General features: G+C 61.1%; 43 protein-coding genes. 17 read left to right on the top strand and 26 right to left on the bottom strand.

Features of this window, described 5'->3' with window-relative positions; translation table 11 throughout:
- The coding region (locus D8U60_RS15215; RefSeq protein WP_130900405.1) for a LysR family transcriptional regulator at positions 1-658 on the bottom strand (658 nt) is incomplete at its 3' end.
- Positions 659-822: 164 nt separating this feature from the next.
- Here D8U60_RS15215 and D8U60_RS15210 point away from each other — a divergent pair.
- The 8 genes from D8U60_RS15210 (at position 823) to D8U60_RS15170 (ending at position 10,826) form a co-directional block, all read left to right on the top strand.
- Entirely contained in the window at positions 823-2,313 is a 1,491-nt protein-coding gene (locus D8U60_RS15210) for an aldehyde dehydrogenase family protein (RefSeq protein ID WP_122699782.1), read from the top strand.
- Between the two features lie 90 nt (positions 2,314-2,403).
- Positions 2,404-3,687, top strand: coding sequence for an FAD-binding oxidoreductase (locus D8U60_RS15205; protein ID WP_110644910.1), 1,284 nt, complete (start codon positions 2,404-2,406; stop codon positions 3,685-3,687).
- Between the two features lie 368 nt (positions 3,688-4,055).
- A complete protein-coding gene (locus D8U60_RS15200; RefSeq protein WP_016771919.1) occupies positions 4,056-5,189 on the top strand; it encodes an ABC transporter substrate-binding protein in 1,134 nt (377 codons plus the stop codon).
- 241 nt (positions 5,190-5,430) lie between these two features.
- On the top strand, positions 5,431-6,345 hold the full coding sequence (locus D8U60_RS15190) for a branched-chain amino acid ABC transporter permease (protein ID WP_016771918.1): 915 nt from the start codon (positions 5,431-5,433) through the stop codon (positions 6,343-6,345).
- A 3-nt stretch (positions 6,346-6,348) separates the two neighbouring features.
- Positions 6,349-7,650 carry a high-affinity branched-chain amino acid ABC transporter permease LivM gene (gene livM / locus D8U60_RS15185; RefSeq protein WP_024011385.1) on the top strand — a complete coding sequence of 434 codons (1,302 nt, stop codon included), beginning with the start codon at positions 6,349-6,351 and terminating at the stop codon, positions 7,648-7,650.
- Complete coding sequence (locus tag D8U60_RS15180) at positions 7,647-8,519, top strand: ATP-binding cassette domain-containing protein (protein WP_016771916.1); 873 nt, start codon at positions 7,647-7,649, stop codon at positions 8,517-8,519. The genes livM and D8U60_RS15180 overlap by 4 nt, the downstream gene beginning before the upstream one ends.
- The gene (locus D8U60_RS15175) at positions 8,516-9,232 is read left to right on the top strand and encodes an ABC transporter ATP-binding protein (RefSeq protein WP_016771915.1); all 717 of its coding nucleotides are present in this window, start codon (positions 8,516-8,518) and stop codon (positions 9,230-9,232) included. Before D8U60_RS15180 ends, D8U60_RS15175 begins: the two co-directional genes overlap by 4 nt.
- Before the next feature lie 829 nt (positions 9,233-10,061).
- The gene (locus D8U60_RS15170) at positions 10,062-10,826 is read left to right on the top strand and encodes an SDR family oxidoreductase (protein ID WP_130900404.1); all 765 of its coding nucleotides are present in this window, start codon (positions 10,062-10,064) and stop codon (positions 10,824-10,826) included.
- A 95-nt stretch (positions 10,827-10,921) separates the two neighbouring features.
- Here D8U60_RS15170 and D8U60_RS15165 read toward each other — a convergent pair whose 3' ends face one another.
- The 7 genes from D8U60_RS15165 to D8U60_RS15135 all read right to left on the bottom strand — a co-directional run bounded on the left by D8U60_RS15165 (position 10,922) and on the right by D8U60_RS15135 (position 16,171).
- Positions 10,922-12,055 carry an AGE family epimerase/isomerase gene (locus D8U60_RS15165; RefSeq protein WP_130900403.1) on the bottom strand — a complete coding sequence of 378 codons (1,134 nt, stop codon included), beginning with the start codon at positions 12,053-12,055 and terminating at the stop codon, positions 10,922-10,924.
- 197 nt (positions 12,056-12,252) lie between these two features.
- Positions 12,253-12,825: a HupE/UreJ family protein gene (locus tag D8U60_RS15160; protein WP_130900402.1), complete on the bottom strand. Its 573-nt coding sequence runs from the start codon at positions 12,823-12,825 to the stop codon at positions 12,253-12,255.
- Between the two features lie 27 nt (positions 12,826-12,852).
- Complete coding sequence (ureG, locus tag D8U60_RS15155; protein ID WP_016771910.1) at positions 12,853-13,467, bottom strand: urease accessory protein UreG; 615 nt, start codon at positions 13,465-13,467, stop codon at positions 12,853-12,855.
- A 23-nt stretch (positions 13,468-13,490) separates the two neighbouring features.
- On the bottom strand, positions 13,491-14,165 hold the full coding sequence (locus tag D8U60_RS15150; protein WP_122881176.1) for an urease accessory protein UreF: 675 nt from the start codon (positions 14,163-14,165) through the stop codon (positions 13,491-13,493).
- The gene (ureE, locus tag D8U60_RS15145) at positions 14,162-14,662 is read right to left on the bottom strand and encodes an urease accessory protein UreE (RefSeq protein WP_122699778.1); all 501 of its coding nucleotides are present in this window, start codon (positions 14,660-14,662) and stop codon (positions 14,162-14,164) included. The genes D8U60_RS15150 and ureE overlap by 4 nt, the downstream gene beginning before the upstream one ends.
- A gap of 299 nt (positions 14,663-14,961) precedes the next feature.
- A complete protein-coding gene (locus D8U60_RS15140; RefSeq protein WP_016771906.1) occupies positions 14,962-15,594 on the bottom strand; it encodes a TetR family transcriptional regulator in 633 nt (210 codons plus the stop codon).
- A gap of 154 nt (positions 15,595-15,748) precedes the next feature.
- Positions 15,749-16,171: a hypothetical protein gene (locus D8U60_RS15135; RefSeq protein ID WP_016771905.1), complete on the bottom strand. Its 423-nt coding sequence runs from the start codon at positions 16,169-16,171 to the stop codon at positions 15,749-15,751.
- A 384-nt stretch (positions 16,172-16,555) separates the two neighbouring features.
- Here D8U60_RS15135 and D8U60_RS15130 point away from each other — a divergent pair, with 384 nt between their 5' ends.
- Positions 16,556-18,631, top strand: coding sequence for an AsmA family protein (locus tag D8U60_RS15130; RefSeq protein ID WP_024011392.1), 2,076 nt, complete (start codon positions 16,556-16,558; stop codon positions 18,629-18,631).
- Positions 18,632-18,732: 101 nt separating this feature from the next.
- Here the strand turns inward: D8U60_RS15130 and D8U60_RS15125 are convergent, their stop codons facing one another.
- Positions 18,733-19,263 carry a ferritin-like domain-containing protein gene (locus D8U60_RS15125; RefSeq protein WP_122699776.1) on the bottom strand — a complete coding sequence of 177 codons (531 nt, stop codon included), beginning with the start codon at positions 19,261-19,263 and terminating at the stop codon, positions 18,733-18,735.
- A 254-nt stretch (positions 19,264-19,517) separates the two neighbouring features.
- Here D8U60_RS15125 and D8U60_RS15120 point away from each other — a divergent pair, with 254 nt between their 5' ends.
- Entirely contained in the window at positions 19,518-20,396 is an 879-nt protein-coding gene (locus D8U60_RS15120; RefSeq protein ID WP_130900401.1) for a triacylglycerol lipase, read from the top strand.
- 96 nt (positions 20,397-20,492) lie between these two features.
- On the opposite strand, the gene D8U60_RS15115 is transcribed toward D8U60_RS15120, so the two are convergent.
- Positions 20,493-21,380, bottom strand: a complete 888-nt coding sequence (locus D8U60_RS15115; RefSeq protein WP_130900400.1) for a DMT family transporter — start codon at positions 21,378-21,380, stop codon at positions 20,493-20,495.
- 96 nt (positions 21,381-21,476) lie between these two features.
- Here D8U60_RS15115 and D8U60_RS15110 point away from each other — a divergent pair, with 96 nt between their 5' ends.
- The 3 genes from D8U60_RS15110 (at position 21,477) to D8U60_RS15095 (ending at position 23,985) form a co-directional block, all read left to right on the top strand.
- Positions 21,477-22,271, top strand: coding sequence for a helix-turn-helix transcriptional regulator (locus D8U60_RS15110; protein WP_016771901.1), 795 nt, complete (start codon positions 21,477-21,479; stop codon positions 22,269-22,271).
- 63 nt (positions 22,272-22,334) lie between these two features.
- Positions 22,335-22,640 carry a PsiF family protein gene (locus tag D8U60_RS15105; protein WP_016771900.1) on the top strand — a complete coding sequence of 102 codons (306 nt, stop codon included), beginning with the start codon at positions 22,335-22,337 and terminating at the stop codon, positions 22,638-22,640.
- Positions 22,641-22,971: 331 nt separating this feature from the next.
- Positions 22,972-23,985, top strand: a complete 1,014-nt coding sequence (locus D8U60_RS15095; RefSeq protein WP_016771899.1) for a membrane protein — start codon at positions 22,972-22,974, stop codon at positions 23,983-23,985.
- Positions 23,986-24,102: 117 nt separating this feature from the next.
- Here D8U60_RS15095 and D8U60_RS15090 read toward each other — a convergent pair whose 3' ends face one another.
- Positions 24,103-25,371 (bottom strand): Hsp70 family protein, encoded by a 1,269-nt coding sequence (locus D8U60_RS15090; protein WP_071174261.1) that lies wholly within the window; start codon positions 25,369-25,371, stop codon positions 24,103-24,105.
- 290 nt (positions 25,372-25,661) lie between these two features.
- Between D8U60_RS15090 and D8U60_RS15085 the strand changes: the two genes are divergently transcribed.
- The 3 genes from D8U60_RS15085 (at position 25,662) to D8U60_RS15075 (ending at position 28,539) form a co-directional block, all read left to right on the top strand.
- Complete coding sequence (locus tag D8U60_RS15085) at positions 25,662-26,606, top strand: DnaJ C-terminal domain-containing protein (RefSeq protein WP_110603615.1); 945 nt, start codon at positions 25,662-25,664, stop codon at positions 26,604-26,606.
- A 23-nt stretch (positions 26,607-26,629) separates the two neighbouring features.
- Positions 26,630-26,935 (top strand): chaperone modulator CbpM, encoded by a 306-nt coding sequence (locus tag D8U60_RS15080; protein WP_122601498.1) that lies wholly within the window; start codon positions 26,630-26,632, stop codon positions 26,933-26,935.
- Between the two features lie 203 nt (positions 26,936-27,138).
- Positions 27,139-28,539, top strand: coding sequence for a hypothetical protein (locus D8U60_RS15075; RefSeq protein ID WP_130900398.1), 1,401 nt, complete (start codon positions 27,139-27,141; stop codon positions 28,537-28,539).
- A gap of 60 nt (positions 28,540-28,599) precedes the next feature.
- On the opposite strand, the gene ureC is transcribed toward D8U60_RS15075, so the two are convergent.
- The 11 genes from ureC to urtA all read right to left on the bottom strand — a co-directional run bounded on the left by ureC (position 28,600) and on the right by urtA (position 38,974).
- Entirely contained in the window at positions 28,600-30,300 is a 1,701-nt protein-coding gene (gene ureC, locus D8U60_RS15070; protein WP_130900397.1) for an urease subunit alpha, read from the bottom strand.
- A gap of 158 nt (positions 30,301-30,458) precedes the next feature.
- Positions 30,459-30,767: an urease subunit beta gene (locus D8U60_RS15065; protein ID WP_122508610.1), complete on the bottom strand. Its 309-nt coding sequence runs from the start codon at positions 30,765-30,767 to the stop codon at positions 30,459-30,461.
- Positions 30,764-31,300: a GNAT family N-acetyltransferase gene (locus D8U60_RS15060; protein WP_024011401.1), complete on the bottom strand. Its 537-nt coding sequence runs from the start codon at positions 31,298-31,300 to the stop codon at positions 30,764-30,766. Before D8U60_RS15060 ends, D8U60_RS15065 begins: the two co-directional genes overlap by 4 nt.
- Before the next feature lie 5 nt (positions 31,301-31,305).
- Positions 31,306-31,839: a GNAT family N-acetyltransferase gene (locus D8U60_RS15055; RefSeq protein WP_130900396.1), complete on the bottom strand. Its 534-nt coding sequence runs from the start codon at positions 31,837-31,839 to the stop codon at positions 31,306-31,308.
- A 9-nt stretch (positions 31,840-31,848) separates the two neighbouring features.
- Positions 31,849-32,151: an urease subunit gamma gene (gene ureA / locus D8U60_RS15050; protein ID WP_003221215.1), complete on the bottom strand. Its 303-nt coding sequence runs from the start codon at positions 32,149-32,151 to the stop codon at positions 31,849-31,851.
- A gap of 154 nt (positions 32,152-32,305) precedes the next feature.
- A complete protein-coding gene (locus tag D8U60_RS15045) occupies positions 32,306-33,145 on the bottom strand; it encodes an urease accessory protein UreD (RefSeq protein ID WP_122881168.1) in 840 nt (279 codons plus the stop codon).
- Between the two features lie 44 nt (positions 33,146-33,189).
- The gene (gene urtE, locus D8U60_RS15040) at positions 33,190-33,888 is read right to left on the bottom strand and encodes an urea ABC transporter ATP-binding subunit UrtE (RefSeq protein WP_056787636.1); all 699 of its coding nucleotides are present in this window, start codon (positions 33,886-33,888) and stop codon (positions 33,190-33,192) included.
- A 135-nt stretch (positions 33,889-34,023) separates the two neighbouring features.
- A complete protein-coding gene (gene urtD, locus D8U60_RS15035) occupies positions 34,024-34,866 on the bottom strand; it encodes an urea ABC transporter ATP-binding protein UrtD (RefSeq protein ID WP_177435473.1) in 843 nt (280 codons plus the stop codon).
- Positions 34,867-34,889: 23 nt separating this feature from the next.
- Complete coding sequence (gene urtC, locus D8U60_RS15030) at positions 34,890-35,969, bottom strand: urea ABC transporter permease subunit UrtC (protein WP_122699766.1); 1,080 nt, start codon at positions 35,967-35,969, stop codon at positions 34,890-34,892.
- Positions 35,969-37,471 (bottom strand): urea ABC transporter permease subunit UrtB, encoded by a 1,503-nt coding sequence (urtB, locus tag D8U60_RS15025; protein WP_122881167.1) that lies wholly within the window; start codon positions 37,469-37,471, stop codon positions 35,969-35,971. The genes urtC and urtB overlap by 1 nt, the downstream gene beginning before the upstream one ends.
- A 237-nt stretch (positions 37,472-37,708) precedes the next feature.
- Positions 37,709-38,974, bottom strand: a complete 1,266-nt coding sequence (gene urtA / locus D8U60_RS15020; protein WP_016771886.1) for an urea ABC transporter substrate-binding protein — start codon at positions 38,972-38,974, stop codon at positions 37,709-37,711.
- A gap of 301 nt (positions 38,975-39,275) precedes the next feature.
- Between urtA and D8U60_RS15015 the strand changes: the two genes are divergently transcribed.
- Positions 39,276-44,084, top strand: coding sequence for a DUF4329 domain-containing protein (locus tag D8U60_RS15015; protein ID WP_130900394.1), 4,809 nt, complete (start codon positions 39,276-39,278; stop codon positions 44,082-44,084).
- 46 nt (positions 44,085-44,130) lie between these two features.
- On the opposite strand, the gene D8U60_RS15010 is transcribed toward D8U60_RS15015, so the two are convergent.
- From D8U60_RS15010 to D8U60_RS14995, 4 genes are all read right to left on the bottom strand, one after another.
- Positions 44,131-45,504, bottom strand: coding sequence for a PepSY domain-containing protein (locus tag D8U60_RS15010; protein ID WP_130900393.1), 1,374 nt, complete (start codon positions 45,502-45,504; stop codon positions 44,131-44,133).
- A gap of 150 nt (positions 45,505-45,654) precedes the next feature.
- Entirely contained in the window at positions 45,655-47,775 is a 2,121-nt protein-coding gene (locus D8U60_RS15005) for a TonB-dependent copper receptor (RefSeq protein WP_130900392.1), read from the bottom strand.
- 84 nt (positions 47,776-47,859) lie between these two features.
- Positions 47,860-48,306 carry a DUF2946 domain-containing protein gene (locus D8U60_RS15000; RefSeq protein WP_130900391.1) on the bottom strand — a complete coding sequence of 149 codons (447 nt, stop codon included), beginning with the start codon at positions 48,304-48,306 and terminating at the stop codon, positions 47,860-47,862.
- A 21-nt stretch (positions 48,307-48,327) separates the two neighbouring features.
- Complete coding sequence (locus tag D8U60_RS14995; RefSeq protein ID WP_046819713.1) at positions 48,328-48,807, bottom strand: copper chaperone PCu(A)C; 480 nt, start codon at positions 48,805-48,807, stop codon at positions 48,328-48,330.
- Between the last annotated feature and the right edge of the window lie 61 nt (positions 48,808-48,868).

Raw genomic sequence — 48,868 nt, 5'->3', positions numbered from 1 at the left:
CGTGGTAGCTGTGTTCGGTGTGGTAGCCCTGACTGTCGAACCAGTCGTGCCAGGCCTGCGGTCGCGAGGCATTTTGCAGCAGCACCAGGTCGGTGAGTTGCGTCGGGTCAGTGAATGGCGTGTCCGGCAGGCTGCCCGGGGCGCAGACCGGTACCAGTTGTTCGCCGAACAGTTTCAGGCATTCGGTGCCCGGTCGCGATGCCTGGCCGAAGTAGAAAGCCAGATCGCTGCGCCCCTGCAACAGATCATCGGCCTCCTGTTCGTTACACAGATCCAGATGAATCGACGGATGGCGCAGGCGCCAGCCTTTCAGGCGCGGCACCAGCCAACGGGCGCCGAAGGTCGACGGAGTGGAGACGCGCAGGACTTCGGTTTCGCCGCCGTAGGAACGCAGGTAATGCGTCGACATCTCCACTTGGCTGAGGATTTTTCTGACCTCGACCAGATACAAATCCCCGGCCGGTGTCATCTGCAAGCGCCGACGCACGCGGCGGAACAACAAATGCTGCAACAGTTCTTCAAGCTGTGCGACCTGTTTGCTCACCGCACTCTGGGTCAGGTTCAGCTCTTCGGCGGCGCGGGTAAAACTCAGGTGCCGGGTCACGGCCTCGAAGCATTGCAGCGCGGTGATCGAGGGCAAGTGGCGTTTGTTCAGCATGGCCAGTCCTTTTTCTTGTCTTTCGCTAGGCAGCATGAATAAACGGAATGATATCTGGCGTAAAGGTCGTTTGTTGCATCGCCGCAGTGAGGCTACAACTAAAGGCCTGCCCGGCCATGCAAAGGATGGCCGCACACATTCTGTTTTTGCTTGAGGAGAGACCGATGGTAGCCGCATTGCTTGATCGTCTGGGAGTCAACCCGGCCCTGTACCAGAACGGCAAGGTGCCGGTGCATTCGCCCATCGATGGCAGTGAAATTGCCTCGGTGAACTGGGAGGGCGCTGCGGAAGTCGAGCAGCACATCAGTCGCGCAGATCATGCATTCGAGCAATGGCGCAAGGTGCCGGCACCGCGTCGCGGTGAGCTGGTGCGTCAGTTCGGCGAAGTGTTGCGCGAGTACAAGGCCGATCTCGGCGAGCTGGTGTCGTGGGAGGCCGGCAAGATCACTCAGGAAGGTCTGGGTGAAGTGCAGGAGATGATCGACATCTGCGACTTCGCCGTTGGCCTGTCGCGCCAGCTGTACGGTCTGACCATCGCCTCCGAGCGCCCGGGCCACCATATGCGTGAAACCTGGCATCCGCTTGGCGTGGTCGGCGTCATCAGCGCGTTCAACTTCCCGGTCGCAGTGTGGGCATGGAACACCACCCTGGCGCTGGTCTGCGGCAACCCGGTGGTGTGGAAGCCGTCGGAGAAAACTCCGCTGACCGCGCTGGCCTGTCAGGCACTGTTTGATCGCGTAGTGAAAAATTTCAGCGATGCCCCGGCGAGCCTGTGCCAGGTGGTGATCGGCGGACGCGATGCCGGCGAAGCGCTGGTCGATGATCCGCGTGTCGCGCTGATCAGCGCCACCGGCAGCACGCGCATGGGCCGCGAAGTGGCGCCGAAAATCGCCGCGCGTTTCGCCCGCAGCATTCTTGAACTGGGTGGCAACAACGCGATGATCCTCGGCCCGAGCGCCGATCTGGACATGGCAGTGCGCGCGATTCTGTTCAGCGCCGTCGGCACCGCCGGGCAACGCTGCACGACTTTGCGCCGTCTGATCGCCCATGAATCGGTCAAGGAAGAAATCGTTACCCGCCTCAAGGCTGCCTATTCGAAAGTACGCATCGGCCATCCGCTGGAAGGCAATCTGGTCGGCCCGCTGATCGACAAGCACAGCTTCGAAAACATGCAGGATGCGCTGGAACAGGCACTGAGCGAAGGCGGCCGGGTGTTCGGTGGCAAGCGTCAACTGGAAGAGCAATTCCCCAACGCCTACTACGTGTCGCCGGCCATCGTGGAAATGCCCGAGCAGAGCGACGTGGTCTGCAGCGAAACCTTCGCGCCGATTCTCTACGTGGTCGGCTACAGCGATTTCGAGGAAGCGCTGCGCCTGAACAACGCCGTGCCGCAAGGCCTGTCATCGTGCATCTTCACCACCGACGTGCGTGAGGCCGAGCGGTTCATGTCGGCGGTCGGCAGTGACTGCGGCATCGCCAACGTCAACATCGGCCCGAGCGGTGCGGAAATCGGCGGTGCATTTGGTGGCGAGAAAGAGACCGGCGGCGGCCGTGAATCCGGCTCCGATGCCTGGCGCGCGTACATGCGCCGGCAGACCAACACCGTCAACTACTCGCTGGAATTGCCGTTGGCGCAGGGCATTACATTCGATTAAGCAGCTACAAGCTTCAAGCTACAAGCGTCAAGCAGACCGGCTTGCAGCTTGTAGCTTGTGGCTTGCGGCTGCTCCGACAGGAGCTTGGCAATGCCGTTACGCGAAGAATGTCTGTGGGAAACGCTCACGCCACAACGCCCGGATAACGCCGCGCTCAGTGGCGAGGTCAAGGTCGATGTCTGTGTGATCGGCGCCGGGTTCACCGGGTTGTCAGCGGCGCTGCATCTGTTGGAAAAAGGCAAAAGCGTCTGCGTGCTGGAAGCGCATCGCGCAGGGCACGGTGGCTCCGGGCGCAATGTCGGGCTGGTCAACGCCGGCATGTGGATTCCTCCGGACGAGATCGAAGCCGGGTTCGGCGAGGCGGTCGGCAGTCAGCTCAACCGCATGCTCGGTGCGGCGCCGGCGCTGGTGTTCAGCCTTGTGGATAAATACGCCATCGATTGCCAATTGCGCCGCGAAGGCACTCTGCACATGGCGCATAACGCCAAGGGCGAGGCGGATCTGCGCAGTCGCGAGCAGCAGTGGAAGCGCCGTGGCGCGCCGGTCGAACTGCTCACCGGCAAGGCCTGCGAGCAAGCCACCGGCACGCAGAAAATCGCCGCCGCGTTGCTTGATCGCCGCGCCGGCACGCTCAACCCGATGGCCTATGTCACCGGGCTGGCCAATGCCGTGCGCGGGCTCGGCGGGCAGATGTTCGATCATTCGCCGGTGACTCGCCTCGAGCGCATCGGGCAGAACTGGTCGGTGCAAACCGCCCAGGGTTCGGTACTCGCCGAACAAGTGGTCATCGCCTCCAATGCTTACACCGAAGGCGACTGGACCGAACTCAAGCGCAATTTCTTTCCCGGTTATTACTACCAGGTCGCCTCGGTGCCGCTCAGCGAAGACGCTGCGCAGGAAATTCTCCCGGGCGGGCAGGGCTCGTGGGACACCCGTCAGGTATTGAGCAGCATCCGTCGCGACAAGGACGGGCGCCTGTTGCTTGGCAGCCTCGGCAATGGCAATCAAAAACCGACGTGGTTTCTCAAGGCCTGGGCTGATCGGGTGCAGCAGCATTACTTCCCCAATCTGAAGCCGGTCGAGTGGGAATGCACCTGGACCGGGCGCATTGCGTTTACCCCTGATCACCTGATGCGGCTGTTCGAGCCCGCGCCCGGACTGGTAGCCGTCACCGGTTATAACGGTCGCGGCGTCACCACCGGTACGGTGGTCGGCAAAGCCTTCGCCGATTACCTGTGCAACGGCGATCCGCAGGCACTGCCGATTCCCTTCGCACCGATGCAGCCCCTGGCCGGTGTGGGCTTGCGCAGTTGCCTGTACGAAGCCGGGTTTTCCCTGTATCACGCGGGCCAGTGCCTGCGCATCGTCATTTGAGTGTTGAAATTTGTTGCCGCAAGCGGCGCTTTTGCATCCAGCGACTAGCCTGTAATGGTGCGGGTTGTAGCAGTCCCGCACCAGCAGTGTGCAGTTCGGTGACGCGTGCTGTTACAGGCTGGTTGCACGTCGTTTGCCGCTGCGGTTGCAATGATGGCGCGTGCGGGTTGCGCCTGAAAAAACAAATGGTTTCACCTTCCGCGGTTTAGACGGTTGCACGCCCAATGAAAATGGGACCGAAACAGTCGAAATAACAACAACGCAGCGACTTTTTGAAGAATAAAAAACCGATGGCACGGGCCTTGCTCTGAGCTTTGAGTGAAGTGAAGTCGCAGTGCCAACTAAAAAAAACCTTGGAGCACCACCTCATGTCCCAGACGTTTTACAAGAAAGGCTTTCTGGCCCTCGCAGTCGCTACTGCGCTGGGTGTTTCTGCGTTTGCTCAAGCTGATATCAAGATCGGTGTAGCGGGTCCGATGACCGGTGCCAACGCGGCATTCGGCGAGCAGTACATGAAGGGTGCACAGGCGGCGGCCGATGCGGTCAACGCGGCGGGTGGCGTCAATGGGGAAAAAATCGTCCTGGTCAAAGGCGACGACGCCTGCGAACCGAAGCAGGCAGTGACGGTCGCCAAGGACCTCACCAACCAGAAAGTCGCCGGTGTGGTCGGTCACTTCTGCTCCTCGTCGACCATTCCAGCGTCGGAAATCTACGACGAAGCCGGGATCATCGCGATCACCCCGGGCTCGACCAACCCGCAAGTTACCGAGCGTGGCCTCAGCGCCATGTTCCGTATGTGCGGACGTGACGACCAGCAAGGCATCGTTGCCGGCGACTACATCGTCGACATGCTCAAGGGCAAGAAAGTCGTCGTGCTGCACGACAAGGACACCTACGGCCAAGGCCTGGCGGACGCTACCAAGGCTCAGCTGGAAAAACGCGGCGTCAAGCCTGTGCTGTACGAAGGTCTGACCCGTGGCGAGAAAGACTTCAGCACCATCGTCACCAAGATCCGTGGCGCCGGCGCCGATGTCGTCTACTTCGGCGGCCTGCACCCGGAAGCCGGTCCGCTGGTTCGCCAGCTGCGTGAACAAGGCCTGAAAGACGTCAAGTTCATGTCCGACGACGGCATCGTGACCGACGAGCTGGTGACCACCGCTGGCGGCCCGCAATTCACCGACGGCGTGCTGATGACCTTCGGCGCCGACCCGCGCCTGTTGCCGGAAAGCAAGACCGTAGTGGACGCGTTCCGCAAGGCCGGCACCGAGCCTGAAGGCTACACCCTGTACGCCTACGCCTCGGTTCAGACCCTGGCGGCAGCGTTCAACGGTGCCAAGTCCAACAAGGGTGAAGAGGCTGCGGCCTGGCTGAAGAAAAATCCGGTGAAAACCGTGATGGGCGAAAAAACCTGGGACTCCAAGGGCGACCTGAAAGTCTCCGACTACGTGGTTTACCAGTGGGACAAGGACGGCAAATACCACCAGCTGGAAAAGCAGAAGTAAGGGCTGAAGCGATCACTCGGCTCACTTGAAACCCTGTGGGAGCGGGCTTGCCCGCGATGGCGTCAGGTCAATCGACACACAAGTTGGCTGATCCACCGCTATCGCTGGCAAGCCAGCTCCCACAGGATTCAGTGGCGATCGGGCTGATCACGCTCCGACATTGCTCCGACGTACATCTGTATTTTTCCTAGAAGAACCGCGCACCCTTGGTGCGCAGGTTCTCACTGCGTGAGATTGCGTTATGGATGGTATTTTCCTGCAGCAACTGGTCAATGGCCTGACCCTCGGGTCGGTCTATGGCCTGATCGCCATCGGCTACACAATGGTCTACGGCATCATCGGCATGATCAACTTCGCCCACGGTGAGGTTTACATGATTTCCGCTTACCTGGCGGCAATCAGTCTGGCTCTGCTGGCTTACTTCGGTATCGAATCCTTCCCGCTGCTGATGCTCGGCACGCTGATCTTCACCATCGTCGTCACGGCGGTGTATGGCTGGGTCATCGAGCGTGTTGCCTACAAACCCCTGCGTAACTCGACCCGCCTGGCGCCGCTGATCAGCGCTATCGGTATTTCGCTGATTCTGCAGAACTATGCGCAGATCGCTCAGGGCGCCAAACAACAGGGCGTACCTACGCTGCTGACCGGTGCCTGGCGTGTTGAAGTCGGCACCGGCTTCGTACAACTGACCTACACCAAAGTCTTCATCCTGATCGCCGCGTTTGTCGGCATGGGGCTGCTGACCTACGTCATCAAATACACCAAGCTCGGCCGCATGTGCCGTGCGACCCAGCAAGACCGCAAGATGGCCTCGATCCTGGGGATCAACACCGACCGGGTGATTTCCTACGTGTTCATCATCGGTGCAGCCATGGCCGCACTGGCCGGTGTGCTGATCACCATGAACTACGGCACCTTCGACTTCTATGCCGGCTTCATCATCGGCATCAAGGCGTTCACCGCAGCGGTTCTGGGCGGCATCGGTTCACTGCCCGGCGCGATGCTCGGCGGGATCATCCTTGGCATCTCCGAGTCGCTGTTCTCCGGTCTGGTCAACTCCGACTACAAAGACGTGTTCAGTTTCTCGCTGCTCGTCCTCGTACTGGTCTTCCGGCCGCAGGGTCTGTTGGGCCGTCCTCTTGTGTCGAAGGTGTAAGCGATGTCTGCAACCACTGAAAAATCCATCGATATCAAAAAAAGTCTGGTCGAGGCGATTCTTGCCGGCCTGATTGCGCTGATCGTGTTCGGGCCGATTGTCGGCGTGGTCCTCGACGGCTACAGCTTCAACCTCGAAGCAACCCGCGTGGCGTGGATCATTGCCATCGTCATGGCCGGGCGCTTTGCCCTCAGCCTGTTCCTGCAAACCCCCAAGGGCCTGAAGATCCTCGACGGGTTCGAGAGCACCGGCTCCGGTGTGCACGTGCTGCCGGCGGACTACAAATCGCGGCTGCGCTGGATCATCCCGCTGATTATCGTGCTGGCGATCATCGTGCCGTTTGTTTCCAACTCCTACCTGCTCGGCGTGGTCATCCTCGGGTTGATCTACGTGCTGCTGGGGCTGGGGCTGAACATTGTGGTCGGTCTGGCCGGGCTGCTCGACCTTGGTTACGTGGCGTTCTACGCCATCGGTGCCTACGGTCTGGCATTGGGTTATCAATATCTGGGTCTGGGTTTCTGGACCGTGCTGCCGCTGGCGGCAATCACCGCAGGCCTGGCTGGCTGCATTCTCGGTTTCCCGGTGTTGCGTCTGCACGGTGACTATCTGGCGATCGTGACCCTGGGCTTCGGCGAAATCATTCGTCTGGTGCTGAACAACTGGCTGTCCCTGACCGGCGGCCCGAACGGCATGCCGGCGCCACTGCCGACGTTCTTCGGCCTGGAGTTCGGCAAGCGGGCGAAGGATGGCGGGGTGCCGTTTCATGAGTTCTTCGGCCTGACCTACAACCCGGACGTGAAGTATTACTTCATCTACGCGGTGCTGTTCCTGGTGGTGCTGGCGGTGCTGTACGTCAAGCATCGGCTGGTGAAAATGCCGGTGGGTCGCGCCTGGGAAGCCCTGCGTGAAGATGAAATCGCCTGCCGCTCGATGGGTCTCAACCATGTGCTGGTCAAACTCTCGGCGTTCACCATCGGTGCGTCGACGGCGGGTCTGGCCGGGGTGTTCTTCGCCACCTATCAAGGCTTCGTCAACCCGACCTCGTTCACCTTCTTTGAATCGGCGCTGATCCTCGCCATCGTCGTGCTCGGCGGCATGGGCTCGACCATTGGCGTAGTCATCGCCGCATTCGTGCTCACCGTCGCTCCGGAACTGCTGCGCGGCTTCGCTGAATACCGCGTGCTGCTGTTCGGCATCCTGATGGTGTTGATGATGATCTGGCGACCACGCGGGCTGATCCGCATCAGCCGCACCGGGGTCAAACCACGCAAAGGTGCCATTCACTACGAGAGGACTGCGCCATGAGTGAAGTCGTACTCTCTGTTGAAAAACTGATGATGCATTTCGGTGGCATCAAGGCGTTGAGCGATGTCAGCCTGAAGGTCAAACGCAATTCGATCTTCGCCCTGATCGGCCCCAACGGCGCCGGCAAGACCACGGTGTTCAACTGCCTGACCGGTTTCTACAAGGCCACGGGCGGCAAGATCGAACTCAACGTGCGCGGCCAGCAGACCAACGTCATCCAGTTGCTGGGCGAGTCGTTCAAACCGACCGATTTCGTCTCGCCGAAATCCTTCCTCAGCCGCATGTACTACAAGATGTTCGGCGGTACTCACCTGGTGAACCGTGCAGGTCTCGCCCGTACGTTCCAGAACATTCGCCTGTTCAAGGAAATGTCGGTGCTGGAAAACCTGCTGGTCGCGCAGCACATGTGGGTCAACCGCAACATGCTCGCCGGCATCCTCAACACCAAGGGCTATCGCAAGGCCGAGAGCGATGCGCTGGATGTCGCGTTCTACTGGCTCGAAGTGGTCGATCTGGTGGACTGCGCCAACCGTCTCGCCGGTGAACTCTCGTACGGCCAGCAACGGCGTCTGGAGATCGCCCGGGCCATGTGCACGCGGCCGCAGATCATCTGCCTCGACGAACCGGCCGCCGGCCTCAATCCTCAGGAAACCGAAGCGCTCAGCGCGATGATCCGGCTGCTGCGCGACGAGCACGATCTGACCGTGGTGCTGATCGAACACGACATGGGCATGGTCATGAGCATTTCCGATCACATCGTGGTTCTTGACCACGGCATCGTCATCGCCGAAGGCGGACCGGAAGCGATCCGCAATGATCCAAAAGTGATTGCGGCTTACCTGGGCGCCGACGAAGAGGAGCTGGTATGAGTCAACCGATCCTCGAACTACGCAATCTGGACGTGTTCTACGGCCCGATTCAGGCGCTCAAAGGCGTTTCTTTGCAGATCAACGAAGGCGAGACCGTCAGCCTGATCGGCTCCAACGGCGCCGGCAAGTCGACCTTGCTGATGTCGATCTTCGGCCAGCCCAGAGCGGCGGGCGGGCAGATTCTTTATCAGGGCGTCGACATCACGCAGAAGTCTTCGCACTACATCGCCTCCAACGGCATCGCGCAGTCGCCGGAAGGGCGGCGGGTGTTCCCCGACATGACCGTCGAGGAAAACCTGCTGATGGGCACCATCCCGATTGGCGACAAGTACGCCAAAGAGGACATGCAGCGCATGTTCGAGCTGTTTCCGCGGCTTGAAGAACGACGCAATCAGCGGGCGATGACCATGTCTGGCGGTGAACAGCAGATGCTCGCCATCGCCCGTGCGCTGATGAGCCGGCCGAAGCTGTTGCTGCTCGATGAGCCGAGCCTGGGTCTGGCACCGATCGTGGTGAAGCAGATTTTCGCCACGCTGCGCGAGCTGGCGAAAACCGGGATGACGATTTTCCTCGTCGAGCAGAACGCCAACCATGCGCTGAAGCTGTCGGACCGGGCATATGTGATGGTCAACGGCGAGATTCGCCTGACCGGCACCGGTAAAGAACTGTTGGTGAATGAGGAGGTGCGTAACGCCTATCTGGGCGGGCACTGATTCTTCTCGCGGTTGTACACAGCCCCGGCGACGAGAGTCCCGGGGCTTTTTTATCCTTCAAACTCACTGTGTAGGAGCTGCCGAAGGCTGCGATCTTTTGATCTTAAAAAAATCAGAAGATCGCAGCCTTCGGCAGCTCCTACATGGAATCAAGGCATGACATCAAGCGGAATTCAGAATTGTGGAAAACAAATTCCCCAAGCTGCCAAAGCGCGACATATAGACGCTGCAAATGGCTGTTTTTCCACAGTTTTGACTTGTCCCCGGTTACTGTGGAACTGGCTGTGAATAACGTGGGTGTATATGGTTGCAGGCCTTGTAATCCGTGGTCTCCAGGCTTGTGATTGTTTTTTGATCAGTCAGTTTCAGGCAGGCGTGAGGCGCCATTGTCAACCTTTTTATAGCGCATCCAGGTCGGGTACTGTTGTGTGTAAAAGCCTGTGGATAAGTCTGTGACTAAACTCTGGAAAGACCTCGCGGAGCGCCGTAATTGCTGGCCTCGCGCAATCACCCGGTTGCACCGTCCGTCGTGCAAAATGCCCTGTCCCGCACATCCCCCGCCTCACGGTCAAGCAAAAAACTTTCCATTTCGCCCGCAAAGCCTTGTGTGGCGCGGCTTTGCGCGTTTGCACTTGCCCCCGGAAACTGTGGAGCAGATTGTGGATAACATGCGTGCACATGGCTGCAGGCCACGCAGGCTAAGGTCTTGGCGCACTTGGTTGATTTTTGTACAGCTGGCAAGTGTTGCCCGTATTCGCGAGGGCGGGCATGCTGCCTGCTGATTTTCTATTCCAAGGGCTGCCGTGGCGGCCGAAGCAAGGAGAACACGATGTCCGACACCCTGTTTATCACCGGCGCGACGTCCGGTTTTGGTGAAGCCTGTGCCCGGCGTTTTGCCGAGGCTGGCTGGAAGCTGGTCCTGACCGGCCGTCGTGAAGAACGCCTCAATGCCCTATGCGCCGAACTGTCGAAGCAGACCGAAGTGCATGGTCTGGTCCTCGATGTGCGCGATCGCAAGGCGATGGAGGAGGCAATCGCCAACCTGCCGCCGTCGTTCGCCAAACTCCGAGGCCTGATCAACAACGCCGGCCTGGCGCTCGGTGTCGACCCCGCGCCGAAGTGCGATCTGGATGACTGGGACACCATGGTCGACACCAACGTCAAAGGCCTGATGTACGCCACCCGCCTGCTGCTGCCTCGGCTGATCGCCCACGGCCGTGGCGCCAGTATCGTCAACCTCGGTTCCATCGCCGGTAACTACCCGTACCCGGGCAGCCACGTGTACGGCGCGAGCAAAGCCTTCGTCAAACAGTTCTCGCTGAACCTGCGTTGCGACCTGCAAGGTACTGGCGTGCGGGTCAGCAACATCGAACCCGGCCTGTGCGAAAGCGAGTTCTCGCTGGTGCGTTTCGCCGGTGACCAGGAACGCTACAACGCCACTTACGCTGGCGCCGAGCCGATCCAGCCGCAGGACATCGCCGAGACGATTTTCTGGGTGATGAACACCCCCGCGCATATCAACATCAACAGCCTGGAGCTGATGCCGGTGAGCCAGACCTGGGCCGGGTTTGCCATCGAGCGTAACAAGGCTTGATACCGCGCTGAGGCCATTCGCGAGCAGGCTCGCTCCCACAGGGGAATGCATTCCAAAATGTGGGAGCGAGCCTGCTCGCGATAGCAATTGTTCGGTCAGCGAAGATACGCAGCCAAACCGTGGTAGCAAGTCGCCAAATGATAAGGCGTAGTCGAAGGCATGTCCTTGCGGCTGACCTCTCCATTCTCATCCCGGCACTCATGCCAGCCGCCGGCATGCAGAAACCGCTGCTGCAACGCCTGCAACTGGCGCAGCACCACCGCTTCGCTGTCCGCCCGCAAGGTCAGCGCGCGCAGGTATTCGGCCTGAGCCCAGATGCGCTGGGTCGAATCCCTCGGCCGTCCATTGCCATCCAGATCGAGCATCGCCCGTACCGCGCCGCAGGACTCCAGCACGCCGTATTGCTCGGTAAAGGCAAATGCCCGATCCAGCGCCCGGTGCAGTTTCGAATCGCGCAACAGCGCCGACGATTGGAGCAGGAAATACCATTCGAACTGGTGCCCCGGTTCGTACCAGTTATCCACAGCCCCCAGTGGCTTCTCCATCAATACGCCATATTGCGGATCGACGAATTGCTTGTGCATGGCTGTGCATAACTCAAGCAGGGCGTTGTGCGTCTGCGAGTCTTCACGCACGGCGAGGGTCGCCAGAAAAGCTTCGGCCAGATGCATCAGCGGATTTTGCAGTGGCCCGGTTTGCAGGGTGAGCCAGTCACGCTCCAGGCAGGCTTCGTATAAACCGTCGCCGGTGGCGAATCGGCGGCCGATGATTTCCAGCGCGGCGTTCAATGTCGACTCGGCCAGCGAATCCCGGGACTTGTCCCAGTAATGCGCGCAGGCAAAGAGGATGAAGGCGTGGGTGTAGAGATCCTTGCGCTGGTCCAGCGGCTTGCCCTGTGCGTCGATGCTGTAAAACCAGCCGCCATGCTCGGCATCATGGAAGTGCCGTTGCAGGGAACGGAACAGCGCGGCGGCGCGGACTTCGGCGTTATCCACAACCCCGATCAGGCTGGAGAACAGATACAGCTGCCGTGCGCAGGCCATCGCCCGATAGCGTTGCGCTGGCAACGGCTGGTGTGTAGCGTCCAGCGCCTCATAGGGCAACGCCATGTCGGCGTTCCAGCCCGGGCCTTGCCACAGCGGCACGATCACGTCGAGGAAGTGCTGCTGCACTTGGCCAAACAGGGCGGTCAATTCGGGCAGGGCGGTGGAGCGGGAAGCGTGGGGCATGGGCGGGCGTCACGGGCTTGGGCGATTGCGCGACATGGTAGCAGAGAGGCAGCCTTTAAAGGTTTGGTGTCTGATCGGCCGTCATCGCTGGCAAGCCAGCTCCCACAAGGAAATTGAGTGTTCACACAATTGTGGACTTACCCAATAACCTGTGGGAGCTGGCTTGCCAGCGATGAGGCCGGCTCAGGCGATAGAGATTAGCCTGCGAGCAACCACACGCCGGTCGCCGCCGAAGCCGCACCCGCCAACCGCACCAGCGGCGCCGCTGCCTGCGGAAGAACTCGCACCACGCCATAACCGAGGGCATGCAAAACCGCTGTCGCCGCGACGAACCCGGCCGCATACGCCCACGGACTGCTCATGTCCGGCAGCTCCAGCCCATGCGCCACGCCATGGAACAGCGCAAACAGCGCCGTCGCGGCCACCGCCATCACCAGTGGCGGACGTACCGCCAGTGCCACGGCCAGGCCCAGCGCCAATACCGAAGCAGCAATCCCGCTTTCCAGCGCCGGCAACTCCAGCCCTTCAAAACCGAGCAAACCTCCGAGCAACATGGTGCCGACAAAAGTGCACGGCAGCGCCCAGCGCGCCGCGCCTTGTTGCTGCGCCGCCCACAAACCGACGGCGAGCATTGCCAGCAAGTGGTCGAGCCCGCCGATCGGGTGGCTGATGCCCGCGACTAGGCCGCTGTCGCCATGCCCAGGGTGCGCGAAGGCCAGTGCCGGTGTCAGCAGCAGCGCCACGGCGCCAAGAATGCGTTTGAGTGTCATGGATAAGCTTCCTTGTTGATAAGTGAATCAGGCGGCGGTCAGCAGGCCCTGGCGTTCGATGAAGGCGATGATTTCTTCAAGGCCCTGACCGGTTTTCTGATTGCTGAAAACGAACGGCTTGCCGTTGCGCATGCGTTTGGTGTCGCTGTCCATCATTTCCAGCGAGGCGCCCACCAGTGGCGCGAGGTCGATCTTGTTGATCACCAGCAGGTCGGACTTGCAGATCCCCGGGCCGCCCTTGCGCGGCAGCTTGTCGCCGGCGGAGACGTCGATCACGTAGATGGTCAGATCCGACAGCTCCGGGCTGAAGGTCGCCGAGAGGTTGTCGCCGCCGGACTCCACCAGAATCAGATCCAGCCCGGGAAAGCGCCGGTTCAGTTGATCGACCGCTTCGAGGTTGATCGAGGCGTCTTCACGGATCGCCGTGTGCGGGCAGCCGCCGGTTTCCACGCCGATGATCCGCTCCGGCGCGAGGGCTTCGTTGCGCACCAGGAAATCGGCGTCTTCGCGGGTGTAGATGTCGTTGGTGACCACGGCGAGGTTGTAACGCTCGCGCAGGGCCAGGCATAGGGCGAGTGTCAGCGCAGTTTTGCCGGAACCGACCGGGCCGCCGATGCCGACGCGCAGAGGTTGTGTATCCATTTCATTCTCCAAAATAAACAGCCCTAAGAGCGGAAGAGACGGCTGTACTGGCGCTCGTGGGCCATGCACGCCAGGGACAGGCCAAACGCGGCGCTGCCGATGTGTTCGGGGTTGATGTGGGTCGCATCGTGCTGGGCCTGTTGCAGCAGTGGCAGCAGTTCGCTGGTCAGGCGCTGGGCGGCTTGCTGGCCCAACGGCAGGGTCTTCATCAACACGGCGAGCTGGTTTTCCAGCCAGCTCCACAGCCACGCGGCAAGAGCATCCTGCGGATTGATGCCCCAGGCGCGTGCCGCCAGCGCCCAGCACAGGGCCAGGTGCGGTTCTGTGGTCTGGTCAAGAAAGTCGCGAGCGGGCGCATCGAGTTCCGGCAAACCGTTCAACAACTGCTGCAAGGAGTAACCCATCTGCCGGCTCTCCAGATGCAACTCGCGGGTTTCGCGACTGGCGCGGTGGCTCTCGCAGAGTTGTCGTAGTTCGGCCCAGTTTTCATCTGCTGCGGCCTGGCAATGCGCCAACAGCAGCGGCGCTTCGAAGCGGGCGAGATTGAGCAGCAGTTGATCGCTGATCCAGCGGCGGGCGGCGTCAGGGTTGTGGACCCGGCCGTTATCCACCGCCATTTCCAGACCCTGGGAATAGCTGTAGCCGCCAATCGGCAACTGCGGACTGGCCAGACGCAGCAGCGCCCAGGCCGGATTCACAGGCGCACGCCGAACTGGTGAAGTTTTGGCGCGTAGTTGAAGTCTTCGTCACCGTGGCGGGAGTGATGATGGCCGCCGCCGTAAGCGCCGTGTTCCGGCTGGAACGGCGCTTCGATAGCCTCGACCCGGGCGCCGAGCTGTTCGAGCATCGCTTTGAGCACGTAATCGTCGAGCAGGCGCAGCCAGCCGTCGCCGACTTGCAGGGCGACGTGGCGGTTGCCGAGGTGATAGGCCGCGCGCGTCAGTTCGAACGCATTGGCGCAAGTGACGTGGAGCAGTTGTTCGGGACGGGCGCAGACGCGCACGACACGGCCGTCTTCGGCCTGCAGACATTCGCCGTCATACAGCGGTGGCTGGCCGCGCTCCAAAAACAACCCGACGTCTTCGCCTTCGGCACTGAAACAGCGCAAACGGCTTTTGCTGCGCGCTTCGAAGGTCAGGTGCAGCTCGGCGGCCCAGGCGGGTTGAGGGTCGATTCTGCGATGAATCACCAGCATCGGAAAGCTTCCAGCAATGAACGTTGATTGGGCTAGAGCAAGCGCCGCGCCAATCGGGCGATCTGTAGGAAATAGCTGTCGGCGCGTGCCTGATCTTTCAACAGGCGCGGCGATTCTGGAAGGTTTTGGTGCATGAAGGATTTGTCATGCACCAAAGCGAGGCCATGGCGGATGTTCAATGTGGGAGCGAGCCTGCTCGCGAATGCGCCGTGTCAGACAGATGTATTCAGCTGACCCAGCGCTTTCGCGAGCAGGCTCGCTCCCACAGGGGCTTTGCGCTGTGTCAGATAAAGAAGGGATTACTCGGTACTGCCCAGCCCTTGCCAGTGCTTGAGGCCGATGAAGATGAAGCGCAGTTGCTGGGTGATCTTCGCCTGTGGGGTCAGATGCTCCGGCAAGGCTTCGGCGGGCGGGTCGATGATGTCGGGGAGGGTGGCGAACACCGATTTGACGATCAGGTCAGCCATCACGCTGAGGCCGGCCAGATCCAGATGTTGCAGCTTGGGCATCAGCGCCAGGTCCGCCGCGAGGTCGGCGCTGATGTTCTCCCGCAGGCGTCCGATTGCCTGACGTACCGGCAGCGAGCCGCCGTATTGTTCGCGGGCGAGAAACAGGAATTGCGAGCGGTTGGCGTTGACCACATCAAGGAAGATGCGCACCGAAGCGTCGATGATGCCGCCCATGACGAATTCATTGTGCCGCACCAGGCGGATGGTCTCGCGGAAGGTCTGGCCGACTTCACTGACCAGCACCAGCCCCAACTCGTCCATATCGGCGAAGTGCCGGTAGAAACCGGTAGGCACGATGCCGGCGGTCTTGCTCACTTCGCGCAGGCTCAGGCTGCCGAATCCTCGGCCGCTTTCCATCAGGTGGCGGGCAGCGTCCATCAGGGCGTTGCGGGTCTGTTGTTTCTGTTCGGCGCGGGGCAGCATCGCAGGGTGTGTTCTTCGGCAGGACAAGCGCCGCACTCTAGCAAATCGGCTTTGTCGGCGTCGAACGGGGAGTCATGCAGCGAGGGATTCACAGAAGCTGAAAAGTCAAAAGCCCAATCCGCTGATTGGGCTTTTTCGCTGGGCCGTCATAGGCTCAGCTCACGGCGCTGTTGCGTTCGATCACACGGTCACCACCACCTTCGGCGAGGGCTTGACCTTGTGGAGTCTTGTCGTAGCCGTCTTCCACCAGGCCTTTTTCTTCGAGACGATTGCGGCCGTTTTCGGCTACAGCCTGGCCTTGTGGCGTCTTGTCATAGCCATCTTCAACCAGACCTTTTTCTTGGAGGCGGTTGCGACCGTTTTCAGCCAGAGTCTGACCTTGTGGGGTTTTGTCATAGCCGTCTTCAGCCAGAGTCTGGCCTTGTGGGGTTTTGTCGTAGCCGTCTTCAGCGAGAGTCTGGCTGAACACCGAGTGGCTGTCTTTGACTTGCGGAGTGGCCTGATCGGCAGCGGGCAGGGCGAAAGCAGTGCTGGCTAGCATCGACAGGGTAAGGCTGAGCAGTAATTGGCGTTTCATGATAGTGGCTCCTTGGGAGGGCGATAAAGTGGGTACGAGGGCAATGCTACTCTCGATAAGTCGATATAAAAGTTCATAAACGCAATGGTAATAATCAACAGAATTGATTGTTCGGCGCGAAGGCTCTAGATCGGGCCTTTGCGGGCGACGGTTTTGCACCGTCGTGGGTATTTTCGACCCACTCGTGCCTCGCAAAAGTGCGGGTCGCGGTAACACTGCTCGACCGATCGGTCAGTTTTGCCGGGCTTTTTATGGCTTAAACTGCCTTTCAATTAAACCTGCGGGCCTTTCGCCAGTCACAGACTGCATAGGGGCCGCTTCGGTCTGCCGTTTCAGCTGTGCGTCGGGATGTTCGGCGTGCGGTCGTGATCAGGAGCTTTGTGCATGACGCGCACTGGAAAAATCTTCAGCTGGACCTTCGCCATCCTCGCGCTGCTGCTGGCAGCCTTGATTCTGATCATCGCGTTTTTCGACTGGAACCGGATCAAACCCACGATCAACGCCAAAGTTTCGGAAGAACTGCACCGGGCGTTTGCCATCAATGGCAACCTCGCAGTGATCTGGCAGCGCGAGCCGGAAGAAGGCGGCTGGCGCTCTTGGGTGCCGTGGCCGCACGTGGTCGCCGAGGATCTGAGCCTGGGCAACCCGGACTGGTCGAAGCAGCCGCAGATGGTCACGCTCAAGCGCGTCGAACTGCGCATTTCGCCGCTGGCCCTGCTGGCCCAGCGCGTGGTGATTCCGCGCATCGACCTGACCGAGCCGAATGCCGAACTGCAACGTCTGGCCGATGGCCGCGCCAACTGGACGTTCAAATTCGATCCCAAGGATCCGAACGCCGAGCCTTCGAGCTGGGTGGTCGATATCGGCGCGATCGGTTTCGACAAGGGCCACGTGACCCTCGACGATCAGACCCTGAAAACCAACCTCGATGTGCTGATCGACCCGCTCGGCAAGCCGATTCCCTTCAGCGAGATTGTCGGCGACAAAGCGGCGAAAACCGCTCAGGACAAGGGCGGCGCACCGCAGGACTATGCCTTTGCACTCAAGGTCAAAGGCCAGTACCACGCGCAGAACCTCACCGGGCAGGGCAAGATCGGCGGGCTGCTGGCCTTGCAGGACGCGAGCAAGCCGTTCCCGTTGCAGGCCCAGGCGAAGATCGGCGATACCCGTATCGAACTGGCCGGTACCCTGACTGACCCGCTGAATCTCGGCGCCCTCGACCTGCGCTTGAAACTCGCTGGCGACAGTCTCGGCAATCTCTACCCGCTGACCGGCGTGACCCTGCCGGACACCCCACCGTATTCCACCGACGGCCACCTGATCGCCAAGCTGCATGACGAAGCCGGAGCGAAATTCACTTATGAAAAATTCAACGGCAAGATCGGCGACAGCGATATCCACGGCGACTTGACCTACGTGGCCAGCCAGCCACGGCCGAAACTCACGGGTGCGTTGCTCTCCAATCAGCTGCTGTTCGCCGACCTTGCACCGTTGATCGGTGCCGATTCCAACACCGAGCAAAAGGCCCGTGGCGGCGCGAGCAAGCAGCCGGCAGACAAAGTCCTGCCGGTCGAAGAGTTTAAGACTGATCGCTGGCGCGCCATGGATGCCGATGTCGAGTTCACCGGCAAACGCATCGTCCATAGCGAGAAGCTGCCGTTCAACGACCTCTATACCCATCTGAAACTCAATGACGGCGAACTCAGCCTGGAACCGCTGCGCTTTGGCGTTGCCGGCGGCACCCTGGATGCGCTGATCCGCCTCAATGGCCGCACCGAGCCGCTGGAAGGCCGGGCGCGTTTGACCGCACGCAAATTCAAACTCAAAGAGCTGTTCCCGACCTTCGAGCCGATGAAGACAAGTTTCGGTGAGCTCAATGGCGACGCCGACATCAGTGGCCGGGGCAACTCCGTGGCCAAGCTGCTCGGCGGCGCTAACGGCAATCTGAAGATGCTGATCAACGACGGTGCGATCAGCCGTGAGCTGATGGAACTGGCCGGGCTCAACGTCGGCAACTACGTGGTCGGCAAGATCTTTGGTGACAAGGAAGTGAAGATCAATTGCGCGGCGGCGGACTTCGACATCAAGACCGGCCTGGCCACGACACGGCTGTTTGTCTTCGATACCGAGAACGCGATCATCTACATCGATGGCACGGCGAACATGGCCACCGAGCAACTCGATCTGACCGTGACCCCTGAGTCGAAAGGCTGGCGTCTGATTTCCCTGCGCTCGCCGCTGTATGTGCGCGGCAAGTTCATCAAACCGGATGCCGGCGTCAAAGCCGTACCGTTGATGCTGCGTGGGGCGGGGATGGTTGCATTGGGCGTGATTGCCGCACCGGCGGCGGGGTTGCTGGCGCTGGTGGCGCCGAGCGGTGGCGAACCGAATCAATGTGCGCCGTTGCTGGAACAGATGAAGCAGGGCAAGGCGCCGGTGACCGTTAAACCCAGCAAGTAAGCAGGGCAGATCAAAAGATCGCAGCCTTCGGCAGCTCCTACATTTGGAATGCGTTCCCCCTGTAGGAGCTGCCGAAGGCTGCGATCTTTTGCTGTTAAGGGTTACAGATCGTTAAGGATATCCGCCATGTCGTCGGCGTGTTCTTCTTCCTGGGCGAGGATGTCTTCGAAGATGCGGCGGGTGGTCGGGTCCTTGTCACCGATGTACTGAATGATTTCGCGGTAGCTGTCGATGGCGATACGCTCGGCCACCAGATCTTCGTAAACCATTTCCTTGAGTGTGTTGCCCGCCACGTATTGCGCGTGGGACATCTTGCTCAGCAGGTCAGGGTTGAACTCAGGCTCGCCGCCCAGTTGCACGATGCGTTCGGCGAGGCGATCGGCGTGCTCGGCTTCCTGGTTGGCGTGCTCGAGAAATTCGTCGGCGGCGACGTTGGCTTTCAGGCCGTTGGCCATGAAGTAGTGGCGCTTGTAGCGCAAGGTGCACACCAGCTCGGTGGCCAGCGACTCATTGAGCAAACGCAGTATTTCCTCACGGTTGGCGTTGTAGCCCTCGGTGACCGCGCCGTTTTCCACGTGTTGCCGCGCGCGTTGACGCAGGGTTTGAACATCAGACAAATGCACGTCACTCATTTCATTCTCCTGGAGGCTAATCCGATAGGCGCCACGTTCTGAAGACGCGGTCGCTACTCAGGGTGTGAGTCTTGAGCGAAGCGAAAAGTTTTATGCGATTTACGCCGGACTCGGTTCAGGAACTGCTGAGGACTGCGATGTCGGCAGGGTCAGAGCTGGAATAGGCTTATCGTTGAGTTGTCATCGTCGAGGAGGATGCTTGGCGAGCGTCTTGCACGTCTGGCCTCCACCCACCGCGCACAAGGATGTAACCCATGTCGACACGTTATCCACTGGTGCTGGTGCCGGGCATGCTCGGCTTTGTCCGGCTGGTGCTTTATCCGTATTGGTTCGGCATCATCAAGGCCTTGCGCCGTGGTGGTGCGACGGTGGTCGCGGTGCAGGTTTCGCCACTCAATTCCACGGAAGTGCGCGGCGAGCAATTGCTGGCGCGGATCGAGGAAATTCTGCGCGAGAGCGGGGCGCCGAAGGTCAATCTGTTCGGTCACAGCCAAGGCGCGTTGACCGCACGGTATGCGGCGGCGAAGCGCCCGGATCTGGTCGCCTCGGTGACTTCGGTCGCCGGGCCTAATCACGGCTCCGAACTGGCGGATTATCTGGAAAAGCACTATCCCGCCAACAGCGCCAAGGGGCGCTTGCTCGAAGCGTTGCTGCGCCTGATCGGCTGGATCATGGCACTGCTCGACACGGGTTATCACGGGCCGAAACTGCCGGTGGATATCCACGCTTCTCACCAATCGCTGACGACGGCGGGCGTTGCATTATTCAATCAGCGTTATCCACAGGGGCTGCCGGAAACGTGGGGCGGGCCGGGGCCGGAAGAGGCCAATGGTGTGCGCTATTACTCCTGGTCAGGGACGCTGCAACCGGGCAAGACCGATCGTGGCGGCAATCTTTTTGACGGCACCAACCGCAGTTGTCGCTTGTTCGCCAGGACCTTCGTTCGCGAGCCGGGGCAGTGCGACGGCATGGTCGGCCGTTACAGCTCGCATCTGGGCACGGTGATCGGTGATGACTATCCGCTGGATCATTTCGACATCGTCAATCAGTCGCTGGGACTGGTGGGCAAGGGCGCGGATCCGGTAAGGCTGTTTGTCGAGCATGCGGCGCGGCTGGAGGCGGCTGGGTTATGAAAGCAGGATCAAGATCAAAAGATCGCAGCCTTCGGCAGCTCCTACCCTTGAAATGCGGTGTCCTGTAGGAGCTGCCGAAGGCTGCGATCTTTTCAATCAGGCAACGCCGACCCGCCGGCCCAACACCGTGGTCCAGCGCTCCGACAAAACCACCCCAGCCAAGGTCAGCAACCCGCCCACCAGGTGATACATCGCCAACTGTTCCTTCAACACCACTGCTGCGATCAGCGCGGTAATCAATGGCAGCAGATTGAAAAACAGCGTCGTCCGGCTCGGCCCCAGTCGCTGCACCGCCTGCATCCACGCCAGCGGCGCGACCATCGAGGCCAGCAGGCATGCATACAGCACCAGCGGCACGTTCTGCAGGTTCAGCCCGGTCTTCGGCGACATCGCGAACAGCGGAAACAACACCACAATCGCCACCAGCACCTGCAAGTACAGCAGCACCAGCGGCGGCAGGCGCAGTTGCCACTTTTTCAGCAGCGTGCTGTAAACCGCATAGGCCAGCGTCGCGACCAGCATCATCGCATCGCCCAGATTGACCCCGTGTTGCAGCAGCGCTCCGAGGCTGCCGGATGACACCACCACCAGCACGCCAGCGAACGACAGCACCGCGCCGACCAAGGCACCAGCGGTCAGGCGCTGGCCGAGGCTGATGATCGCCATGGCCAGCGACATCAATGGCATCAGCGACAGGATGATGCCCATGTTGGTCGCGGTAGTCAGTGTTGCAGCGAAATAGGCAAGGCTTTGATACACCGCCATGCCGAGCACGCCGAGAATGAAAATCCGCCCCAGGTTCGGCCGAATCTGCGGCCAGTGGGCGATGACTTTCTTCAGCATGAATGGCGTGAACAGCACGCCGGCCAGCAGCCAGCGATAGAAACCGATCTCGGCGGGGAAGATCGCCCCGACCGCCAGTTTGTTGATCACGGTGTTGCCGGCCCAGATGAAAATCGCCAGCAGGGGAAACGCGTATTGCATGGGACAAAACCAGAACGTTGATGAAGGGCGATTATGGCCTGTCTGGATGCAGGCCTATACTGCGAACCGGACAACCTGCCTCTCCATCCGGACAGCATGAACAGCAAACACATCGATCTGCTCGATTTCAGCGAATTGCCGTCAGCGGTGTATTTCCGCTACGCCGATTTCAATGCCCACGAATATGCCGCGCCGCATCGCCATCCTTGGGGCACGCTGGAATACGCGGCCCATGGCGTGTTGCACATGGATGTCGACGGCAGCCGCTTCATGTCGCCGCCGCAGTACGCCGTGTGGGTGCCGCCCGAGGTCGAGCACAGTTTCTACAGCCATCAGCCGGTCAACTACCGCGCGGTGTGTCTTGATCCAAGCGTTTGCACACGATTGCCGGCGCGGGCCTGCACCTTGGCGATCAGTGACATTCTCAAGGCGATTCTCAAGGACTTCGCCGCCCGCGATGTGAAGATCCCGGAGCATGAGGCCGACCAGCGTCTGGCCCAGGTACTGGTCGATCAACTGCAACAGGCACCGGTGCAGGAATGTTATCTGCCGTACGCGAGCAGTCCTGGCTTGCTGACGATTCTCGACGCCTTGCAGGCCGCGCCGGGCGACAACCAACCGTTGGCGCATTGGGCCGCGCAAGTGCATGTCAGCGAGCGCACTCTGGCCCGGCAGTTTGTCCGCGAGCTGGGCATGAGCTTTGGCGAGTGGCGTCAGCGCTTGCGTTATCTGGCGGCGATCGAGGCGCTGGAAACCTCGCGTTCGGTGCAGGAAATCGCTTTCGACCTCGGCTACAGCAGCGGCTCGGCCTTCATCGCCATGTTCGCCCGCCAGGCCGGTTGCACGCCGGAGCAGTATCGGCGCAGCCACCTCGAGGGCAGGAAGGTGTAACAAGCTTTGACTACACTGCGACAGAGGCCGCATCCATCGGTGCGGCAACAAGGAGAAAACTCCATGAAGATGTTGCGTGTGCCGTTGTTGATGATCGGGCTGCTTGTGTGTTCCCAGGGTTTCGCCGCCACGGCGCAACAGAACAAGATGACCACCTGCAATGCCGATGCGACCGCCAAGAGCTTGAAGGGCGACGAGCGCAAGGCGTTCATGAGCACCTGCCTGAAAGCGGCACCCGCAGCCAACGATGGCAAGGAGCTGACCCCGCAGCAGCAGAAGATGACCACCTGCAATGCCGATGCGAAAACCAAGGCGCTGACCGGTGATGCGCGCAAGGCGTTCATGAGTGAGTGTCTGAAGAAAAAATAAGGGGGCGCCATGGGTGTCCGATTGACTCGGTCGGCTTGAGATTTTCCCTCACCCTAACCCTCTCCCGGAGGGAGAGGGGACCGACCGCATTGATGCCGACAGGAACTGGGGTCTGAAATACCGGGTCGATTGCGGATTCGGCACTGCACGTTCAGGTCGGAAAATTTTTCGAGCAACCCCCAATCGGTCCCCTCTCCCTCTGGGAGAGGGCTAGGGTGAGGGGGAAATTCGCAAGCCTTGCACGAAAATCCGAAACCCCGCATATCCCTAGTGCTAACCCCGGATCGCTGGCAGACTGCCCATCCTTTCACGCCGTTCGTTTTGAGGCTGTATGCCAACGTTTTCTCAGCGTCATGTTGTGTTCTGGGTCAGTTGCATCATCATTTTTGGCGGTTTGCTGTTGGTGCTGCCGCTGCGCCTGTTGCCGAGCCTGCTGGCCGGGTTGCTGGTGTTCGAGCTGGTCAACATGCTCACCCCGCAACTGCAACGGCTGATCGAAGGGCGGCGTGCGCGCTGGTTGGCGGTGGCGCTGCTCGGCACGCTGGTGGTGAGTGCGCTGGCGCTGATCTTCGCCGGGGCCATCAGTTTCCTCCTGCATGAAGCGGAAAACCCCGGCGCCTCGCTGGATAAGTTCATGGGTGTGGTCGATCGCGCGCGCGGGCAGTTGCCGCCGTTCATCGACGCTTACCTGCCGGCCAGCGCGGCGGAATTTCGCGTGGCGATCGGCGAGTGGGCGAGCAAGCATCTGGCCGACCTGCAACTGGTCGGCAAGGACGCTGCGCACATGTTCGTCACCCTGCTGATTGGCATGGTGCTTGGCGCGATCATCGCCCTGCAGCGCATTCCCGACGTGACCAAGCGCAAGCCGCTGGCCGCCGCTTTGTTCGACCGTTTGCATCTGCTGGTGCAGGCGTTTCGCAATATTGTCTTCGCGCAGATCAAGATTTCCCTGCTCAACACCGTGTTCACCGGGATCTTCCTCGCGGTGATCCTGCCGATGTTCGGCATCAAGCTGCCGCTGACCAAAACCCTGATCGTGCTGACCTTCCTGCTCGGCCTGCTGCCGGTGATCGGCAACCTGATGTCGAACACGCTGATCACCATCGTCGGTCTGTCGCTGTCGATCTGGGTAGCGATCGCCGCCCTGGGCTACCTGATCGTTATCCACAAGCTCGAATACTTCCTCAACGCGCGCATTGTCGGCGGGCAGATCAGTGCCAAGTCGTGGGAGTTGCTTCTGGCGATGCTGGTGTTCGAAGCCGCGTTCGGCCTGCCGGGGGTGGTGGCGGGGCCGATTTATTACGCGTATCTGAAGAGTGAGTTGAAGCTCGGAGGAATGGTCTAGAAAAGCAGCTTCGAGCTTCGAGCTTCCAGCTTCAAGCTGCAAGTGAAAAGCAGAAGCAAGAGCCGCAGTGGCTTTTGCTCTAGCTTGCAGCTTGCAGCTTAAAACTTGCGGCTGCCCCTAAACGCCATAGCGTTTGCGGGCTTCAATCGCCAAACCGCTACCAATGCTGCCAAAGATGTTGCCTTCGACATGCCGGGCGTTCGGCAGCATTGCCGAGACGCTGTTGCGCAGGGCCGGGATGCCGCTGGAACCACCAGTGAAGAACACCGTGTCGACCTGATCGACCGCCACGCCAGCGTCATTCAACAACTGCGTAACGCTGCCACGCACACGCTCCAGCAAGGCCTCGATCGCCGATTCGAACAACGCGCGGCTCAGCTCGACGCTCAGCCCGGCTTCGATGCGGTCCAGCGGCACGTGGCGGCTGTCGACGTGGGTCAGCTGGATCTTGGTTTCTTCCACTTCCATCGCCAGCCAGTGCCCGGCGCGCTGTTCGATCAGCTTGAACAGGCGATCGATACCGCCGGTGTCTTCGATGTCGTAACGCATGCTGCCCAGCGCCAGCGTGGATTTCTGCGAGTACACCGAGTTGATCGTGTGCCAGGTCGCCAGGTTCATGTGGTGGCTGGTCGGCATGTAGGCGCCGCTCTTCATGCGGCTGCCGTAGCCGAACAGCGGCATCAGGCCTTGCAGACTCAGCTGTTTGTCGAAGTCGGTTCCGCCGATGTGCACGCCGCCAGTGGCGAGGATGTCGTCATGACGGTTGTCGAGACCGCGACGCTCGGGCGACAGGCGCACCAGCGAAAAGTCGGAGGTACCACCGCCGATGTCGACGATCAGTACCAGCTCTTCTTTCTCGATGGTCGACTCGTAGTCGAATGCCGCCGCGATCGGTTCGTACTGGAACGACACATCTTTGAAACCGATTTTGCGCGCCACTTCGACCAGCGTGTCTTCGGCTTCCTGGTCAGCCAGCGGATCGTCGTCGACGAAGAACACCGGACGGCCCAGCACCACTTGCTCGAACTCCCGACCGGCGGCGGTTTCGGCGCGGCTCTTGAGCTGGCCGATGAACAGCCCGAGCAGATCCTTGAACGGCATCGCCGTGCCGAGGACGCTGGTGTCGTGCTTGATCAGCTTGGAGCCGAGCAGGCTTTTCAACGAGCGCATCAGCCGGCCTTCGTAGCCTTCCAGATACTCATGCAGGGCCAGGCGACCGTAGACCGGGCGACGTTCCTCGATGTTGAAGAAGACCACCGACGGCAGGGTGATCTTGTCGTCTTCCAGCGCGATCATGGTGTCCATGCCGGGGCGCAGCCAGCCGACGGTGGAGTTGGACGTGCCGAAGTCGATGCCGCAGGCACGGGCTGGAGAGGCGTCTTTCATGTCTTTCGGATTCCGGTGAAAAAACGGCCGCGCAGTGTATGTCAGTGCGCGGCAGATTCGAAGGCCGGTCATCCGCTATTTCGCCGGCAGACAGCTTGAAAAGCGCCGCTTCGCCCCAAACTTGCTGGCATGGGCCGGCAGACACACCGGCGGTCGCAAGAACCGTCGTCCACTGCCGATAAACTTCTGCGGCGCCACCCGGTCACAAACTTGAGATCGGTCAACCCGGCACGTGCCAATCGGCGCATGCTGGTCTCGGCGCGAAATCGATAACGGATGGTGATCCTTCCATGGACTTCAAAGACTATTACAAGATACTCGGCGTGGAGCCGACAGCCGACGACAAGGCCATCAAGGCGGCCTATCGCAAGCTGGCGCGCAAATACCACCCCGATGTCAGCAAGGAAAAAGACGCCGAGGCCAAGTTCAAGGACGCCTCGGAAGCCTATGAAGCGCTGAAAAGCGCCGACAAGCGCGCCGAATACGACGAACTGCGCCGTTATGGCCAGCACGGTCAGCCGTTCCAAGGCCCGCCGGGCTGGCAGAGCCGTGGCGGCTTCGGCGGTGGCGGTGGCGACACGGGCGACTTCTCGGACTTCTTCAGTTCGATCTTCGGCAATCGCGGCCCCGGTTTCGGTGGCGCCGAGAGCCGCCAATCACGCGGACGCCGAGGGCAAGACGTGGAAATGGAACTGCCGGTCTTCCTCGAAGAAACCCTGTCGAACGAATCGAAGAAAGTCACCTTTCAGGTGCCGCAATACAACGCGCACGGCCAACACGTCAGCAACACCAGCAAGAGCCTGAACGTGAAGATTCCGGCCGGCGTGACCGACGGCGAGCGGATTCGCCTGAAGGGCCAGGGCGCACCGGGTATCGGTGGCGGGGCGAATGGCGACCTGTACCTGACCATCCGGTTTGCGCCGCACCCGAAATTCGATGTCGAAGGCGAAAACCTGATCATCACCTTGCCCCTGGCTCCGTGGGAATTGGCATTGGGCACTGAAGTGGCCGTGCCGACCCTGACCGGCAAGATCAACCTCAAGGTCCCGGCCGGCAGCCAGAACGGCCAGCGCATGCGCGCCAAGGGCCATGGCCTGCTGAACAAGGCCGGCGAGCGCGGTTACCTGTTCGTGCAGCTCAAGGCCGTGATGCCGAAAGCCTCCGACGAGGAGGTCAAGGCGCTGTGGCAGGAGCTGGCGAAGAAAGCCGCGTTCAACCCGCGAGAGAACTTCTGAACCCGACGACGGAGTAGCCCATCATGAGCAGCCCCCTGATCGTTCAACTGGACCTGGCAGAATTCTGTGAGGCGGCCGATTTGTCGGACGTCTACGTGATCGAAATCGTCGAGCACGGCATCCTCGAACCTGAGGGCGCGCAGCCGCGGGAATGGCGCTTCACCGATTACGAATTGGCCTTGGCCAAGCGCGCGGCGAAGCTGCGCCGTGATCTGGAACTGGAGTGGGAAGGCGTGGCGCTGGCGCTGGATCTGCTGGATGAGGTTAAGCAGTTGCGCGCCGAGAATCGCATGTTGCGCCAGCGGTTGGGGCGGTTGGTGGTCGAATAAATTGTTTGAGGCGATGAGGTCTGATCCGGCCCCATCGCGAGTCGGCCCGCTTGTGCCGGGTTAGTGTTTGCGAGTGTTTCACCCGGTATGAACCGGCAGGATGGTCTGATAGTTTTCCGGGCACATGTTGGCAATGGATGCCGACGGTCGCAGCGCCAGCCAGACTGGCCAGCGCTGCGCAATCTTTGCAAGGAAGCCTGTCAATGCCAGTCAGACCCAAGCCGCCCAAACCGGGCGCAGGCGATATCACCATCCCTGGGCGCACATCCCGGGATTCCGCCACGCACGGTATCGAGTCGCCGCACCTGACCCCCGGTCCGTTCATTCGCAAGACCCCGCCCGATACCAGCGAACCCGGCAGCAGCACGCAGCAAATGGAAATTGCAGCCACGCCGCACAGCGTGCAAGTCCATCCGACGCCGTCTACCTCGGGTTCCGTCCCAACGGTTGCAGCCTCCGCGCTGGAGCGTTACCTGATCGCCTCGACAGCCCCTCTACCGCAAGCGGACGTTGACGGGTTTCGCGTATTCAAGGGGCGCCAATACGCGGACTTGCAGGGCGGTGGTACGGTGCTGATCGGCGTCGATGCCGAGACCGGTCTGCATCGGGCCCGGTTGTCCAGCGAGCTGCAGCCGTCCGGTCCAGTGCTTGCCTACGATCCGTTGAACAAGCACTGGTACTCGCTGGAGGATTTCAGCGCATCGCCGGACGCCGCCGTTGTACCGGGTAAAAGCCGCAGGGCGGCACGGCAGAGTGATGAAGACTATGAGTCAGCCCTTGAAGAGCTGCCCGACGATGTCGATGCGGCAGATGAACATTTCTATCTGGCGTCCGAGTCGATGCCCTTCAAACCTTTCACTGCTGACGAGTTGAGTGCAATGCGCAGCGAAACGCGTTTTTCGTTTCTCACCAATCGGCCCGGGGTCTACGACCGGGCCAATAACGGCAAATATCCATTCCGGGACATCGCCGGCACGCCTATCCGCATAAAGAAGCTCCAGACCCTCGTGCGTTTCGAAGACGGCGGCCGATACACCTCCGAGCAGATCAAACCGTACATCAAATTTGGCGCCTACGAGCATGTCGCGCGGCTGTATGAAGAAAAGCTGCAATGGCGATTGTTCACCGAGGCCGACATGCGTGCGCCCGGTGAGCGGGCCCTGGTCGGCCAGTCCATGGTGGTTGCCAACCGGCGCATCAGCCGAGGCGAGGTGGTCGGTGTCTATGCTGGCGCCATCATGCCAGGACGTCTTGTGCCGCTCCCCCAGCAGTCATACACCATGAAGGTCGGCGTGCGTTACCAGCCGGGACCTGGATATCTGATCCCCGTCCAGCTGGCGATGGTCGGTGACACGATCATCTCCAGGATCAATACGCATTTCTGGTACAACGCAACGGGCAAGCCGGTTCGCCAGGCCACGGATGGTTATAACGTCGAATTCGTGCCATTCGATGTTGAAGCGCAACAGTTGATAGGCAAGGAACTGGTCACCCGCGACTTCATTCTCAACGCCATCTTCGCTACCGAAGATATTCCGGCAGGAACCGAGTTACGCATCAATTATAACTACAGCGACGCGGACATCGCGAAGTTGTTTCCGTGATCGCCTGAGCGATAGCTGCTGAATACGAACCAGCGAGTCCGTATTCAGCGCGCCCCCTGATCAAAACAGAAAATAGCGCTGCGCCATCGGCAGCGTTTCCGCCGGTTCGCACCACAGCAACACGCCATCGGCCTTGACCTGATAGGTCTGCGGATCGACATCGATGTTCGGCAGATAGTCGTTGTGGATGAGGTCGGTTTTCTGCACGTCGCGGCAGCCCTTCACCACAGCGATCTGCTTCTTCAATCCCAAGGCCTCTGGCAATCCGGCCTCCTGCGCCGCCTGGCTGATAAAGGTCAGGCTGGTGGCGTGCAACGAGCCACCGTAGCTGGCGAACATCGGGCGGTAATGCACCGGTTGCGGTGTTGGAATCGAGGCGTTGGCATCGCCCATCAGGCTGGCGGCAATCGCACCGCCCTTGAGGATCAGCGTCGGTTTCACGCCGAAAAACGCCGGGCGCCAGAGCACCAGATCGGCCCACTTGCCGACTTCGATCGAGCCGACTTCATGGCTGATGCCGTGGGTAATCGCCGGGTTGATGGTGTACTTGGCGATGTAACGCTTGGCGCGGAAGTTGTCGTTGCCCTCGCCGTCCTGGGGCAGTGGGCCGCGCTGTTTTTTCATCTTGTCGGCGGTCTGCCAGGTGCGCGTGATGACTTCACCGACGCGGCCCATGGCCTGACTGTCGGAGCTGATCATCGAGAACGCGCCGAGGTCGTGGAGGATGTCTTCAGCGGCAATGGTTTCGCGGCGGATACGGCTTTCGGCGAAGGCGACGTCTTCGGCAATGCTCGGGTCGAGGTGGTGGCAGACCATCAGCATGTCGAGGTGTTCGTCGATGGTGTTGCGGGTGAACGGCCGGGTCGGGTTGGTCGAACTCGGCAGCACGTTGGGGAAACCGCAGGCCTTGATGATGTCCGGCGCGTGGCCGCCACCGGCACCTTCGGTGTGATAGGTGTGGATGGTGCGGCCCTTGAATGCGCCAAGGGTGGTTTCGACGAAGCCGGATTCGTTGAGGGTGTCGGTGTGGATCGCTACCTGCACGTCGTACTGGTCGGCGACGTTGAGGCAGTTGTCGATGCTCGCCGGGGTGGTGCCCCAGTCTTCGTGCAGCTTGAGGCCGATGGCGCCGGCCTTGACCTGTTCGATCAACGGCTCCGGCAGGCTGGCGTTGCCTTTGCCGGTGAGGCCGATGTTCATCGGGAAGGCATCGACGGCCTGGAGCATGCGCGCCAGATGCCACGGGCCGGAGGTGCAGGTGGTGGCGTTGGTGCCGGTAGCGGGACCGGTGCCGCCGCCGATCATGGTGGTGACGCCGCTCATCAACGCTTCTTCGATCTGCTGCGGGCAGATGAAGTGGATATGCGTGTCGATGCCGCCAGCGGTGAGGATCATGCCTTCGCCGGCAATCACTTCGGTGCCGGCGCCGATGGCGATGGTCACGTTGGGCTGCACATCGGGGTTGCCGGCCTTGCCGATCGCGGCGATGCGCCCGTCCTTGAGGCCGACGTCGGCCTTGACGATGCCCCAGTGGTCGATGATCAGCGCGTTGGTGATCAGCGTGTCGACCACTTCGGCGGCGAGCAACTGGCTCTGGCCCTGGCCGTCGCGGATGACTTTGCCGCCACCGAACTTCACTTCCTCGCCGTAGGTGGTGAAGTCCTTCTCGACTTCGATCCACAGCTCGGTATCGGCCAGGCGCACCTTGTCGCCGACGGTGGGGCCGAACATGTCGGCGTAGGCGCTTCTAGAAATCTTCATGTGCTTGCCTTGGGATTCAATTGTTTTTGAGATCGCTCGCATAGCTCGCTATCGCAGCCTCGCTGCGCTCGACAGCTCCTACAGTCAGTGATCGGCTTGAGATCGAGTGACATTTGTAGGAGCTGCCGAAGGCTGCGATCTTTTCGGGGCGCCCCGGATCAGTCGAGTTCGCCCATGATGCGTCCGGCAAAGCCGAACACCCGGCGATGTCCGGCGTAATCGACCAGCTCGACTTCACGGCTTTGCCCCGGCTCGAAGCGCACCGCCGTGCCCGCCGGAATATTCAAGCGCATGCCGCGACTGGCGGCGCGATCGAAGGTCAGCGCGTCGTTGGTTTCAAAAAAGTGGAAATGCGAGCCGACCTGAATCGGCCGGTCGCCGCTGTTGGCGACTTTCAGGCTCACGGTGCGGCGGCCGACATTGAGTTCGATGTCGCCGGGCTGAATCTGGTATTGGCCAGGAATCATCGCTGGGCTCCTTGCAGGACTTTGTAATAGAGAGCGGTCGGGCGATAGGTGCCGTTGGGATCGCAGGCGTAATCGGGAATTTCGCCGGCGCGCACGTAGCCCAGCGCCTTGTAGAAATCTTCTGCCGGCGAGCCGGCCTCGGTGTCGAGATAGAGCATGCCGCGCTTGTGCTTGGGCGCTTCGAGTTCCAGCGCCTGCATCAGTTGCTGGCCGAGGCCACGGCGCCGCGCGTGTTCGCGCACCAGCAGTTTCTGCACTTCGGCGCGGTTCAGACCATTGGCCTTCTGGCACAGGCCCAGTTGCACGCTGGCCAGCACCTGCTCGTCCTTCACCACCACCCAGAGCAGCGTGCTGCCCTTGTTGATGTTGTCCTGCACCTCATCGAAATACGCGCGCGCCTGCGCGGCATCGAGGTCGGCCATGAAGCCGACGCTGGCGCCGTAACCGACGGCGTCGAGCAGCAGATCGACCAGGCCCTGGCGATAGTGGGCAAAGCTCTCAGCGTTGACGCGGCGCAACTGGGCGGCGTTCATCGACATCACTCCTTGTGGGCACCCGGCGGCTGTGCGCCGGGATTGAGGGTCAACTGCATGAAGGTCAGATCGAGCCAGCGGCCGAACTTGGTGCCCACTTGCGGCATCTGCCCGGTGATGCTGAAACCGGCACGCTCGTGCAAGCGGATCGAGGCAGCGTTGCCGCTTTCGATGGCGGCGACCATGACGTGTTTGCCGCAAGTGCGGGCGCGTTCGATCAGCGCGGTCATCAGTTGTGGGCCGAGGCCGTTGCCGCGTTGATCGCTGCGCACGTACACCGAGTGCTCGACGGTGTGACGGAAACCGTCGAACGGCCGCCAGTCGCCGAACGAGGCGTAACCCAGCACTGCGTTTTCATGGTCGACGATCACCAGAATCGGGTACGCCTGCAACTGACGCGCGTCGAACCATGCCTGGCGATTGCCGAGGCCGACCGCTTGTTCGTTCCAGATCGCCGTGGTGTTGAGCACGGCGTCGTTGTAGATGTCGCGGATCGCCGGCAGGTCGGCCCGGCTCGCATCGCGAATGCTGTAAGTCATGGCGCGGCCTCAGACGATCGGCTGGTGAACGGTGACCAGTTTGGTGCCGTCGGGGAACGTCGCCTCGACCTGGATTTCCGGGATCATTTCCGGGATGCCTTCCATCACTTGTTCACGGCTGAGCAGGGTGGTGCCGTAATGCATCAGCTCGGCCACGGTCTGGCCGTCGCGGGCGCCTTCGAGCAGCGCGGCGGAGATGTAGGCCATGGCTTCCGGGTAATTGAGTTTCACGCCACGGGCCAGCCGCCGCTCGGCGACGAGGCCGGCGGTGAAGATCAGCAGCTTGTCTTTTTCGCGTGGGGTCAGGTCCATTGTTGGAATCCAATATCGGCAGTTAAGAATGATCAGGTCGATCGCGATCTGTAGGAGCTGCCGAAGGCTGCGATCTTTTGATATTGCTGTTAAAGATCAAGATCAAAAGATCGCAGCCTCGTTTCACTCGTCAGCTCCTACAGGGCAATGCATTTCAGGTGTTCCAGATTCGGGGGGGCATGGCCTCGCGCCCCAGCAGCACAGGCCTTAGCAGTCGCCATAAATCAATCAGCCAGGCGCGGGCGAGTAACGCTTCACCGGCCAGACACCGCGCCACCAGCAACCCTGGCAACTGGGTCAAATCTCCACGCACTTCGTGCCCCAGCGAGCGGCAGCGCTCCAGCAACTCGGCGTCTATCTCACCGGTGACCAGCATCGTTGCGAACACCGGATTGCCATCCAGGCCGATCGGCGAGTCGAGTAAACCGTCCGCACCGACAATGCGCTGCCGTTCGTGCCAGAGCAACTGACCATCGCGGCGGATGTCCAGGTGCGCCTGAAAATGCCCGAGGTCAAAACGCTCGCCACTGGCCGGCCGACCCAGCGCCACCACGTCCCAGTAGAACAGCCGCGCATCGCCTTCAAGCTCGATCGTTGTGCTCAACTCGGCCTGCGCGGCGCTGTAGACGATGGTTTCCTGCGGCAGCCATTCCAGGGTCGCACCGGCAGCGACTTGCAAGTCGAGCTGCTGATACGCCGGCCCGCCCGCGCGATACCATTTGGCGGCGCCGGGGCTGGTGATCTGTGCCCAGGCGTTGTGTTCGACGCGCGCGCTGATATCGAGCCGATCACCACCGGCAATGCCGCCCGGTGGGTGGACGATGATGTGCTGGCAGACCTCGGGGCCTTCGGCGTACAGATGCTTTTGCACGCGCAGCGGGCCGAGGTGACGGCGCATGACCGGGCGCGTGCAGTCGCCGAAACGCGCGTAGGCCAGTTCCAGCTCGGCGTGCCAGCTCGGGGTAAACAGGGCAGGTGCAACAATCGAATTCATGGTTTTGTGATTATCGTTAGGAAGCTACAGATTAGACCGGCGCGTTAGATCGTGACCAGCCCGCGTACACCCTCGGCCTCCATATTTTCACCGCGACCCTGCTGGACGATCTCGCCCCGCGACATCACCAGGTATTGATCGGCCAGTTCTGCAGCAAAGTCGTAGAACTGCTCGACCAGCAGAATCGCCATGTCACCGCGCGCCGCGAGCTGCTTGATCACCGCGCCGATTTCCTTGATCACCGACGGTTGAATGCCTTCGGTCGGCTCATCAAGGATCAGCAGGCGCGGGCGGCTGGCCAATGCGCGGCCGATCGCCAGTTGCTGTTGCTGACCACCGGACAGATCGCCGCCACGGCGCTGCTTCATTTGTAGCAGCACCGGGAACAGTTCGTAGATGAAACCTGGAACTTCTTTGGCTTCTGAGCCTGGAAAGCGCGACAGGCCCATCAGCAGATTTTCTTCTACCGTCAGGCGCCCGAAGATCTCACGGCCCTGCGGCACGTAGGCGATACCGGCATGCACACGCTGATGCGGTTTGAACGTGGTGATCGGTTTGCCTTCCCAGTTCACCGCACCTTCCTTGGCCGGCAGCAGGCCCATCAGGCATTTGAGCAGGGTGGTCTTGCCCACGCCGTTACGGCCGAGCAGGCAGGTCACTTCGCCGACCTTCACGTCAAAGCTCAGGCCGCGCAGGATGTGGCTACCGCCGTAGTATTGATGAAGTTGTTGGACCTGTAGCATCGGAACTCCGTTAGTTGGGCTTCAAGCTTCAAGCTTCAAGCTTCAAGCCGAAAGCAAGGGCAGGGCGGTATGACAGGGCTTTTACTTGCAGCTGGCAGCTTGCAGCTTGCAGCTTGCAGCTTGCAGCTGGCCGATTCATCGTCCCAAATAAACCTCAATTACTCGCTCATCGGCCTGCACTTGCTCAAGCGAGCCCTCGGCCAGCACGCTGCCCTGATGCAGCACCGTGACGTGGTCGGCAATCGAGCCGACAAAGCCCATGTCGTGCTCGACCACCATCAGCGAATGCTTGCCGGCCAGCGATTTGAACAGCTCGGCGGTGAACTCGGTTTCGGCGTCGGTCATGCCCGCCACCGGTTCGTCGAGCAGGAGCAATTGCGGGTCCTGCATCAGCAACATGCCGATCTCGAGAAACTGCTTCTGGCCGTGGGACAACAACCCGGCCTGGCGATTGACCGAGGTGGTCAGGCGAATCGTCTCGAGCACTTCGCAGATGCGATCCTTCTGCTCGCCACTCAAGCGCGCACGCAAACTGGCCCACACCGACTTGTCGGTCTTCTGCGCCAGCTCCAGGTTTTCAAACACGCTCAAGGCTTCGAATACCGTCGGTTTCTGAAACTTGCGGCCGATGCCGGACTGGGCAATCTGCACTTCGCTCATCTGCGTCAGGTCGAGGGTTTCACCGAACCAGGCCTTGCCGTGGCTGGGCCGGGTCTTGCCGGTGATCACGTCCATCAGCGTGGTCTTGCCCGCGCCGTTGGGGCCGATGATGCAGCGCAGTTCGCCGACGCCGATGTACAGGTTGAGATTGTTCAAGGCACGGAAGCCATCGAAGCTGACGCTGATGTCTTCCAGGGTCAGGATGGTGCCGTGGCGCGTATCGAGGCCCGGGCCGACGCGCTGGCCGAGGCCGATCGAGTCGCGGCTGGTGCCTTCGTCCTTGTTCGGTTCCACGGGGAAAAACGCCGGCTCCAGCATGAATTCAGCACTCGCTGTGACTCTCATTGTTCACCTCGTTTCTTCAGCAGACCGATCACGCCCTTGGGCAGGTACAACGTCACGACGATGAACAGCGCGCCGAGGAAGAACAGCCAGTATTCCGGGAAGGCCACGGTGAACCAGCTCTTCATGCCGTTGACCACGCCGGCGCCGAGCAGCGGCCCGATCAGCGTGCCGCGCCCGCCGAGGGCGACCCACACCGCCGCTTCGATCGAGTTGGTCGGCGACATTTCGCTGGGGTTGATGATGCCGACTTGCGGCACGTACAGCGCTCCGGCGAGACCGCACAGCACCGCACTCAGCACCCAGACGAACAGCTTGAAACCGCGCGGGTCGTAGCCGCAGAACATCAAACGGTTTTCCGCATCGCGCAACGCCGTCAGCACCCGGCCGAACTTGCTTTGTGCCAGGCGCCAGCCGATGAACAGGCTCGCCACCAGCAGCATCACCGTGGCCAGAAACAGCACCGCGCGGGTGCCCGGTTCGGTGATGCCGAAGCCGAGGATCGTGCGGAAGTTTGTAAAGCCGTTGTTGCCGCCAAACCCGGTCTCGTTGCGGAAAAACAGGAGCATGCCGGCGAAGGTCAGGGCCTGGGTCATGATCGAGAAATACACGCCCTTGATCCGCGAACGGAAGGCGAAAAAGCCGAACACCAGCGCCAGCAGACCCGGCGCCAGCACCACCAGACACATGGCCCAGATAAAGCTGCTGGTGCCGGTCCAGTACCAGGGCAATTCGCTCCACGACAGGAAAGTCATGAACGCTGGCAAGCCATCGCCGGCCGCCTGCCGCATCAGGTACATGCCCATCGCGTACCCGCCGAGGGCGAAGAACAGACCGTGGCCCAGCGACAGCAGGCCGGCATAGCCCCAGACCAGATCCAGCGCCAGGGCGACGATGGCGTAGCAGAGGATTTTGCCGACCAGGGTCAGCGTGTAGGCCGAGACGTGCAGGGCATTGTCTGGCGACAACAACGAGAGCAGCGGCAGAACGATCAGCAGCGCGAGGATCACCCCGCCGACCGCGAGCGTGACTTTCGGCCCGGCCTTTTGTGTGGCCGTGACTAACAGAGGCTGGTTCATCAGTCGATCACCCGTCCTTTCAGTGCGAAGAGGCCTTGCGGACGTTTCTGAATGAACAGAATGATCAGCGCGAGGATCAGGATCTTGCCGAGCACCGCACCGATCTGCGGTTCGAGAATCTTGTTGGCGATGCCCAGGCCAAATGCCGCCAGCACGCTTCCGGCCAGTTGGCCGACGCCGCCGAGCACCACCACCAGGAACGAGTCGATGATGTAGCTCTGGCCAAGGTCGGGACCGACGTTGCCGATCTGGCTCAGCGCCACGCCGCCCAGCCCGGCGATGCCCGAGCCGAGGCCGAAGGCGAGCATGTCCACGCGCCCGGTCGGCACGCCGCAGCAGGCGGCCATGTTGCGGTTCTGGGTGACGGCGCGCACGTTGAGGCCGAGGCGGGTCTTGTTCAGCAGCAGCCAGGTCAGCACCACCACGAACAATGCGAAAGCGATGATGACGATGCGGTTGTACGGCAGCACCAGGTTCGGCAGCACTTGAATGCCGCCGGACAGCCACGCCGGGTTGGCCACTTCAACGTTCTGCGCACCGAACAACAAACGCACAAGCTGAATCAGCATCAGGCTGATGCCCCAGGTCGCGAGCAGGGTTTCCAGTGGTCGACCGTAAAGGTGGCGGATGACCGTGCGCTCCAGCGCCATGCCAATGGCGGCGGTGACGAAAAACGCCACCGGCAGCGCGATCAGCGGATAGAACTCGATGGCCTGCGGCGCGTAACGCTGAAACATCAGCTGCACGACATAGGTCGAGTAGGCGCCGAGCATGAGCATCTCGCCGTGGGCCATGTTGATCACCCCGAGCAGGCCGAAGGTGATCGCCAGACCGAGGGCGGCGAGCAGCAGAATCGAGCCCAGCGACATGCCGCTGAAGGCCTGGCCGAGCACTTCGCCGATCAGCAATTTGCGCTTGACCTGCGCGAGGCTGGTTTCAGCGGCGGTGCGCACGCCGGCATCGCTTTCCACGCCCGGTTCGAGCAGACCTTCAAGGCGTGTGCGTGCCAGCGGGTCGCCGGTTTCACCGAGCAACCGCACCGCTGCAAGGCGCACCGCCGGGTCGCTGTCGACCAGTTGCAGATTGGCCAGCGCCAGGCTCAGGGCCGCGTGGACGCTTGGGTCTTTTTCCCCGGCGAGTTGCCGGTCGAGAAATTTCAGCTGCGCGGGTTTCGCGCTTTTCTGCAATTGCTGCGCGGCGCCCAGACGGATCTTGCTGTCAGCGGCGAGCAATTGATGGCTGGCCATCGCGGTGTCGATCAGACCCCGCAGGCGATTGTTCAGGCGCAGGGTTTTCGCTTGGCCGTCGATCGTCAGCTCGCCTTGTTGCAGGGCGTTGAGCAATTCGATACGCGCCGGATCGGGCTGCGCGGCCCAGGCTTCCAGCAGTTTGGCCTGTTGCATCGGATTGGCCGCGACGAAGTCTTCGGCATCGCCAGCGTGGGCCAGGAGTGGCAGCAACAGTGCGATGGCACAGATAAATCGGAAAAGGGCAGTGGGCATAGTCAGTCGCCTTGACGCGGACATTGTGGGAGCGAGCCTTTGTGGCGAGGGGATTTATCCCCGCTCGGCTGCGAAGCAGTCGTGATATCGGTCGACGCGATCGATCTGATACACCGCGACTGATGGCGTTGGGGCTGCTTCGCAACCCATCGGGGATAAATCCCCTCACCACAAAGGTCCGCTCTCACAGGGAATTGCATCAGCCTCACGCCAGGCGCGAGACTGACATCCGGTGACTCAGTTGCTCTTCACCGCATAATCCGGCTTCTTGTCGTTGCCCTGAATGTACGGGCTCCATGGTTGCGCGCGGATCGGGCCTTCGGTCTGCCACACGACGTTGAACTGCCCGTCGCTCTGGATTTCGCCGATCATCACGGGCTTGTGCAGGTGGTGATTGGTCTTGTCCATGGTCAACGTGTAACCGGACGGCGCAGCAAAGGTCTGCCCGGCCAGCGCTTCGCGAACCTTGTCGACGTCAGTGGATTTGGCTTTCTCGACCGCCTGCGCCCACATGTGGATGCCGACGTAGGTGGCTTCCATCGGGTCGTTGGTCACGGCTTTATCGGCGCCCGGCAGGTTGTGTTTCTTCGCGTAGGCTTTCCAGTCCGCGACGAATTTCTTGTTCGCAGGATTTTCCACCGACTCGAAGTAGTTCCACGCCGCGAGGTTACCCACCAGCGGTTTGGTGTCGATGCCGCGCAGTTCTTCTTCGCCGACCGAGAACGCCACCACCGGTACGTCGGTAGCCTTCAGGCCCTGGTTGGCCAGCTCTTTGTAGAACGGCACGTTGGAGTCGCCATTGACGGTCGAGATGACGGCAGTCTTGCCACCGGCGGAGAATTTTTTGATGTTGGCAACGATGGTCTGGTAATCGCTGTGCCCGAACGGCGTGTAGACCTCTTCGATGTCCTTGTCGGCCACGCCTTTGGAATGCAGGAACGCACGCAGGATCTTGTTGGTGGTGCGCGGGTAGACGTAGTCGGTGCCGAGCAGGAAGTAGCGCTTGGCGCTGCCGCCTTCTTCGCTCATCAGGTATTCAACGGCGGGGATCGCTTGCTGGTTCGGCGCGGCGCCGGTGTAGAAGACGTTCGGCGACATCTCTTCGCCTTCGTACTGCACCGGGTAGAACAGCAGGCCATTGAGCTCTTCGAACACCGGCAGTACCGATTTACGCGATACCGAGGTCCAGCAGCCGAACACCACCGCGACCTTGTCCTGGGTCAGCAGCTGTCGGCCCTTTTCGGCGAACAGCGGCCAGTTGGAAGCGGGATCGACCACCACCGGCTCGAGCATCTTGCCGTTCACGCCGCCCTTGGCGTTGATCTCGTCGATGGTCATCAGCGCCATGTCCTTGAGCGACGTTTCGGAGATCGCCATGGTCCCGGACAACGAATGCAGAATCCCGACCTTGATGGTCTCGGCGGCCTGGACAGTCCAGGTCATGCCCATCGCGGCAATGGATGCCGTGAGTGTGAAAGCCTTGATCAAACTGCGACGCTTCATTGTGCGATCTCCATGAACATTCGATTTTTTCTGGTTGGCAGATGCGGACGACTGAAGGTGTGTTTTGCAAAGGCTGTGCCCGGTCGCGTTCAGGCAAGAAAATGTCGTGCCAGAGCGCTTGCGCGCTGTGGGCGTGCACCAGGAGGGGACGGTAGTCGGGCGGTGGTGCGTCCAGCTGCGCCAGATTGGGGCGCGGGCTGTCGCGTAGATGCGGATACAGAAACGATAAACATGTACCACAGCAGGTGAAACCCGACGGCCCACACTCACGCGCTCATCCCGATTCTCAGCGCAGGTTTTTATGAGTCATGTCTCAGGCCGATCCGGTCGTACCGCAAGTTCTTCAGCAACGTTCAAGCTGCCGCCACTGAGCCCGGCCTTTCTGACTGAAGAGGACGCCGCCTATTGGGTGCACACGCGGATTCCACTGAACCCGGACAAAGAATACGGCAGCGTGATCCTGCTGCGTCCGGACGGGAAATTGCTCGCCACTTCACCCATCGCCGGGCAAGCCACGGGTTTTGACTTCGGCACAATTGTGCAGACCGATGGCCTTGGCGGCATGCTTCATCCGCTGGGCTACCGGTGCGTCGCCAGCGTTCACAGCCATCCGCCGATCCATGCCGAGTTCCGCAATGGCAATCGGCGTCAGGATGAAACGCTGCTTCGGCTGTTCATGAGTTTCTATTCAGGCGGCGATTTCATTGGCGATGTGTCGGCGCGGGATTTTTTCCGCAGCGCTTACCTTTCAGGCCCGGATGGCAGCTTGCTCAAATACGTCTCGAGCGGCTCGCCCGAGGAGCGCGACTACTTTCTCTGGCAGCAGTCCGGCGGGCCGTCGGGCCATCCGGCGGGGGCCTATGACGTGATGGCGGTGATCAACAAACTGGCGACCGTGGGTGAACTCAAAGTCATTGTTTCGAATGCCGACTGGGGCTACTCGGTGGGGCGCGTACCTGCGGACTGGAAGGCCGGCGCGTCGTTTTCAAAGGGTGTGGTCACCGAACTGCCGCTGATGACCCGTGTCTGCGTCAATGCCGAACGCGCCGTGCTGGCCGCGTTGAAATCCAGAGGCGCGCAGACGACGGGCCTGATATTGAAAAAATTGGTTGGCGAGGAGTATGTGGCCACCCATGCGCGGCCGGCCGGGCTCGCCGCTTGGGATCCTGAGCGAATATTTCCGGTTGATGCCCAAGGGCAATTGCAGCTGCCCAGGGGGTATTTGCTGGAGGGCTTTTACTTTGCCTCGCGGCCCGACCCTGCACAGTTTCCACCTGGCCAGCCGTGGCTCTACGAGAACTTCTTCACGCCCCGGGAGATCGCCTGGGCTATCGAAGCGAATGCCCGCAGCCAACATCTGGCGCAAGCGGGGCGTGCGTTGTCGCTGTACATGCGGGCGCAGGATCATGCGATGTTGAAGTACCGCTTCAGCGGCGATTCGATCGAAGCGGCACTGAGCGTTACGCAGTCGGACGGCACGGTCAGTGACAACGGTGTGCAGGCAAGGCTGTTGGCCGGCACACTGGATAGCCGCGCATTTGTTTCGATGCTGGTACTGGCCGGGACCCTGGAGGTCGTGCGCGGCAGTGCGTTGTGGGCGCATCTGGGGCCGGTGGGTCTGCAATGGCAGCCCTTCGCCAATTTCCCCTGGCCGCGATTGAGCCGGGCTTTTCTGACGGCCGATGATGCGGTTCGCCATGCCCATGAGCTCGTGGGCATTCGCCGTGATCAGCAGTACGCGGGGTATGTTTTTCAGCGTAGCGACAAGCGTTTCGTGGTGACCGAACCCTTGCCCGGGGATATCGATACGCTCAGCCAGGGGCGGCTTTATCCTCTGGACAATCACGGTCGGCCGGTGTTTCCAGACGACCACACCATGCATGCGCGTTATGTCGCTCACGTTGCGCTTTCGCAACTTGACCCGGTGCATATCCGGTATCTGCGCTGGACCCGTGCCGAGGCTCTGCTGGATGTGCAGATGCTCAACGTTGACGAGCTGCGGCAGACTCTGCTCGACGGGATCGCTCTGTATTGCTCTGGTGCCGGCGACAGCCTGATCAGGTTCCAGCCCTACACCACCATCGTCGCCAGGGAGCTGGCCAGACGCCTCGGCACTGGCAAGCACCCGGGCGAGCTTGCCAGTGCGCTGCGCAACGGCACTGAACGGCCACAGGCCTTTGTGCGTGAACAGGCGCAGGCCGGCGTCTTGTTCAACCTGATCGATCACGCACTGTGGGGCTATCGCGGGCAGATCGGCGCTGACTGGAGCCTGCCAATAGCGTCAGTGGCTGAACCAGGCGAGTCTGAGCCGCCGCTGCCGACGTTACCGAAACCGTCATTGCCAGATCTCTCTTTGCAGCCATATCCGCCAACGCAAGTGCCTGCGCCTGGCGCTACAACAATGCCGTGGAAGCGTCCTGCGAGGATTTTCTTTGGTGCGGTGTTTTCCTCGGCGGACGAGGCAGCACTGAGTCAATCCAGTACTGACGTGCATTTGCACGACGAGAAGAAAACCTGGTTCGGCTTCATTCTCAAGCACGTGGGGCGGGAGGAATACATCGCCAGCGAGCTGATACCCGTCAGCGATAGCGGCACCAATCTGTTTCGTCAGGAGTCGGTGTTCAGTTCCAGCAGGACAGCTCCCTGGTATCAGTACCCGGATGGCTTCGACCTGCATGCCGTGTATTACATGCACCAGCGAATCGGGGAAACCTTGCGCCATCCCCAGGACTGGCTCGCGCATTACTTCGTCACGCCAGAGACGCTGACGGTTGCCATGTATCTCTCCGAGCGGCGCCCGGTCGTCGCCACTGGCCGGCACAGAACTTTGTATATCGCCACTGGTGATGGTGCTCTGCTCAGGTATGTGTTCAACAGCTCCAGCAAGTTGTTCTACGACGACAGCTCGCAGACGACGCTGCAAACGCTCAAGGACGATCTCGCTGCGCAAAGGCTGTTGCCATCCGACTTCGTGCACACCGTGGTCGACAGTGGTCAACTTGACGTGCTGCGTACGAGTCTGTGCTGGGACCGGCCGGGTTTGGTCAAGAAAACCTGGCAGCCTTACGCAAATCTGCAGCGACGCGCCCTGGGGCCGGTTTTTCACAGTGCCGACGATGCGGCGGTGCATGCCCGATCGCTGTTGCCGCAGAGCACCGACAAGCTCTATGGCGGTGTCATTCTGAAACGCTCCGACGGCCTCTACGTCGCTACCTCGCCGATTGAAGTGACACGCGAAAATTTCGACAGTAGCGAGATCATCGCCGACGAGACTCGCGCTGCCGGACTGTTTCCAGAAAATTGCCGGATCGTTGCGCGTTACCGCTCCAGAGTCCCGAGGGAGCTGTCGGTAGCGTTTTCGGCCATCGACAAACAGATCTACTTGAACATGCTGTCGGTCGATACCTTGTACTCGGCATTCACCCGCAAGCCTGTGGTCTGGGATGAATACCTGTTTGCGCCGGACGGTGCGACGATTCGCTATCAGCCTGGGTTGTGGGAGCGTCTGCGCGCCGATCTGTCGATTGCCCTGACGGCAAGCAATAGCCTGCCCGCATCACTGGATGGCGAGACCATCAAGCAGCGCCTTTACAGCGGTGAATTGAAACCGATCGACTGGATCGACTCGCTCGCCAGAACCGGTTATTTGCAGGTCGTCACCGGCAGTGACCTGTGGGGCCTGCCCAGGCAAGTATCGCGCTGGGTGCCGTTCTCGGCCGACCTGCAGATCGTGACGGATTACAGCAAAGCCGCTACTGCGGCGGTGTGCAGCCCGTTATACCTTCAGGCGGATGCGGCCGCTCGATATGTCCATGAGCTGGCGGTGAGCCGCGATACGCAGACTTTCGGTGTCATCCTGCGCTCGGCCGGCGGTGTGTTTCTTGCCAGTCTGCCGCTGACTGCACAACGGTCTGCGCTGGCGCTGGACCGGATCTTCGAGCACGGGCGACTGCCAGCAGGCTTTCTGCTGGATTCGATTTATCTGCGCGCCGTCCTGCCGCCGCTTGGCGCACGATCCACGGATATCCGGCATGCGCTGACCATGCCCAGCGAAGTCCAGCAGGCGTGTCGACGGGCCAGTACGCCACAGGGTTACAAGCCGATCTACTTCTCCTGCGCCGACGGAGCGCTGCTGAGGCTGCAACTGCACGCGTTCGAGCCCGGCACGTTCTTCGACCGGTTCGGGCAAGTGGAATTGCGCCCCAACGCTTTTGTGTCAATGGAGCAGGCGGCGATTGATCAACGCAACAACAGCAAGGGCACTTTCAGCCTTGTCGAATACGTAAATCGGATGGCGCGAGCCGGTGACCTGCATGTCATTGAAACCAGCGCCTGCTGGTCTCGCCGTGGTCGGGTCGAGGAGGGCTGGCAACCGGGTCTGGCCGAGATATCTCGTGAGCGCCACTGGCAAAATCATCCGGTTCCGGCGCTGGGACCGATCTTCCAGCATCCCGACGATGCTGCCCGCTATGCCCGGCAACGGACCGACAATGAAATACTCGCTCGGACCGGTTATGAGGGCGCGGTTCTCGGGGAAAACTCCGGCCAGCGCTTTGTCCCGCTGGAGCCTGTTGCGTGGTTCGCCAACGAGGAAAATCTTCGTCTGCGTCTTTTCCGTACTGCCGAGGACCCTGCGACCGACTGGCGCCGACCGGCACCGCGCTACCCTGACGGTTATGCCGTCGTGGCCAGTCATCAATTCAGCCTGTCGGGCAATACCTTGCTGGTCGCTGACAACGAACAGATCCGCAGTAATTTCGCCGAACCCGCGCTGGTGTATGCACACACCCACGAGTTGAAAAATCAAGGTTTCGATATTCGTGGGTATTACTACTCCACGCCCGGCCATGAGTTGCTCAAATACACGCCAGTGTACTCAGACGCCGAACGGGATCTGCTGCTGACCCGTTCGGTCGTTTATGAAAACGGGCAATGGGTCAGCCGCCTCACGCCTGGGCAATTTGTCTCCCGACTCCTGCAATTGGGCGAATTTCAGGTGTTGGTGGCAGGCGCGTATTGGCGCCATACCGGGCACCTGGGCAGTGGTTGGCGAATCCGTCGGCAACAGCCGGCGGCCGAAGGTGCCGTGCGGATCAGAGATGAGTTGTAATTCGAATGCCGAGTCGGGCGCGGGCCACTGAGCCCGCGCCACACTATCAGCGCGGTAGATCGACGGTGCGCCGGGCGACTCGTGGCAAGACAAACCGGTCAAGCAACCACACGAACAGCAGCGAAGCCCCCACCAGCGGAAACACCACCGCCAGCACCAGCATGATCGCCACGCCGGTTTTCCATGTCGGCAGGTCATGGCGCAGCGGCGGCACGCCGAACTTGCCTTCGGGGCGGCGTTTCCACCAGATCACTACACCACTGACGGCGCTCAGCAGAATCATCAGGCAGATCAGCAGCACGACGATCTGGTTGAAGGTGCCGAACATCTTGCCTTCGTGGAGCATCACGCCGATTTCGGTAGCGCGAGCAACGGTGCCGTAGTGCTCGAAACGCACATCGGCGAGAACCTTGCCGGTGTACTGATCGATATGCAGGGTGGCGTCGTTGCGCGGGTCATCGGCGAATACGGCAATGGTGAACACGCCGGTGGCGGTGGTCGGCAGGGTGATGCTGTAGCCGGGCTCGACCTTGCGCTCACTGGCGATGTTCTGCACATCCTGCAGGCTGACTTCGGGTGCAGCGGGGCCGGCGTGGGCGGTGCCGTGATTCATGTGTTCGGCGTGGTCGCCGGACATCGGCATCGGTGTGTTCTCCATCGCCCATGGCACGGTCTGGCGGGTGGCGCTGTTGAGGTTGCGTGCCTCGATGTCGGAGGTCGGCACGTTGTCCCACATTGCGGCTGGAAACACGTTCCACACCTGCGCGTATTGCTTGCCCCAGAAACCGGTCCAGGTCATGCCGCTGAGCAACATCACCAACAGCAATGTCGCGCCCCAGAAACCGGTGACGGCATGCAGATCGCGCCACAACACTCGACCTCGGCTGTTCAAACGCGGCCATAGAATGCCCGCCGCCTGACCGCGCGGCCACCACAGAAACAGCCCCGAGACCACCAGCACCACGCCCCAGCCAGCGGCCATTTCGATCAGGCGATCGCCGACCGTGCCGATCATCAATTCGCCGTGGATCGCACGGGCAATGGCTTGCAGATTCTGCTTGGCATCCTGCTCGCCGAGGATGTCGCCGTGGTACGGATCGACGAATACGTTGAGTTCGTGACCAGCGTTTTTCACCACGAATTGCGCGCTGCGCTCGGCATTCACCGGCGGCAGGTACTGAGTGACCTGGCCTTGCGGATAGGCAGCTTTCACCCGTTGCAGCAGGTCATCGGCCGGCACTGTGTGGTGCCCGGCCGGTACTTCGAGCAGGCTGCTGTACATCAGCAAATCGAGCTGCGGTTTGAACAGATAAATGATCCCGGTCAGGGCCAGCATCACCATGAACGGCGCGACGAACAGCCCGGCATAGAAATGCCAGCGCCAGGCCAGGTTGTAGAAATTGGGTTGAGGCTTTTGCATCACGTGTGCTCCGCTTGGCTTGGTTCTTTTCGTTGTCTGTTTACCTGTGGCAGCGAGCCTGCTCGCGAAGCGGTTGTTCAGTCGATATCAATGTCGACCGTGGCGCCGTCTTCGCGAGCAGGCTCGCTCCCACATGGGTAGGTATTGGTGTCAGAAACTCATATCCACTTTGGTCCAGAGCGTGCGCCCCGGTTCATTAATTGCCTGTGGGTCATTGGCCGGGTAACCGAACCCGGCGTTGCCAGCCAGGTTCAGGTGCTCGGAGTAGGCTTTGCCGAACAGGTTGTCGACGCCGCTGCTGACCTTCCAGTGCTGGTTGATGCGGTACGCGCCGTTGAGCGAGAACACGCCGAAGCCGGAGCTCTGGGCGTAATCCTTGCCGACCACGTTGCCCTTGTTCGCGTCGATGCGGTGCTGCGCGGCGACCACTCGCCAGAGTGCGCCGGCGCTCCACTTGGCCTCGCTGTAGGTCAGGCCGAAGCGCGCATCCAGCGGCGGCATCTGCGGTAATGCCGAGCCGTCGCTGCTGTTCTTGCCCCAGGCATAGGCCAGGGTCGCATCGGCTTTCCAGTTGTCGGTGAGGTTGTAGGCAGCTCCCAGTTCGCCACCCATGATCCGCGCGTCGATGTTCTCGGCGCGCGAGGTGCTCATGCCCATCATTCCCGGCGTGTAGTCGAACAGGATGTAATCGCGTACCACACCGATGTAACCCGAGGCCCAGGCTTCGAGGTCGGCGCTCCTGTAGTTCACGCCAAAGTCGAACTGCGTGGTCTTTTCCGGTTTGATCGAGTCGAACGCATTGACCGATCCTGCCGGGCCGGACTTGGGCGAAAACAACTCCCAGTAATCCGGGAAGCGTTGCGCGTGGCCGAGGCCTGCATAGAGCGTGGTAGGGCTGTCGGCGAGGTCATGCTCGTAACGGATGAAGCCGCTGGGCAGGGTGTCGGCGCGGGTGTCGTCGGCGGTCGGGTTGGGGCGGGACATCATCCCCGAGCCGGTGGTCTGCCGATAATCCTTGGCCGAAGCACGGTCGACACGGGCGCCAGTGATCAAGCGATCACGCTCGGCGGCGTACCAGGTCATTTCGCTGAAAGCGCCGTAGTTATGGAAATCGGCGTCCTTGCTGTACGGCAGGTCCTTATAGGTGTCGATGCCCATTGCACTGCGCTGACGGTGCTCGTTGGTCTGTGCGTCGAGGCCGGTGATCAGCTGAACATCAGCCCAGCGCCAGGTCGCCTTGAGCCGCGCGCCGAGGGTCCGACGGTCGACGTTGGACGCCATGGGCCCTGCCATCATCCCGGTGGCGGACGGGGTGCGCAGGGTGTAGTTATCCATCACATGGTCGGCGTAGTTGTAGTAGACCTGCGCCTCGAGTTTTTCCAGCACCTCGCTGATGTTGGATTTTTCCAGGCGCAGGCCAAGGCTTTCGCGCAGGAATTGCGAACCGTCCATGCCGCGCCCGCCATACCGCGCCTCGCCGTCGCCCTTGCCGGCGGTGAGTTCGATCAAGGTGTCGGCATCCGGCGTCCAGCCCAGTGCGACATCGCCGTTCCACTTGTCGTAACGCGAGGCGACGATGTCGTTGTTGCCATCGCGGTAATCGTCGGAATGCGCGGTGTTGCCGATGACGCGCACGTAGCCCAACGGACCGCCGGCAGCCGCGTCGACAACCTTGTCGAAACGCCCATGCGAGCCAGCCAGGATGCTGGCGTTGACGCGAGTGCCGAGTTCGCCGAAGTTCTCCGGCTCACGGTCGAACAGCACCGTACCGGCCGATGCGCCCGGACCCCACAGGACGGTTTGCGGGCCTTTGATCACCGTGAGTTTGTCGTAGGTTTCCGGTGAAATATACGAAGTCGGCGCGTCCATCCGGCCAGGGCAAGCGCCGAGCATCATGCTGCCGTTGGTGAGGATATTCAGGCGCGAACCAAACATCCCGCGCAGCACCGGATCGCCGTTGGTGCCGCCATTGCGCACCAGAGCGAAGCCGGGAATGGTCTTCAGGTAATCGCCGCCGTCACTGGCCGGCACCGGTTGGCGCGGATCCTTGGGGTTGGTGACGATCGTCAGTGGCGAGCTTGGGGCGATGGCGGTGATCACCGTCGGACTCAGTTCACTTTCGTGGCCGGTGTGATCATCAGCCAGCGCCAGCGGTGTCAGCAGCAGGCCGCAAAGGACGGCAATAGCGTGCCTGCAACGAATCCGCGATTCATTCAGGGCAAAGTGCGCGCGGGCAGATTCCGCGCAGGGGACAGCAGTAAACCTGGACATGACAATTTCCATCGAACAGTCGTAAACACCACGGCCGGCAGCCTGGAGCTGTCTTCTCAACCGTGTGCAATCAGAGGTGCGTGTTTACGTGGCGATGGGCGGGGCGCGGGTGCGGGCGCCGGGGAAGAAGGTTTGCCGGGCATGGCCCAAGCGAGGGGAGGGTGCGGTGAAAGTGCTGGCGGGCGGAGTGTCGAATGCTGTGAATGAACCGCCACCCGTGAGTGCCGGGCAGTTGAACAGCAGGCTGCAATAACCGCATTTTTCCCAGATTGCATGGTGCCCGGATGCTGGCGGGCAATGCTCGGCAGCCGGTTGCGCGCCGTGCTCCGCGTGCTCCATCGCCGACATGTCCATGCTCATGTCCATCGACATGTTCATGGACGTTGAAGCGTGCTGATCCATCGGCATCGACTGAGAAATCAGTGGACCGATAAAGATCATCAGCATGGCGAACAGGCTGATCCAGCTGCCGCGTGTCAGGCCCAATGGCTGACGACGGGGGGTGGGTGACCTGGTGCCTGGCGGGCGCATGGGCGGCGTCGCGATAGCGGATTACTGAGCGTGCGCGTGCTTTTGCGTGGACTCGGGCGCCTGCTTCTGCACCGCCACTTCCACTGTCACGTCTCCGGACTTCTCGAAATGCAGGGTCATCGGGAAGCGCTTGCCATCGCTGAGCAGGCTGCGGTCCTTCAACCCCAGCAGCATGACGTGGTAGGCCATCGGTGCGAACGTGACATCGCCGCCGGCGGGGATTGCCACGTTGGCTACTTGCTGCATTTTCATCAAGTCGTTTTGCATCACATGCTCATGCAACTGCGCTTCAGCCGATATCGGCGAGTCGACACTAAGCAGGCGGTCAGCTGTGTTGCCCGAGTTGTGGATCACGAAATACGCGGCGACGTTGGGTGCATTGGGCGGCAGTTCCTGCGACCACGGGTGAGCGATTTCCAGTGCGCCGATCTTGTATTCGTGGGCATTGGCAAAGCAGGCAGGCAGCAGCAACGCGGCCAGAACGATAAGTCTGTTCAACATGGCAGTTCTCCAGGTGATTCAAAACGCAGGTCAATTGCGAGAAGTCATCACACCAGAGGGG

The organism is Pseudomonas sp. Sample_11 (assembly GCF_004307505.1).
GTDB lineage: Bacteria > Pseudomonadota > Gammaproteobacteria > Pseudomonadales > Pseudomonadaceae > Aquipseudomonas > Aquipseudomonas atacamensis.
The sequence above is the reverse complement of the archived record's forward strand: the minus strand, read 5'-3'. Positions and strand labels throughout refer to the sequence as shown.

Coding starts and splice junctions, on each gene's coding strand:
- D8U60_RS15080 (WP_122601498.1), top strand. CDS start 26,630: ATGAGCAGCCCCCTGATCGTTCAACTGGACCTGGCAGAATTCTGTGAG.
- D8U60_RS15045 (WP_122881168.1), bottom strand. CDS start 33,145: ATGAATTCGATTGTTGCACCTGCCCTGTTTACCCCGAGCTGGCACGCC.
- D8U60_RS15120 (WP_130900401.1), top strand. CDS start 19,518: ATGTCGACACGTTATCCACTGGTGCTGGTGCCGGGCATGCTCGGCTTT.
- D8U60_RS15010 (WP_130900393.1), bottom strand. CDS start 45,504: ATGCAAAAGCCTCAACCCAATTTCTACAACCTGGCCTGGCGCTGGCAT.
- D8U60_RS15180 (WP_016771916.1), top strand. CDS start 7,647: ATGAGTGAAGTCGTACTCTCTGTTGAAAAACTGATGATGCATTTCGGT.
- urtE (WP_056787636.1), bottom strand. CDS start 33,888: ATGCTACAGGTCCAACAACTTCATCAATACTACGGCGGTAGCCACATC.
- D8U60_RS15065 (WP_122508610.1), bottom strand. CDS start 30,767: ATGATTCCTGGCCAATACCAGATTCAGCCCGGCGACATCGAACTCAAT.
- D8U60_RS14995 (WP_046819713.1), bottom strand. CDS start 48,807: ATGTTGAACAGACTTATCGTTCTGGCCGCGTTGCTGCTGCCTGCCTGC.
- D8U60_RS15160 (WP_130900402.1), bottom strand. CDS start 12,825: ATGACACTCAAACGCATTCTTGGCGCCGTGGCGCTGCTGCTGACACCG.
- D8U60_RS15175 (WP_016771915.1), top strand. CDS start 8,516: ATGAGTCAACCGATCCTCGAACTACGCAATCTGGACGTGTTCTACGGC.
- ureE (WP_122699778.1), bottom strand. CDS start 14,662: ATGCTGGTGATTCATCGCAGAATCGACCCTCAACCCGCCTGGGCCGCC.
- D8U60_RS15055 (WP_130900396.1), bottom strand. CDS start 31,839: ATGACTTACAGCATTCGCGATGCGAGCCGGGCCGACCTGCCGGCGATC.
- livM (WP_024011385.1), top strand. CDS start 6,349: ATGTCTGCAACCACTGAAAAATCCATCGATATCAAAAAAAGTCTGGTC.
- ureC (WP_130900397.1), bottom strand. CDS start 30,300: ATGAAGATTTCTAGAAGCGCCTACGCCGACATGTTCGGCCCCACCGTC.
- D8U60_RS15115 (WP_130900400.1), bottom strand. CDS start 21,380: ATGCAATACGCGTTTCCCCTGCTGGCGATTTTCATCTGGGCCGGCAAC.
- D8U60_RS15140 (WP_016771906.1), bottom strand. CDS start 15,594: ATGCTGCCCCGCGCCGAACAGAAACAACAGACCCGCAACGCCCTGATG.
- D8U60_RS15075 (WP_130900398.1), top strand. CDS start 27,139: ATGCCAGTCAGACCCAAGCCGCCCAAACCGGGCGCAGGCGATATCACC.
- D8U60_RS15210 (WP_122699782.1), top strand. CDS start 823: ATGGTAGCCGCATTGCTTGATCGTCTGGGAGTCAACCCGGCCCTGTAC.
- D8U60_RS15110 (WP_016771901.1), top strand. CDS start 21,477: ATGAACAGCAAACACATCGATCTGCTCGATTTCAGCGAATTGCCGTCA.
- D8U60_RS15135 (WP_016771905.1), bottom strand. CDS start 16,171: ATGAAACGCCAATTACTGCTCAGCCTTACCCTGTCGATGCTAGCCAGC.
- D8U60_RS15005 (WP_130900392.1), bottom strand. CDS start 47,775: ATGTCCAGGTTTACTGCTGTCCCCTGCGCGGAATCTGCCCGCGCGCAC.
- D8U60_RS15000 (WP_130900391.1), bottom strand. CDS start 48,306: ATGCGCCCGCCAGGCACCAGGTCACCCACCCCCCGTCGTCAGCCATTG.
- D8U60_RS15130 (WP_024011392.1), top strand. CDS start 16,556: ATGACGCGCACTGGAAAAATCTTCAGCTGGACCTTCGCCATCCTCGCG.
- D8U60_RS15165 (WP_130900403.1), bottom strand. CDS start 12,055: ATGCCCCACGCTTCCCGCTCCACCGCCCTGCCCGAATTGACCGCCCTG.
- urtC (WP_122699766.1), bottom strand. CDS start 35,969: ATGAACCAGCCTCTGTTAGTCACGGCCACACAAAAGGCCGGGCCGAAA.
- D8U60_RS15170 (WP_130900404.1), top strand. CDS start 10,062: ATGTCCGACACCCTGTTTATCACCGGCGCGACGTCCGGTTTTGGTGAA.
- D8U60_RS15125 (WP_122699776.1), bottom strand. CDS start 19,263: ATGAGTGACGTGCATTTGTCTGATGTTCAAACCCTGCGTCAACGCGCG.
- D8U60_RS15190 (WP_016771918.1), top strand. CDS start 5,431: ATGGATGGTATTTTCCTGCAGCAACTGGTCAATGGCCTGACCCTCGGG.
- D8U60_RS15085 (WP_110603615.1), top strand. CDS start 25,662: ATGGACTTCAAAGACTATTACAAGATACTCGGCGTGGAGCCGACAGCC.
- urtB (WP_122881167.1), bottom strand. CDS start 37,471: ATGCCCACTGCCCTTTTCCGATTTATCTGTGCCATCGCACTGTTGCTG.
- D8U60_RS15095 (WP_016771899.1), top strand. CDS start 22,972: ATGCCAACGTTTTCTCAGCGTCATGTTGTGTTCTGGGTCAGTTGCATC.
- D8U60_RS15200 (WP_016771919.1), top strand. CDS start 4,056: ATGTCCCAGACGTTTTACAAGAAAGGCTTTCTGGCCCTCGCAGTCGCT.
- D8U60_RS15060 (WP_024011401.1), bottom strand. CDS start 31,300: ATGAACGCCGCCCAGTTGCGCCGCGTCAACGCTGAGAGCTTTGCCCAC.
- ureG (WP_016771910.1), bottom strand. CDS start 13,467: ATGGATACACAACCTCTGCGCGTCGGCATCGGCGGCCCGGTCGGTTCC.
- urtA (WP_016771886.1), bottom strand. CDS start 38,974: ATGAAGCGTCGCAGTTTGATCAAGGCTTTCACACTCACGGCATCCATT.
- D8U60_RS15105 (WP_016771900.1), top strand. CDS start 22,335: ATGAAGATGTTGCGTGTGCCGTTGTTGATGATCGGGCTGCTTGTGTGT.
- D8U60_RS15205 (WP_110644910.1), top strand. CDS start 2,404: ATGCCGTTACGCGAAGAATGTCTGTGGGAAACGCTCACGCCACAACGC.
- D8U60_RS15015 (WP_130900394.1), top strand. CDS start 39,276: ATGAGTCATGTCTCAGGCCGATCCGGTCGTACCGCAAGTTCTTCAGCA.
- ureA (WP_003221215.1), bottom strand. CDS start 32,151: ATGGACCTGACCCCACGCGAAAAAGACAAGCTGCTGATCTTCACCGCC.
- D8U60_RS15090 (WP_071174261.1), bottom strand. CDS start 25,371: ATGAAAGACGCCTCTCCAGCCCGTGCCTGCGGCATCGACTTCGGCACG.
- urtD (WP_177435473.1), bottom strand. CDS start 34,866: ATGCTGGAGCCGGCGTTTTTCCCCGTGGAACCGAACAAGGACGAAGGC.